We start from the raw sequence: 55,832 nt of genomic DNA, 5'->3' as shown, positions 1-55,832 counted from the left end.
CCATGCTCACCGCCGGCGCGGTCGCCGCCGCCCCCGCACAGGCGCTCACCGTGCCGACGGTGTACGCCAAGGGCGCCTACGTCAGCGACGGAAGCGGCAGAACGCTCTACACCAAGAGCGCGGACGTCAAGCGCTCCACCGGCTCCACCACCAAGATCATGACCGCGAAGGTCGTGCTCTCGCAGCCGAACCTCAACCTGGACGCCAAGGTCACGATCCAGAAGGCGTACAGCGACTACGTGGTGTCGCGCAACGCCTCGCAGGCGCACCTCATCGTCGGCGACAAGGTCACCGTCCGTCAGCTGCTCTACGGGCTGATGCTGCCCTCGGGCTGCGACGCCGCCTACGCGCTGGCCGACAAGTTCGGCACGGGCACCACGCGTGCCGCGCGCGTGAGCTCGTTCATCTCCAAGATGAACACCACGGCGAAGAACCTCGGCATGACGAACACGCACTTCGACTCGTTCGACGGCATCAGCAACGGCTCCAACTACTCGACGCCGCGCGACCTCACCAAGCTCGCCCGCAGCGCGATGGCGGGCTACACGTTCCGCTCGATCGTCAAGACCAAGTCGTACACGGCCAAGACGATCACCAGCACGGGCACCGTCCGCACGATGGCCCCCTGGACCAACACCAACCCGCTGCTCAGCTCCTACAGCGGCGCGACCGGCGTGAAGACCGGCTCCGGCCCCGAGGCCGGCTACTGCCTCGCCTTCTCCGCCACCCGCAACGGCAAGACCGTCTACGGCGTCGTCCTGGCCTCCACCAACGCCACGACCCGCCAGCAGGACGCGACGAAGCTGCTCAACTACGGCTTCGCGAAGCAGGCCTGACGCACATCGCAGTACCCCAGGCAGGGCCCGTCGTGTTCCCCACGGCGGGCCCTGCCCGTGCGAAATCCGTTTGTACGACCGGCAGTCGGCCCCTACGGTCGATCCCATCGACGTGTAGCTCAGCAGCAGAGCACCGGGCTTCCTACCCGGAGGGCGCGGGGGCAGCACCCGCCACGTCGGCTATGGACCACGACGCTGAGCAGCAGCACCCCGCCCAGGCGAATCCCGGCTACGCGGCAGGCCAGTTGGCCGCCGCGCTGCGGACTGCGGCCACCCACGAGGACCACGCCACCCGGCGCCGCGCCGAGGAACGCGGACTGAAGTGGCGTGCCGTGCTGACCGGGATGGCGAACGGCCTGCTGTCCGTCGGTTCGCGCACTCCGGTCGCCGGACTGCCCGCGTGGGTGACGCCCGAGGTCGTCCGGGGCGGCTTCGCCACCGGTGAGCCGAGCGCGGGAGGCCCGCTGCTCCCCCATGAGACCGCCGCCGCCCGGCGGGCCAAGGTGCCCGAGGACCGGCAGGCGCTGTTCGCGTACTTCCTCTCCGAGGACGGTCTCACCGAGCTGTACGGCCTGCTCGACAGCGGGCGCTACGAGATCGCCGTGCCCGAGGAGGCGGCCCTGCTGACCGTCGCGTGGCTGGTCCGCGCCGGACGGACGGACGCCGCGCTGGACCTCGTCCACGAGCTGGCGCCGTTCGCAGGGCGGCTGCGGTTCGCGCCCCGGCCGGCCGAGCGGCCCGCGCCCGGGGCCGACGCCGTCCACCGCTCCACCGTCGCCGAGGCCCGCGCGTCCCTGGCCCGGCGGCAGCCGAGCACGGCCGTGGAGACCCAGCGGGAGGCCCTCGCCGTCTGGCAGCCGTTCGGGGACGAGCTGCTCACGCACTGGCTGGAGGTGACCGGCGACGACGGCTGGATCCGCGTCCCGCCGGCCGGCCCCGGCAGCGCCTGGCACGCCCACTGCGCCGCACTCGTCGCCCGCTACCGCGACCTGGCCCGGGACCACACCCTGTGCACCAAGCACCGCAGCCCCAAGGAGAACCTCGGCATCCTGCGCGGCGCGCTGGAGGACGTCGTCGCCGGGCGGGAGCTCGACGCGCGGCGGCTCGGGCTGCTCAGGAGCGCGCTGACCTCGATGGTCCGGCGGCGCGGGCTCCCCGGCTCCGCGCGGCACTCCGCCCTGCGCCGGCAGCAGGCCGCCCAGGCGGCGCTGCCCTCGCACCACGCGCTGGCCCGGCTGGTGCACGACCGGCTGGCCGTGCTGCCCGCGCAGGGCGGCATCGCGGAGGTCGGGCCGTTCGTCGGGGAGGTGAGCGAGCCGGAGGCGGCCCGTAGCGGACTGCCCGCCGGCGCCGCGATCCCCGCTGCCCTGCGACGGCCCGTGGAGATCGCCCTGAGCGCGCCCCTCGGCACGCTGATCGAGCGCGGCATCGTGCCGTCGGCGGAGGTCCTCGCCACGTTCGTGCCGCAGCTCGTGGCCACGGCCACCGCGCAGGCCCACCCGGACCCGGCGCTGCGCACCCTGGCCGCCGCGCACTACCGGGCCTTCCGCAACCGGCGCTCGCTGCTGCTGCTCAACCTGGAGCGGCAGGTGCGGGCCGAGGAGCTGCCGTGGGTGCGGGCCGTCGCCGCGCACCGCGTCGACGGAGAGGCCGGTGACGTCGCCGCCGCCGCACTGCGGCAGCTGGGCGGCCTCGCCGTGCAGGCGTTCCCGGGCACGGTCCTGCCGAACCCGCTGGTGCGGGAGCTGTCCGTGCTCGCCCGGCAGGCGGACCTCGGCGCGCCCCTCGTCGAGGAGCTGGCCTCGGACATCTTCATGGGCACCTTCACGCCCAAGTTCCTCGCCTCGGCGCGCGTGGCCGCGGAGCTGCTGGGCGGCGGCTCCCTCTACGAGCGCTACTACGCCATCGACTACCGCTCCCTGCGCAACCTCGCGATCGTCGAGGCCGGTGAGGCGGCACGGCGGTCGTACGGGGCGCGTACGTCACCGGGGTTCGCCGAGCTGTGCAAGCGGCGGGCCGCGCAGTTCGAGCCCGGCTCGCGGAACGGCTCACGCAACGGCTCGGGCGGCGGCTCCTGGGTCGCCGCGAACGGCACGGTGATCGAGCAGGCGCAGATCCTCACGACCCACAACCTGGCCACCCTGGTCCACCGGGTGGGCATCGCCCCCGAGACGGGCTGGGACGAGCTGGCCCGGCGGTCGTTCGTGACGGTGTGCCGGCTGACCGCGCGCCTCCACCACAACCCGCGGCCCCTGGGCACGATCAAGGACGTCGCCTACGCCTGGCGGCAGATGCTGTTCCACCTGTCGCTGTGCACCCCGGGCGGGCGGGCCCGCACCCTGGCCTGGCTGGCCGGGGAGGCCGCCCGCCACCCGTGGCACGTCGCCGTCCGGCTCGCCCCGGCGCTCACCGGCCTCCGCCAGGTCTCGGAGGGCGGCTCGGCCCGGGAGGGCGAGGGACGGATGCTGCTGGGCTGGAGCACCGGCGGCCACTGGCTGCGGCCGGACCCGGTGCTTTCCTGACGTGCTGTACCGACTTCTCTCCTGACGTGCCTCGACCGGCGCGCCGTCCTGACGCGGCCGGTCAGGCCCAGGTGATCAGTCGCTTGGGCTGCTCCAGGATCGCGGCGATGTCCGCGAGCACCTTCGAGCCCAGCTCGCCGTCGACCAGGCGGTGGTCGAAGGACAGCGCCAGGGTGGTGACCTGACGCGGCTTGACCTTGCCCTTGTGGACCCACGGCTGGAGCTTGATCGCGCCGACCGCGAGGATCGCCGACTCGCCCGGGTTGAGGATCGGGGTGCCGGTGTCGACGCCGAACACGCCGACGTTGGTGATCGTCACCGTGCCGCCCTGCATCGCCGCGGGCGAGGTCTTGCCCTCGCGCGCGGTGGACACCAGCTCACCGAGCGCCTCCGCGAGCTGCGGGAGCGTCTTGGCGTGGGCGTCCTTGATGTTCGGGACGATCAGGCCGCGCGGGGTGGCCGCGGCGATGCCCAGGTTGACGTAGTGCTTGAGCACGATCTCCTGGTTCGCCTCGTCCCAGGACGCGTTGACGTCCGGGTTGCGCTTGATGGCGACCAGCAGGGCCTTGGCGATCAGCAGGAGCGGGTTGACCCGCAGGCCCTGCATGTCCTTGTCCTGCTTGAGCTCCTCGACGAGCTTCATCGTGCGCGTGACGTCGACCGTGACGAACTCGGTGACATGCGGCGCGGTGAACGCCGAGCCGACCATCGCCGCGGCCGTCGCCTTGCGGACGCCCTTGACCGGGATCCGGGTCTCGCGCGCGGTGTCGTACGCCGCCACCGGCGCGGGGGCGGCCTGCGCGGCGGCCGGGGCCGGGGCGGCCGTCGGCGCGGGAGCCTCCGCCGGGGCGGGTGCCGCCGCCGCGTGGACGTCCTCGCGGGTGATGATGCCGTCCGGGCCGGTCGGGGTGACCGTGGCCAGGTCGACGCCGAGGTCCTTGGCGAGCTTGCGCACCGGCGGCTTGGCGAGCGGGCGGTCCTTGCCCGCCTGGGCCGGGGCTGCGGCCGGGGCGGGTGCCGGTGCCGCGGGGGCGTGGCCGTTCAGCTCGGTCTGGATCGCCGCGGACGCCTGGGCCGACACCTCCGGACCCTTGCGCGGGCGGCGCTTGGTGGAGGAGGCGGCGACGCCGTAGCCGACGAGGACCGGCTGGCGGCCCTGCGGCTCGGGCTCCTCCGCGGCGGCCGGTGCCGGCTGTGCCGCCGGGGCGGCCTGCTCGACGGGGGCCTGCGCGGGCGCGGGCTCGGGCGCGGCTCCGCCCGAGACGTCCACCGCGATGATGGACGTGCCCACGTCGACCGTGGTGCCCTCCGGGAAGTGCAGGGCGCGCACCACACCGTCGTAGGGGATGGGCAGTTCGACGGCCGCCTTGGCGGTCTCGACCTCGCACACCACCTGGCCGTCGGTGACGGTGTCACCGGGCTGGACGTACCACTTGAGGATCTCGGCCTCGGTGAGGCCCTCGCCCACGTCCGGCATCTTGAACTCGCGTACGGACGCTTCAGTCATCGTCGTCACGACCCTCTCCTCAGTACGCCAGGGCACGGTCGACGGCGTCGAGCACCCGGTCCAGGCCCGGCAGGTACTCCTCCTCCAGGCGCGCCGGCGGGTACGGGGCGTGGTAGCCGCCGACCCGGAGCACCGGGGCCTCCAGGTGGTAGAAGCAGCGCTCGGTGATCCGGGCGGCGATCTCCGCGCCGGAGCCGAAGAACACCGGCGCCTCGTGGACCACGACCAGGCGGCGGGTCTTCTCGACCGAGGCCTGGATGGAGTCGAAGTCGAGCGGCGAGACCGAGCGCAGGTCCAGGACCTCCAGGTTCCGCCCCTCCTCGGCGGCCGCCGCGGCGACCTCCAGACAGGTCTTCACCATCGGGCCGTAGGCGGCGAGGGTCAGGTCGGTGCCCTCACGCACCACCTGCGCCTTGTGCAGCGGGCCGGGGATGGCCTCGGTGTTGACCTCGGCCTTGTCCCAGTAGCGCCGCTTGGGCTCGAAGAAGATCACCGGGTCGTCGCTCTGGATGGCCTGCTGCATCATCCAGTACGCGTCGGAGGCGTTCGACGGGGAGACGATCTTCAGGCCCGCGACGTGCGCGAACAGCGCCTCGGGGGACTCGGAGTGGTGCTCGACCGCGCCGATGCCGCCGCCGTAGGGGATGCGGACCACGACGGGCAGCTTGACCTTGCCGAGCGAGCGGGCGTGCATCTTCGCGAGCTGCGTGACGATCTGGTCGTACGCCGGGAAGACGAAGCCGTCGAACTGGATCTCCACCACCGGGCGGTAGCCGCGCAGGGCGAGGCCGATCGCGGTGCCGACGATGCCGGACTCCGCGAGGGGGGTGTCGATGACGCGGGACTCGCCGAAGTCCTTCTGCAGGCCGTCGGTCACCCGGAACACGCCGCCGAGCTTGCCGACGTCCTCGCCCATGACGAGGACCTTCGGGTCGGTCTCCAGTGCGCGGCGCAGCGATTCGTTGATCGCCTTGGCCAGAGCCATCTTCTCGGCCATCTCAGTGACCCCCCTCTACGTCCGCGAACGACGCCTGGTAGGCGGCGAACTGGGCGCGCTCCTCGTCGACGAGCGCGTGCCCGTCCGCGTACACGTTCTCGAAGATGGCGAAGTGGTCCGGGTCCGGCATGGCGCGGACCGCTTCACGCACTCGCCTGCCCAACGCCTCGGACTCGGCCTCCAGTTCCGCGAAGAATCCCTCGTCCGCGTGGTTTGCGGCCTCCAGATAGCGGCGAAGGCGCAGGATCGGGTCCTTGGCCTCCCAGGCCTGACGCTCCTCGTCGCCGCGGTAGCGGGTGGGGTCGTCGGAGGTGGTGTGGGCGCCCATGCGGTAGGTGAAGGCCTCGACCAGGGTCGGGCCCTCGCCGCTGCGGGCGCGCTCCAGCGCCTGCTTGGTGACCGCGAGGCAGGCGAGGACGTCGTTGCCGTCGACGCGGACGCCGGGGAAGCCGTAGCCCTGTGCGCGCTGGTAGAGCGGGACGCGGGTCTGCTTCTCGGTGGGCTCGGAGATCGCCCACTGGTTGTTCTGGCAGAAGAACACGACGGGCGCGTTGTAGACCGCGGCGAAGGTGAAGGACTCCGCGACGTCGCCCTGGCTGGAGGCGCCGTCGCCGAAGTAGGCGATGACCGCCGAGTCCGCGCCGTCCTTGGCGATGCCCATGGCGTAGCCGGTGGCGTGCAGCGTCTGCGAGCCGATGACGATCGTGTACAGGTGGAAGTTGTTGCCGTTGGGGTCCCAGCCGCCGTTGTTCACGCCGCGGAACATGCCCAGCAGGTTGGTCGGGTCGACCCCGCGGCACCAGGCCACACCGTGCTCGCGGTAGGTCGGGAAGACGTAGTCGTCCTCGCGCGTGGCACGGCCGGAGCCGATCTGGGCGGCCTCCTGGCCCAGCAGCGACGCCCACAGGCCCAGCTCGCCCTGGCGCTGCAGGGAGGTGGCCTCGGCGTCGAAGCGCCGGGTGAGCACCATGTCGCGGTACAGGCCGCGCAGCTCTTCGGGGGTGATGCCGTCGACGTACTGGTCGTACTCGGCGTTCTTGACTCGCTCGCCCTCGGGCGTCAGCAGCTGCACGAGCTCAGGGTCGGTGCCCTTCTTGGCGCTCGTGCGGGTGGTGCGCTTGGCGCCGGTGGTGCCGGCCTTGCTTCCGGCGCCGCCTCGCGGCTTGCGCGCGGCAGTGCTCTCCACGCTCACGTGTGCTCCTCCGTCGGTCCGGCTACCCGGGTTCGCCGGGTGCCAGTGCGGCTCGCCTGCTGGCCCAGGGGACGCACGGGGTGGGTGCGGCTCATGGGGACAGGCGTGACAGGTGCCCCGGCGAGCGCCCTGCAAAAAGCACGTTACCCAGTGCTCCACATTTCTGTGAAACCCCTCCTGACCTGCGTTTTTGCTTGGATTTCCAAGTAAATCGCGAATGGTCGGGAACAACTCCTGGTCACAGCCTTGCAGGGGGCCGGAACTACGGCACGTTATCCCGCTGAACCGGGCCACGGGAAGAGTCTTTCTTAGTCCAACCGGTCAGTAATACCGGCCAGTAATAAGCGGCCCGGGTGTTGTTGTGCCTTTTGCTTGGCTTTTGCCTTAACCGACGACGCCGCCGTCGTTGGCGCCGCCCGCGTCCGCGCCGCCGCCCTCGGTGGTGCCGCCCGTGTCGGTGCCGCCGTCGGTGGTGCCACCGGTGTCCGTGCCGCCGTCCGTGGTGCCGCCGTCGGTGGTGCCGCCGGTGTCCGTGCCGCCCGTCTCGGTCGGCTGGGTGTCCGTCGGCTCGGTGTCCGTCGGCTCACCGCTCGGCGTGCTCGACGGCGTGGAGGACGGCGTCCAGGACGGGGTCGGCGTCGGCGTCCACTCGCCCCAGCCGCCGCCCCCGCCGGTGCTGCCGTTGTCCGGCGTGTCCTGCGTCTGCTCCTGCGTCGGCTCGTCGCTCGGCTCCTCGGAGGCGGTCTCCTCCTGGCTGGACCGCGAGACGCTCGGCGTCGGCGTGGGAGTGGGCTTCTCGCCCTTGCCGTCCTTGTTGTTCAGCGCCAGGGCGACACCCGCCGCGATCGCGATCACCGCGAAGACGGCCAGGATCCACAGCTTGCCGCGGCCGCTGCCCTTGTTGCCGTGGCCCTCGAAGCCGCCGTCGTCGCCGTGGCCGTACTGCGGCAGGATCGGCTGCGGGATCTGCGCCGTGCCCGCGCCGCCGTCCGTCGAGTGCGACAGCAGCGCCGTACCGGCCATGCCCATCGCCGCGCCGTGGCCGCCGTCGTGCACGGTCACCGGGCCGGTGTTCCAGGTGCCGGTGTGGCCGCCCTGGTCGTACAGCATCTGCAGGGCGTACTGCACCAGACCGCGCATCTCCTCGGCGGTCTGGAAGCGGTCGTCGGGGTCCTTGGCGAGGGCGCGCATCGCCAGGCCGTCCAGCTCCGGCGGCGAGGCGTCGGAGACCTCCGACGGCGGCACCGGGATGTCCTGGACGTGCTGGTAGACCACCGACAGCGGGGTCTCGCCGACGAACGGCGGGCGCAGCGCGAGGAGTTCGTACAGCAGGCAGCCGGTCGCGTACAGGTCGGAGCGGTGGTCGACGGCCTTGCCGAGGGCCTGCTCCGGGGAGAGGTACTGCGGGGTGCCCATGACCATGCCGGTCTGCGTCATCGTCGTCGACGCGCCGTGCAGGGCGCGCGCGATGCCGAAGTCCATCACCTTCACGGCGCCGTTGTTGGTGATGATGACATTGGCGGGTTTGATGTCGCGGTGCACGATGCCGTGCTGGTGCGAGTAGGCCAGCGCCTCCAGCACACCCGAGACGATGATGAGGGCCTGCTCGGGCCCCGGCGCCTCGGCGTTGAGCAGCAGGTCGCGGATCGTGCGGCCCTCGACCAGCTCCATCACGATGTACGGCACCGACTGGCCGCCCATGCGGTCCTCGCCGGAGTCGTACACGGCGACGATGGCATGGTGGTTGAGCCCGGCGACCGACTGGGCCTCGCGCGTGAAGCGCGCCTTGGAGACCGGGTCCTCGGCGAGGTCGGGACGCAGCAGCTTGACGGCGACGGTGCGGCCGAGGCGCACGTCCTCGGCGGCGAACACCTCCGCCATGCCGCCCCGGCCGAGCCGACGGGTCAGCCGGTACCGGCCGTCCCCGACAAGCCCTCCGTTGCCCCAGGACTCCGGCGCGTCCGACATGCCGCCGCCAGTCGCCTCGGGTTCGGACGGACCCTGAGCGCGCTGCTGCTGTGCCATCAGTCCTCGCCGTCGTTTCTGCCCGCGGTGCGCGCGGTGTTGTTACGGTCTCCGTCGGCCACGCTACAGCCTCCGCGCGATCCGCCGGTCCGAGATGGCGCCGCCACGGCCAGGAGCCGGACCGGTCATCAAACCGTGGTTTCCAGCCGTGGCGCAAATTCTGTGTACCGCCCGTACGCCCGCTGTAACGCTTCCGCGACGCTTCTTTCGCGTACGGTCACGGAACGGGCACCGAGCTTGACGTGTCAGTGCCCTGGGGCAGACTTGGCCGGGAATAACTCATTTCGATCACGCGGGAGCACAGCAGCCGCTGTCGCCGGCGCCTACGGGGGACCCAAGACGATGAGCCAGGACGGCGCACAGGACCGCTACACGGCGCGCGCTCTCGCCGGCGGCCGCTACCAACTGCGTGACCTGCTCGGCCAGGGCGGCATGGCCGCCGTGCACCTCGCGTACGACAGTGTCCTGGACCGCCAGGTCGCGATCAAGACGCTGCACACCGAACTGGGCCGCGAGCCCGCCTTCCGCGAGCGGTTCCGCCGCGAGGCGCAGGCCGTGGCCAAGCTCACCCACACCAACATCGTCTCCGTCTTCGACACCGGCGAGGACGACGTCGACGGCATGACGACGCCGTACATCGTCATGGAGTACATCGAGGGCCGCCCGCTCGGCTCGGTGCTCGACGAGGACGTACGGCAGTACGGCGCGATGCCCGCCGACAAGGCGCTGAAGATCACCGCCGATGTGCTCGCGGCCCTGGAGATCAGTCACGAAATGGGGCTGGTGCACCGCGACATCAAGCCCGGCAACGTGATGATGACCAAGCGCGGCGTCGTCAAGGTGATGGACTTCGGCATCGCCCGTGCCATGCAGTCGGGCGTCACCTCGATGACCCAGACCGGCATGGTCGTCGGCACCCCGCAGTACCTCTCGCCGGAACAGGCCCTGGGCCGTGGCGTGGACGCCCGCTCCGACCTGTACTCGGTCGGCATCATGCTGTTCCAACTGGTCACCGGGCGGCTGCCGTTCGACGCGGACTCGCCGCTGGCCATCGCGTACGCGCACGTCCAGGAGGAGCCGGTCGCCGCCTCCTCCATCAACCGCTCGCTGCCGCCGGCCGTGGACGCGCTGATCGCCCGCGCGCTGCGGAAGAACCCGAACGAGCGCTTCCCGACCGCCGTCGCCATGCGCGACGAGTGCCTGCGGGTCGCCGCCTCCTTCCATCCGGCCGCGCCGAACATCGTGGCCGGCGCGCCGACCGGCAGCGGCGCGGGCGTGGGATCCGCGGTGTTCCCGCCGGTCGACCAGGCCACTTCGGCCCCCACCGGCCCGGTACAGACGCCCTACCAGCCGACGCCGCCGCCGAACCCGTACAGCACCCCCGCGCCCACGCCCTCGCCCGCCCCCGCGTACGGCTACCCGCACCAGGGCGGCTACCAGCAGCCGCACGCGGCCTCCGGGTACGCGCCGCAGCCGGGCACCGCGACGCCGCCGCCGTACAACATCACCCCGCAGCAGGCGCCCGCGCCGGGCGGCGGCCGCAAGAGCAACCGGTCGGTGGTCATCGGCTCGATCGTGGTCGCGGTCGTCGCCGTCGGCGGGCTGATCGCCGCCCTGACGCTGAGCGGCGGGGACAAGGGCGACGAGGGCAAGGACGGCGACCCGAGCACCTCCGCGTCCTCGTCGCAGAAGCCGGGCTACCGGCCGCCGGACCACACGCGCACGATCGAGACGACCGCCTGCACCGAGCCCACCGAGTCCTACAACGACCCGGACAAGGTCAAGCTCCCCGACTTCCGGTTCAAGGACCTCGACTCGGTCCGGCAGTGCCTCGCGGCGGCGAACTGGAACATGTCGAAGAAGGACGTCGACAACAACACCTGGGGCGACGGCACGGTCCTGCAGCAGTTCCCGGCACCGGGCACGGACGTCGACCCGAAGGACCCGGGCGAGATCCAGCTGAACGTCTCGACGGGCAACCCGATCGAGTGACATCCGCGAAATCCATGACGTAGAAGGGTTCGGCAGCACTCGGCTGCCGAACCCTTCGCGTATCCGGGGTCGGCTGAGCAGGCATGACGAAGGGCCCGGCAGCACAGGCTGCCGGGCCCTTGCCCGATCATGGGCCAGTGGTCACAGGTAGGGCCCGCCCGAGCGGGCGCCCGGGTGCTGCTCGCCGTCCTCGTGACCGCCGGCGCCCGGCGGGAGTGCGCGGCGCATCTGCTCCAACTGGGCCCTGGCCGCCATCTGCTGGGCGAACAGCGTGGTCTGGATGCCGTGGAAGAGACCCTCCAGCCAGCCGACCAACTGCGCTTGGGCGATCCGCAGTTCGGCGTCGCTAGGGGTGGTCTCGTCGGCGAAGGGCAGGGACAGCCGCTCCAACTCCTCGACCAGCTCCGGCGCGAGGCCGTCCTCGAGCTCCTTGACCGAACTGGCGTGGATCTCCTTGAGCCGGGCCCGGCTGGCCTCGTCCAGAGGCGCCACACGCACCTCTTCGAGCAGCTGCTTGATCATGCTGCCGATCCGCATGACCTTCGCGGGCTGCTCCACCTGCTCCGTCACCGGGACCTCGCGGGAGTCCTCGTCTCCATTGCCACCGCTGAGCGCCATCCCGTCCTGGCCCACGACCAGGATCTGAGGGTTCTCCGGCGACCTCTCGTTCCTCGGCATCTCCATGCCGCCATTCTCTCGCACCCGTACAGCTCACCATCGTGGTGCCCCCGGGGAAGGGTGATCCACCTTTTCCGGGGCGGGGTTTCCGGCCGAAGCACGTTCGACAGAGTGGCGGAGTCCGGAATGCCGGGAATGCGGGGTGGTGTGAGGGTGGGGGTGTGAGTCGTTGGATGTGGGTGACGCGGGGGTGGGTCGCCGCGCCCTTGGTCCTGTCGGCGGGGCTGGCAGTGCCGGCCGCCGTGGCGGCCTCGGGTGTGGCTGTGGCTGTGGGTTCCGCGGCTGTGGGTTCCGCGGCTGTGCGATCAGCGGCCATGGGTTCTGCGGCTGTGGGTTCCGCGGCTGTGCGATCAGCGGCCATGGGTTCTGCGGCTGTGGGTTCCGCGGCTGCGGGTACCGCGGCTGTGCGATCAGCGGCCATGGGTTCCGCGGCTGTTGCGGCTGTGGGTGCCTCGGCCGGTCCGGGTTCCTCCGGTGCTTTCGGTTCATCGGCCGTAGTGGGCTCCCCCGTCGCCCCAGGGCCCGGGGCGCCTTCCTCCCATGGGCCGGCCCGGAGGTCCGCCCCGCCCTCCGCCGGGGGCTGGGGCACCGCTCATGGGCCCGGCACCCCGCGCTCGGCCTCCCCGTCGGAGTCCGAGAAGCCCTCCGCCGAGCCGTCCCGTGCCGGGAGCCGTGCCGGGGAGGGCCGGGAGCGGCCGGGGCGGCGGCCGGAGATGCCCGCACGCGGGGAGGACCGCGAGGACGACCCGGGCCGGCCCTCCACGAAGCCGCGCGTCCCGGCCGACGAGGACGAGGACCGTCCGCCCACCGGGGGCACGGAGAGCCGCGGGACCTCCGAGGAGGGCGAGGGCGACCCGAACGACGGGAGCGGGCAGGCCTCCGGGAACAGCGAAGGCTCCGGCGAGGACCCCGGCAGCGGCAAGGACCCCGGCAGCGGCGAGGACCCCGGCGGCGGGCGCCTGGACAGCGCCCCCGCCGCCGACCCCGCCGCGACCGGCACCGCCTCGCCGCGCCCCCTCGCCCCGCAGGCCGGCGCCCCCGCCGAACCGATGCTGCACGTCCTGCCCCTCGGCAGCGGGCTGATGCTCATCGGCCTCGGTCTGGCCCTCGCCTTCGTCGGCCTGCGACTGAGGCGGGGATAGCCGAGCAGCGGGCCCGGCGGGCGACCAGCAGCGCCTCGCCGCGCCCCTTCGCCCCGCAGGCCGGCGCCCGGCAGCGGACCTACTCGGCGACCAGCAGCACCTTGCCCACGTGGCCGCTCTCCTCGACCCGGCGATGGCCCGCGGCCGCGTCGCTCAGCGGGACCTCGCTGTCGACGACCGGCCGGATGTGCCCGGCCTCCAGCAGCGGCCAGACGTGCTCGCGTACGGCGGCGACGACGGCCGCCTTCTCCTCCAGCGGCCGGGCGCGCAGCGAGGTCGCGGTGACGGCGGCGCGCTTCTTCATCAGCGCGCCGATGTTCAGCTCGCCCTTCACCCCTCCCTGCATGCCGATGATCGCCAGACGGCCGCTGACCGCGAGGGCCCGGATGTTGCGGTCCAGGTACTTGGCGCCCATGTTGTCGAGGATGACGTCCGCCCCGGCCCCGTCGGTGGCCTTGTCGAGCTCGGCGACGAAGTCCTGCTCGCGGTAGTTGATCAGGATGTCCGCGCCCAGGTCCGCGCAGCGCTCCAGCTTCTCCGCGCTGCCCGCCGTGACGGCGACCCTGGCGCCGACGGCCTTGGCGAGCTGGACGGCCATGGTGCCGATGCCGCTGGAGCCGCCGTGCACCAGCAGGGTCTCGCCGGGCCGCAGGTGGGCGATCATGAAGACGTTCGACCAGACCGTGCAGACCACCTCGGGCAGCGCGGCGGCCTGGGTGAGGGTGACACCCTTCGGCACCGGCAGCAGCTGGCCCGCGGGGACGGCGAGCTTCTGGGCGTAGCCGCCGCCCGCGAGCAGCGCGCACACCTCGTCGCCGACGGACCAGCCGTTCACCCCGGACCCGAGCGCGGTGATCCGCCCGGAGCACTCCAGGCCGGGGTACGCGGACATGCCGGGCGGCGGGTCGTAGAAACCCTGCCGCTGCAGGATGTCGGCCCGGTTGACGGCGCTCGCCGCCACCTCGACCAGGACCTCGCCCGGGCCGGGTACCGGGTCGGGGACCTCGTCCCAGACCAGCGCCTCGGGCCCACCAGGTTCGGGAATCGTGATCGCATACATGAAACGGACGCTACCCCGCCCCGGCCCGGCCGCTCCGAAATCCCCGTGCGGGACCGATGAATTTGCGCGACCGTGAAGGTCTCCCCTGCGTACCCCCTTACGCGGAAGGACCTCCCATGAGCCGGCATACCTCCGGCCTGGCCATCGAGACCGCGGGCCTGGTGAAGACGTTCGGTGAGACCAGAGCGGTCGACGGAGTCGACCTCGCGGTGCCCACGGGCACGGTCTACGGCGTCCTCGGCCCGAACGGCGCAGGCAAGACGACCACGGTGAAGATGCTCGCCACCCTGCTCAGGCCCGACGGCGGCCAGGCCCATGTGTTCGGCCACGACGTGGTGCGCGAGGCCGACGAGGTGCGCGGCCGGGTGAGCCTGACCGGGCAGTACGCCTCGGTGGACGAGGACCTGACCGGCACCGAGAACCTGGTGCTGCTGGGCCGGCTCCTCGGCCACGGCAAGAAGGCCGCGCGCGAGCGCGCCGCGCAGCTGCTGGCGGCCTTCGGGCTGTCCGAGGCCGCCGGAAAGCAGGTCAAGCACTACTCGGGCGGCATGCGGCGCCGGATCGACATCGCCGCGTCCATCCTCAACACCCCCGACCTGCTCTTCCTCGACGAGCCCACGACGGGTCTCGACCCGCGCAGCCGCAACCAGGTGTGGGACATCGTGCGCGCGGTCGTCGCGCAGGGCACCACCGTGCTGCTGACCACGCAGTACCTCGACGAGGCCGACCAGCTCGCGGCCCGGATCGCGGTCATCGACAACGGCAGGGTCATCGCGGAGGGCACCAAGGGCGAGCTGAAGGCGTCCGTCGGCGCCGGCTCGGTCCATCTGCGGCTGCGCGATCCGGCCCAGCGGCCGGAGGCCGAACGGGTGCTGCGGCTGACCCTGGACGCGGACGTGCAGCTGGAGCCCGACCCGGTGGCGCTGACCGCCCGGGTCGGCGCGGGTGCGGCGAACGGGCGGGGCGCGGCCGAGCAGGCGGCCCGCGCGCTCGCGGAGCTGGCCCGCCGCGGCGTCACCGTCGACAACTTCTCACTGGGCCAGCCCAGCCTGGACGAGGTGTTCCTCGCCCTGACCGGACACGACACCCGGCGCAAGCAGACCGAAGGGGAGGCGGCGGCATGAGCACCGCGACCGACACCAAGGACCTCGCTCCCGTCAGCGCCGAGTCGCTCGCCGCCCTGCTGGTCGCCGGGGAGCGGCCCCCGCGGCCCAGCGCCTGGTCGACGTCGCTGACCTTCGGCTGGCGCGCGGTGCTGAAGATCAAGCACGTACCGGAGCAGCTCTTCGACGTCACCGCGTTCCCGATCATGATGGTGCTGATGTACACGTACCTCTTCGGCGGGGCGCTGGCCGGGTCGCCGAAGGAGTACATCCAGTTCCTGCTGCCGGGCATCCTCGTGATGTCGGTCGTGATGATCACGATGTACACCGGCGTCTCGGTGAACACCGACATCGAGAAGGGCGTCTTCGACCGCTTCCGGTCCCTGCCGATCTGGCGGCCGTCGACGATGGTCGGCTATCTGCTGGGCGACGCGCTGCGCTACACGATCGCGTCCGTCGTGATGCTCACGGTCGGGCTGATCCTCGGTTACCGGCCGGACGGCGGGGTCGCCGGTGTGATCGCCGGGATCGCGCTGCTGATCGTCTTCTCGTTCGCGTTCTCGTGGATCTGGACGATGTTCGGGCTGATGCTGCGCTCGGAGAAGTCGGTGATGGGCGTCAGCATGATGGTGATCTTCCCGCTGACCTTCCTGTCCAATGTCTTCGTCGACCCGCACACCATGCCCGGCTGGCTCCAGGCGTTCGTGAACAACAGCCCGATCACCCATCTCGCCTCGGCCGTACGCGGCCTGATGGCCGGTGACCGGCCGGCCGCCCAGATCGCCTGGACCCTGGGCTGGGCCGTCCTGTTCGTGCTGGTCTTCGGCCCCGTCACGATGCGGCTGTACAACCGCAAGTAGCCCTCATCGCGCCGGCGCGTCCTGCTGCCTGCGCACGATCGTCACGATCCGGTCCGTCGGTTCCAGCACACCGATGGCCGGATCGTCGTACGCCAGCACCCGGTGCCCGCGTACGACGGTGACGACCAGGTCGGCCAGGTCGCGCGGGCGGCGGCCGGTCTCCGCCTTGGTGACAGGGCGCTCCACCATGTCCAGGCCGCTGCCCTGCCGCATCAGGCTCTCCATCACCTGCCCGGCCGCCGGGGTGAGGACGGACAGCCCCAGCAGACGCCCGGCCGCGCTCGCGCCGGTGACGACCTCGTCCGCGCCGGACTGCTTCAGCAGCGGGGCGTTCTCCTCCTCCCGGACCGCCGCCACGATCGTGGCGGTCGGGTTGAGCTGGCGGGCCGTCAGCACGACCAGCACGGCCGTGTCGTCGCGCTGGGTCGCGACGATGATCTGCCCCGCCCGCTGGACCTCGGCCTGCCGCAGCACATCGCTGCGCGTGGCGTCCCCGGCGACCGTCTCGAAGCCCTCCGCGGCCGCCGCGGCCATCGCCTTGGCGCTGGGGTCGATCACCACGACCCGCTCCTGCTTCAGCCCCGCGGCGCAGACGGTACGAAGGGCCGCCCGGCCCTTCGTACCGAATCCGATGACGACGGTGTGGTCACGCACGGGGCCTCCAGCACTACAGGCGGTTCCGGGGTGGGGCGGATGTACGCAACCATGGTGCGCGATCTCCCGCCGACCAGGATGCGTGATCTGCCGACGGCCCCGGTGCATGATCCCCGACGGTCGCGCTGCCGACGTTCTACGATCGCGACGTGGGACAGCCGATGAGACAGGACCAGTCATCCGCGGCCAGGGCGGCGAGGACCTCCCCGCTGCGGTACCTGAGGTACCGCTCGCACCGTGAGGCACGCGACGACGCCGAGGCGGGCCGGTCCATCACGATGCCCACCGGCACCGTCCTGCACCCGCTCCAGCAGGTGATGCGGCGCCTGACCATGGCCCTCGGGGTGCTGGTCCTCACCACGCTGATCGTCTACGCCGACCACTCCGGCTACCACGACAACTCCGACGGCTCCGTCGATCTGCTCGATGCCGCCTACTACGCCACCGTCACGCTCTCCACCACCGGCTACGGCGACATCACCCCGGCCAGCGACGCCGCCCGGGTGGTGAACATCCTCCTCATCACGCCGCTGCGGGTGATCTTCCTGATCATCCTGGTCGGCACGACCCTGGAGGCCCTCACCGAACGCACCCGGCAGCAGGTCCGTGTGCACCGCTGGCGCAGCCGCACCCGCGACCACATCGTCGTCGTGGGCTACGGCACCAAGGGCTACCACGCCGTACGGACCCTGATCGGACAGGGCGTGGGCAAGGAGCGGATCGTGGTGGTGGACGCCCAGCGCAAGGCGGCGACCGCGGCCGGCGACGACGGCCTGGTGGCGATCATCGGGGACGCCACCCGTTCCGAGACCCTGCTGAAGGCGGAGGTGGCCACCGCCTCGCGGGTGATCGTCGCCCCGCAGCGCGACGACACCGCCGCTCTGGTCACCCTCACCGTCCGGCAGCTGAACCGGCACGCCACCATCGTCGTGGCCGCCCGGGAGGACGAGAACGTGCCCCTGCTGCGGCAGAGCGGCGCGGACACCGTCGTCACCAGCTCCAGCTCCGCCGGACGCCTGCTCGGTGTCTCCATGGTCAGCCCGGTCGTCGCCCGGACCCTGGAGGACATCATGACCCTCGGCGCCGGGCTCGACCTGGTGGAACGCCCGGTGACGCAGGCCGAGGCGGGGAAGGACCCCCGCAAGTGCACCGACCTGGTCATGGCCGTCGTACGCGACCGGAAGGTCCTGGACTACGCGGACGAGCGGATCGGGACGCTGCGGGTGGGCGACCGGGTCGTCACGGTGCAGCGGGCGGTCGAGGAGCCGGAGGAGTAGGCGCCACCGGCCGCCGTGCGGTGATGTTTCACGTGAAACCCACCCTGTTGGCGGCGTTTCACGTGAAACACGCTCGCTGGGCCATGTTTCACGTGAAACAGGCGTCGATCCCGGCCGTCGCCCACGGCAGTTCGAGCAGTTCCGTCTCCTGCCCTCGCTGCGCACCACCGGGAGGTACGACGGCCAGGGCGTCGGCCGCGGCGATACCGCGGAGCATGGCCGGGCCGTTGTAGTGCAGCGGCACGGCATGGTCGGCGCGCAGGACGACCGGGACGAGGCGGGTGTCATGGGGATGGCCGTGCACGGCGTCCCGCAGCGGCAGCGCGTACGGCTCCGGGGCCGGGCGCGCGGCGAGGGCCCGCAGCAGCGGCTCGGCGAGGGTGAGCAGCCCGGAGACGGCCGCGAGAGGGTTGCCGGGCAGGCCGACGAGGTGCTGGCCGTCCTTGGTGCGGGCCAGCAGCATGGGGTGGCCGGGGCGCACCTGTACGCCGTTCACCAGCAGCTCGGCGCCGATGCGGCGCAGGGTGGGGTGAACATGGTCGACGGGGCCGGCCGCGGTTCCGCCGGTGGTGACGACGAGGTCGGCGTCGCTCTCGGCGATGGCCTTGTACAGGGCCTCGGCGTCGTCCCCGAGCCGGCGCACGGCGATGACCTCGGCCCCCAGGGCCCGCAGCCAGGGCGGCAGCATCGGGCCGAGCGCGTCGCGGATCAGGCCGTCGTGCGGGAGCCCTTCGGTGAGCAGCTCGTCGCCGAGGACCAGGACTTCGGCGCGGGGGCGGGGGACGGCGCGGAGCGTGTCGTATCCGGCGGCCGCGGCCAGGCCGAGCACGGCCGGGGTCACCAGGGTTCCCCCGGGGAGGAGTCGGTCGCCGCTGCGGCACTCCTGGGCACGCGGGCGGATGTCCTGGCCGTGGGCGACCTCGCGGGTGGGATGCAGCCGCCCCTTGTCGTCGGTGCGGCCGTGTTCGCTGCGCAGTACGGCGGTGGTGTCCGGGGGGATTCGGGCGCCGGTGGCGATCCGGACGGCCTCGCCGTCGTCGAGGCGGACGGGCTCGGCGTGTCCGGCCAGCACGCCCTCGTCCCGCACGCTCCAGGGTCCGGGCCCGGCGACCGCCCAGCCGTCCATGGCGGAGGTGTCGAAGGAGGGCAGGTCGGTGAGCGCGGTGAGCGGCTCGGCCAGGACCAGGCCCAGCGCGGCGTCCAGGGACACGGGCTCGGGCGTGCGGCGCGCGATCCTGCGGGCGGCGCGGGCCGCGAGCACGCGGGCCTCGGGCCAGGGCGTGCCCCGGTGACGGGTGCCCCCCTGCGGGCCGCCCGCGGCGGACGGCTGCGGTACGACGGCGTCCGTGCCGGGTGTGTTCACCAGGGCCAGGGCCTCCTCGACGTCGAGGTCGTCGGCGTCCTGGCCGAGGCCGTGGGCGGTCATCCCGCGTCCGGGCGGGTGTCGGGCGTGGCGTCGGGCGCCACATCGGGCTTGGCGTCGGCTGCGGCGCCGGGCAGGGTGTCGGCTGCCGTGCCGGGCCGGGTGTCGGGCCTGGTGTCCGCCGCGTCCTCCCGTGCCCAGAGCTGGGCCAGGGCGGCGGCCTTGCGCGCGGCTTCGGCCACCGCCTCGGGGCCGCCTCCGGCGTGGGCGGCGGCGTAGCCGACGAGGAAGGTGGTCAGGGGCGCGGCCGGCCGGGCGACTCCGTGGGCGGCGTCACGGGCCAGGTCGAGCAGGGTGCCGGTGTCGACGTCCAGGTCGATGCCCAGCTCGTCCTTGACTGCGGAGATCCATTCGTCCAACACGTGCTCATGCTCCCTGATGCGGGCTCTGGCGGTGGCGATGTCGTCCCAGGTGTCGCAGTCGAAGGCCGCGACCGGGTCGGTGAGGTGGGTCAGACCGAGTCCGGCGGTCAGCCGCCGCAGCGGCAGGCCGGTCAGCGCGCCGTGCTCGGCGGTGAGCCGGGCCAGGCCGTGCCGCAGGGCGTCGGTCCGGTAGGCCGCCACGAGCGGCTGGTCCCGTCCGTCGGCGTCGGCGAGCAGCACGCCGTCGCTCTCGCCCGCCCGCAGGGCCGTCAGCAGCCGGTGGACGGTGTCCCCGGCCAGGAACGGCAGGTCGGCGGAGAGGACGACGACGCTCGGTGCCTGGGTGTGGCGCAGTCCGGCGTCGAGCGCGGCGAGCGGACCGCCGCCGGCCGGCTCCTCGCGGGCCCAGCGCACAGGCCGGGCGGTGGGCCGCGGATCGGCGACGACCACGGTGGTCCGGGCTCCGGCGCAGGCGCCCAGCACCCGGTCGAGCAGGGCCCTCGCGCCCACCCGCACACCGGGCTTGTCGGCCCCGCCGAGCCGCCGCGCACCACCGCCGGCGAGCACGACGGCGTCGTACCCGGTGTCGCCGGCCTCGGTGGACTCGGCGGAGTCGGAGAGGGCGTTCTCGGTCACCCCCCGAGTATGCGGGCCCACCGGGGCCTGCGGAAACGGCGACCGACCCGCGATACGGCCGAGCGCGCCGGACGCAAACCGCCCGGCGCGCACGAGCCTCTCCTCTGAGAGACGCCAAGCGACTCAGAGGGTGCGCAGCAGCACCGCCGGCTGTTCGACGCAGTCCGCCACATAGCGCAGGAAGCCGCCGGCCGTGCCGCCGTCGCACACACGGTGGTCGAAGGTGAGCGAGAGCTGCACGACCTGGCGCACCGCCAGCTCACCCTCGTGCACCCATGGCTTGGGCACGATGCGGCCGACACCGAGCATGGCGGCCTCGGGGTGGTTGATGATCGGCGTGGAGCCGTCGACGCCGAACACGCCGTAGTTGTTCAGCGTGAAGGTGCCGCCGGTCAGGTCCGTGGGCGTGAGCGTCCCGGCGCGCGCGGCCTCGGTGAGCCGGGCGAACTCCGCGGACAGCCCCTCGGCGTCCCGCGCGTGCGCGTCGCGGACGACCGGGACGACCAGCCCCCGCTCGGTCTGCGCGGCGAAGCCGAGATGGACGTGCTCCAGCCGGACGATCTCCCGGGCCTCCAGGTCGACCGTGGAGTTGAGCTCGGGGAAGCGGGCGAGGGCGGCCGTGCAGATCCGCGCCAGCAGGGCGAGCAGGGAGATCTTCGGACCACCGGCCGCGTTCATCGCGGCGCGTGCCCGCATCAGCTCCGTCGCGTCGGCGTCCACCCAGCAGGTCGCGTCCGGTATCTCGCGCCGGCTGCGCGACAGCTTGTCGGCGACGGCACCGCGCACGCCCTTGAGGGGCACACGGACCTCGCCCTGCGCGGTGGCGGAGGAGCGGATCGGGGCCTCGGGGGCGGGGGCGGCGCCGGGTGTCGCGACCACACGCGTGTGCGGCTCGGCCGTCGACCGGGTCGTACGGCCCTGCGCGGCGGCCGCCCGCAGCGCGTACTCCACGTCCGCGCGCAGGATCAGGCCCTCGGGGCCGGAGCCGTGCAGCTCCCGCAGATCCAGGCCGTTCTCCCGGGCCAGTCGGCGGACGAGGGGCGAGATCACCGGGACGGGCCCCTCGGGGGTCTTCCCGGCGGCGGTCGCGGGCGCCACATGCGCACGAGCCTCACCCGCGACGGGCTCGGCCGTCCGGCGTCCGGCGTCCAGGCCGTTGGCGGAAGCCCGCGCCGCGGGGGCCGACGCCACGGGGGCCGGCCGGACCGCGCGGGCCCTGCGGCGGGCGGGACCCTCGGAGGTGCCGTAGCCCACGAGGACGTTGCCCGAGCCCTCGCCCGAGCCGCGGCCCGCGCCCGGCGCGGCCCCGCCGCCGGGACCGGAGCCGGCCCCCGGGGCCGCGCCGCCGTCCTGGCCGGCGCCACCGGGGGCACCCGCCCCGCCGGGCCGGCCGGGCACGCCCGCGTCCAGTCCCCCGGGCACAGCGCCTGAGGCGTCCGCGCCGACGGCGACCGTCAGCAGGGGTGCGCCGACGGGCAGTTCGGTGCCCTCCTCGCCGAAGCGGGCCGTGACCACGCCGCCGTAGGGGCACGGCACCTCGACCATCGCCTTGGCCGTCTCGACCTCGACGACCGGCTGGTCGATGGCGACGACGTCGCCGACCTGCACCAGCCAGCGCACGATCTCCGCCTCGGTGAGCCCCTCCCCGAGGTCGGGGAGCTTGAACTCCAGCACCTGTGCCATCAGCTCTCGGCCTCCCATTGCAGACGCGCCACGGCGTCCAGGATCCGGTCGACGCCGGGCAGGTGGTGCTTCTCCAGCATCGGCGGCGGATAGGGGATGTCGAACCCGGCCACGCGCAGCACCGGCGCCTCCAGGTGGTGGAAGCAGCGCTCCGTGACCCGGGCCGCGATCTCCCCGCCCGGTCCGCCGAACCCGCCCGACTCGTGCACGACGACCGCCCGTCCGGTCCGCCGCACCGAGGCGCAGACCGTCTCGTCGTCGAACGGCACCAGGGAGCGCAGGTCGACGACTTCGAGGTCCCACCCCTCGGCCCGCGCGGCCTCGGCGGCTTCGAGGCAGACGGGCAGGGACGGACCGTACGTGATGAGTGTGGCGCTCCGGCCCGGGCGCCGCACCACCGCGCGGCCTATCGGCTCAACGCTCTGCGGCTCCTCGGGGTTCCAGGAGTCCTTCGACCAGTACAGCCGCTTGGGCTCCAGGAAGACGACCGGGTCGTCGGAGGCGATGGCGGCGCGCAGCAGGCCGTAGGCGTCGGCGACCGTGGCGGGCGTGACGACATGGAGCCCCGGAGTCGCCATGTAGTACGCCTCGGAGGCGTCGCTGTGGTGCTCGACGCCGCCGATGCCGCCGCCGTAGGGGACGCGGATCGTGATGGGCAGGGGCATCTTGCCGCGGGTGCGGTTGCGCATCTTCGCGACGTGCGAGAGCAGTTGCTCGAACGCCGGGTAGGCGAAGGCGTCGAACTGCATCTCCACGACCGGGCGCAGGCCGTACATGGCCATGCCGACGGCTGTGCCGAGGATGCCGGCCTCGGCGAGCGGCGTGTCGGTACAGCGGTCCTCGCCGAACTCCTTGGCGAGGCCGTCGGTGACGCGGAAGACGCCGCCGAGGGTGCCGACGTCCTCGCCCATGACATGCACGGTGGGGTCCGCGGCCATGGCGTCGCGCATCGCGCGCGTGAGGGCCTGCGCCATGGTGGCGGGCTTCACGGCGACGGTGGTCATGACTGCGCACCTTCCCGGGCCTCGGCCTCGAACTCGGCCAGCAACTGTGCCTGCTGCTCCCGCAGTTGCGGGGTGGGCTCGGCGTAGACGTGGGCGAACAGGTCCATCGGGCCGAGGACCGGGTCCTGGTTCATGCGCTCGCGCAGGGCGGCGGCCATGGTCTCGGCGTCCTGGCGGGCGGCGTCGATACCGTCCTGGTCGAGCAGGCCGCGCTCGGTGAGCTCGCGCTCCAGCAGCAGGATCGGGTCGTGGTCGCGCCACGCCTCGACCTCGGAGTCGCCCCGGTAGCGGGTCGCGTCGTCGGCGTTGGTGTGGGCGTCGATGCGGTACGTGACCGCCTCGATCAGCGTCGGACCGCCGCCCGCGCGGGCGTGGCGGACGGCGTCGGTGAGGACCTCGTGCACCGCGGCGGCGTCGTTGCCGTCGACCAGCCGGCCCGGCATGCCGTACCCGACGGCCTTGTGGGCCAGGGAGGGGGCGGCGGTCTGCTTGGCGAGCGGGACGGAGATGGCGAAGCCGTTGTTCTGCACGAGGAAGACGACGGGGGCCTGCCATACGGCGGCGAAGTTCAGCGCCTCGTGGAAGTCGCCCTCGCTGGTGCCGCCGTCGCCGACCAGGGCGAGCGCGACGACGTCGTCGCCCTTGAGGCGGGCGGCGTGCGCGAGGCCCACGGCGTGCGGCAGCTGGGTGGCCAGCGGGGTGCACAGGGGGGCCACGCGGTGCTCGTGCGGGTCGTAGCCGGTGTGCCAGTCGCCGCGCAGCAGGGTGAGCGCCTCGACCGGGTCGACTCCGCGCGCGACGGCCGCGAGCGTGTCGCGGTAGCTGGGGAAGAGCCAGTCGCGCTCCTCCAGGGCGAGCGCGGCGGCGACCTCGCATGCCTCCTGGCCGGTGCTGGAGGGGTAGACGGCGAGGCGGCCCTGCTTGGTGAGGGCGGTGGCCTGCGCGTTGTACCGGCGGCCGCGGACCAGCTCGGCGTACAGCCGGCGCAGCAGCCCGGGGTCGGCCTTGGCGGCCGCGTCCGTGCCGAGGACGCGGTAGGGCTCCGGGTCGGGCAGCAGCGGCGCGGGGTCGGTACGGGGCTGCCAGGCGGGCGGCGGCGATGGCCGATACGCACCACGCTGCTCCATGACCGTCATGACGGCACCTCCTCGTGGGAGCGACTTCCGGCGCAGCGTCTGTGATGCGCCTCACCTACCGATTGTTCGGTCGCCGGCACATTTTGGCTACAGGCGGCCTCAGGCTGTGGACAAACGGTTCTCCACAGCCTCTGATGGACGCAGTACGTCCATGGTAGGGAGGCGGGGGGACATGGCACCTGAACAAATGGCCGAAGGACCGGCCGAGCGACCGATGGACAGACCGACGGACAGACCGGCCGACAGACCGGCCGACAGACCGGACACCGGACCGGACGCCGGGGCCGCTCCGCCGCAGCCCCGTCCGCTGGACGCCATCGATCAGGACATCCTGCGCATGCTCCAGGCCGACGGGCGCGCCTCCATACGGTCGGTGGCCGAGCGGGTGCACGTCTCGCGGGCCAACGCCTACGCCCGCATCAACCGTCTCGTCGAGGACGGGGTCATCCGCGGCTTCGGCGCCCGCGTCAACCACGAACGCGCGGGCCAGGGCACCTCCGCGTACATCACTCTGAAGATCGTCCAGAACTCCTGGCGCACGGTGCGCGAGCAACTGCGCCGGCTGCCCGGCGCCGCCCATATCGCGTTGGTCGGAGGGGACTTCGACGTCCTGCTGCTGGTGCACGTCTCCGACAACCGCGCGCTGCGCGAGCTGGTGCTGACCCGGCTGCAGGCCATCCCGGAGGTGCTCAGCAGCCGCACGCTGCTGGTGTTCGAGGAGGAGGACCTCGAACCGCAGAACTGACGGCCGGCAGGCGCGTCAGCTCGCGGCGAAGGCCACGCCGAGCGCCAGCGCGAACAGCACCGGGAGCATCGCGCACCCGGCCCCGGCACCGGCGGCGATCATCCGCGGTGCCCGCAGGGACCGGCGGTGCGGCAGCAGCCAGGCCAGCACGAGCAGGGCGGACGCCCAGTAGAGGATGCCGCCGAAGGCCCCGACGCCGTCCTGGGACCGGAACCAGAAGTACTCCAGCATTAGGCACGGCACGCCGAACGCGGAGGCCACGAGCGGTGCCCTCCACCAGGTGGGGTGGGCCGTGGCGGGTCGCGGGGTGCTGGGAGGCAGGTCGTCGTGCTCCATGCCACCCAGCCCATCACCACCGTCCGCGCGGGGCATCGGGTGCCGTACTCAGGTGTCCACGCGCGCGTACTCAGTCCGCCTGGCGCAGTCCTCCGAAGACCAGCCGGGCGACGGCGTCGGCCACTTCGCGCTCGCTCATGCCGCGGCCGTCGGGGCGGTACCACTCGACGATCGAGTTGATCATCCCGAAGACCAGCCGGGTGGCGAGCCGCACCTCCACGTCGGCGCGTACGTCGCCGTCCGCGGCGGCCGCCTTCAGCAGCTCGGCGACCCGGTGGTCGAACTCGCGGCGCCGGTCCAGCGCCCAGCGCTCGGTGGCGGTGTTGCCGCGCACCCGCAGCAGCAGCGTCACATAGGGCAGTTCGGCCGTCAGCACCTCGACCATGCGCCGTACGACGTACTCCAGGCGGTCGGCGGCGCGCCCCACGCGCGCGTGCTCCTCGTCGAGGATGCCGAAGAGCCCGTCGAGGGCACGGCTCACGGCGCGGCGCAGCAGCTCCTCCTTGCCGGCGACATGGTGGTAGATCGACGACTTGGAGATGCCGGCCGCCTTGGACAGGTGCTCCATGGAGGTGCCGTCGTAGCCGCGCTCGTTGAAGACCTGGACGGCGACGGAGAGCAGCGTCTCGGGGGTGTACGTGTCGCGCTTGACGGTGGTCATGAGGTGCTCCCCTCCCGCTTGTCGGAGGCGTACGCGTGGCGGTACAGCGCGAGGGAGGGCGCGTAGCGGCCGGAGGGGTCGCGCAGGTGCAGGTCGTCCAGCAGGGCGTACGCCCAGTTGCGGCCGAGCCTGCGGCTCCACTCGAAGGGCCCGAGCGGGTAGTTGACGCCGAGGCGCATCGCGGTGTCGACGTCCTCCTCGGTGGCCACGCCCTTGGCGACGGCGTCGTGCGCGAGGTCGACGATCCGGGCGACCGTACGGGCGACGATCATGCCGGGGACGTCCCCGATGACGCTGACCTTCTTGCCGAGCGCCTGGAACAGTCCGATGGCCTCGGAGAGGGTCTGCGAGGAGGTGTCCTGGGAGGCGGACAGCGCGATCCGGGTCGCCCTGCGGTAGTCCAGGGCGAGGTCGAAGTAGACGACGTCGCGGAACTCCACCGAGGTCTGGCCGTCGGCGAGGGCCAGCTGACCGCCGCCGGGCAGCACCAGGCGACTGCCGTGGTCCTCCTCCTCCTCGCGGACCTGGATGCCCGCCTCGCGGATCATCGCGAGCAGTTCCGAGGCGGGGCCCAGATCGCCCTCGGCGACCACGTAGGCGGGCGGCCGGGCCGGCTCGGCGGTGTGCGGTTCGGGCCGCTCGGCGCCGTCGGCGTAGTCGTACCAGCCGTGGCCGCTCTTGCGGCCGAGACGCCCCGACTCCACCAGGCGTTGCTGGGCGAGCGAGGGCGTGAAGCGCACGTCCTGGAAGAAGGACCGCCACACGGAGTGGGTGACCGCCTCGTTGACGTCCTGCCCGATCAGGTCGGTCAGTTCGAAGGCGCCCATCTTGAAGCCGCCCGACTCGCGCAGGACGGCGTCGATGGTGGCCGGGTCGGCGCCCTGGGCCTCGTAGACGGCGAAGGCCTCGGCGTAGAAGGGCCGGGCGATGCGGTTGACGATGAAGCCGGGGGTGTCGGCGCAGGCGACCGGGGTCTTGCCCCAGGCGCGGGCGGTCTCGTACGCGCGCGTGGCCGAGGTGACGTCGGTGGCGAACCCGGAGACGACCTCGACCAGCGGCAGCAGCGGGGCCGGGTTGAAGAAGTGCAGGCCGACGAAGCGGCCCGGGTTGCGCAGGGCGCCGCCGATGGCGGTGACGGACAGGGACGAGGTGTTCGTCGCGAGCAGGCAGTCGTCGCCGACCACGTCCTCCAGCGCGCGGAACAGCTCCTGCTTGACGTCGAGCCGCTCCAGGATCGCCTCGACGACCAGCGAGCAGCCGGCGAGGCCGGCGATGTCCTCGGCCGGTTCCAGGCGGGCTCGGGCGGCGTCCCGGCCGGCGGCGGTGAGCCGGTCCTTCTCGACGAGCCGGTCGAGGCGGGCGCCGATCGCGTCGGCCGCCTCGCGGGCACGGCCGGGCGCGGCGTCGTACAGGCGCACGGGGTGGCCCGCGAGGAGCGCGACCTGGGCGATGCCCTGGCCCATGGTGCCGGTGCCGACGACTGCCACGGGGCTGCTGAGGTCGAGTGCTGTCATGTGCGCGATCCTCCCGCACGGGGTTTTCCACAGATGCGGCGGACCCCCTTGAACCGACCGATCGTTCGGTTACTCTAACTCTGACTGGCTGCAACCGCCCCCGTTTCTCCCGAGGTCAACGAGTTCAAGGAAGAACTCAGAAACTAGGAGTTGGTCCCGTATGGCCGCCGAACTCACCGCGCACGAGCTGATCGCCCGGCACCGGCCCACCCTCGACCAGGCGCTGGAAGCGATCCGCACCCGCGCGTACTGGTCCCCGCACCCCGAGCACCCCAAGGCCTACGGCGAGAACGGCAGCCTGGACGCGGCCGCGGGCAAGGCCGCCTTCGACGCCCTGCTCGGCACGCGCCTCGACCTCGGCCAGCCCGGCACCGACGACTGGGTGGGCGGCGAGGTCTCGCCGTACGGCATCGAGCTGGGCGTGGAGTACCCGCACGCCGACCTCGACGTCCTGCTGCCCGCCATGAAGGCCGGCCAGCGCGCCTGGCGCGACGCTGGCGCGGAGCTGCGCGCCGCGGTGTCCGTCGAGATCCTCAAGCGGATCAGCGACCGGACGCACGAGTTCGCGCACGCGGTCATGCACACGTCCGGCCAGGCCTTCATGATGGCTTTCCAGGCCGGTGGCCCGCACGCCCAGGACCGCGGCCTGGAGGCGGTGGCGTACGCCTACGTCGAGCAGGTGCGCACCCCCGACACCGCCGAGTGGAGCAAGCCGCAGGGCAAGCGCGACCCGCTCGCGCTCACCAAGCAGTTCACGCCCGTCCCGCGCGGCATCGGCCTGGTCATCGGCTGCAACACCTTCCCGACGTGGAACGGCTACCCGGGCCTGTTCGCCTCCCTGGCCACCGGCAACGCCGTCCTGGTCAAGCCCCACCCGCGCGCGGTGCTCCCGCTCGCGCTGACCGTGCAGGTCGCCCGCCAGGTGCTCGCCGAGGCCGGCTTCGACCCGAACCTGGTCGCGCTGGCCGCCGAGCGCCCCGGCGAGGGCATCGCCAAGACGCTCGCCACCCGCCCCGAGATCCGGATCATCGACTACACCGGCTCCACCACCTTCGGCGACTGGCTGGAGGCCAACGCCCGCCAGGCGCAGGTCTACACCGAGAAGGCCGGCGTCAACACGGTGCTCGTCGACTCCACCGACAACTACAAGGGCATGCTGTCCAACCTGGCCTTCTCGCTGTCGCTGTACAGCGGCCAGATGTGCACCACCCCGCAGAACCTGCTGATCCCGCGCGACGGCATCCGCACCGACGAGGGCCCCAAGACCTTCGACGAGGTCACCGCCGACCTCGCCCGCGCCGTCGACGGCCTGCTCGGCGACGACGCCCGGGCGAACGCGCTGCTCGGCGCCATCGTCAACCCGGACGTCAAGGCCCGCCTGGAGGCCGCCGCCGGGCTCGGCGAGGTCGCCCTCGCCTCCCGCGAGATCGCCAACCCGGAGTTCCCCGACGCGGTCGTCCGCACGCCGGTGATGGTCAAGCTGGACGGCGCCAAGCCGGACGACGAGGCCGTCTACATGAGCGAGTGCTTCGGGCCGGTCTCCTTCGCCGTCGCCGTCGACTCCGCCGCTGACGCGCTGGAGCTGCTGCGGCGCAGCGTGCGCGAGAAGGGCGCCATGACCGTCGGGGCGTACACCACCGACCCCGAGGTCGAGCAGGCCGTGAAGGAGGTGTGCCTGGAGGAGGCGGCGCAGCTGTCGCTGAACCTCACGGGCGGGGTGTACGTCAACCAGACGGCGGCCTTCTCCGACTTCCACGGCTCGGGCGGCAACCCGGCGGCGAACGCGGCGCTGTGCGACGGCGCCTTCGTCGCCAACCGCTTCCGGGTGGTCGAGGTCCGCCGGGAGGCGTAGGCGGAAACCTCACACCTTGGCGAGGCTCCAGTGGTACAGGGCCATCGCCACGCTGGTGGCGAGGTTGTAGCTGGAGACCTGCGGGCGCATCGGCAGGGCCACCAGGTGGTCGGCACGCGCGCGCAGCTCGGCCGACAGGCCGCTGCGCTCTGAGCCGAAGGCGAGGACGGCGTCGTCCGGGAGCTTCACGCCCCGGATGTCGTCGCCCTCCGGGTCCAGCGCGAAGACGGGCCCGAAGGGCAGGTCGGCCACCTCAAGGCGCTCCACGGCGGTCGCGAAGTGCAGTCCCGCGCCGCCACGCACCACCGTGGGGTGCCAGGGGTCCAGGGTGCCGGTGGTGACGACGCCGGTCGCGCCGAAGCCGGCGGCCAGACGGATCACCGCGCCCGCGTTGCCGAGGTTGCGCGGGTTGTCGAGGACCACGACCGGCGCACTGCGCGGGGAGTGCGCGAGCCGCGCGAGGTTGGCCGCCCGGGAGGGCCGTACGGCCAGCGCGGCCACCGCCGTGGGGTGCGGGCGCGGCACCAGCGAGGTGTACGCCGGGTGCGTCACCTCGGTGAGCAGCGCCTCCAGCGCGGGGCGCACGTCGGCGGCCAGCTCGTCGGCCAGGGCGAGGGCCGCGGTCCGGTCGGCGGTCACCGCGACGGGCACCTCGGCACCGAAGCGCAGGGCGTGCTTGAGGGCGTGGAAGCCGTCGAGCAGGACGGTGCCCTCCCCGGCCAGGCGGTGCCATGCGCTCACCGGGTCGTTCGCGGCGGGCGCGGCGTCGTCGGCGGCGCCCACCGGGCCGCTCGGGTCGCTCAGCGGGTCGTTGGCGGCGTCCACCGGGTCGTTCATGCCGAGCAGCCTACGTGCGGGTGACGCCCGCGGGGGCCGGGTGCTCGGGCAGCGGCTCGCCGGCGGGCCGGTCGGGCGGCCCTGAGCGCCCTGTACGCCGGAGCAGCCGGCCACGCGCGCGTGCCGCGAGGGCGCCGAGGCGGCGCAGGAAGGTCGTGGGCAGGAAGACCGCGTCCGCCGCGATCATGGCCAGCGAGAAGAACGGCAGTCCGAGCACCACGGCGATCACCGCGTGCTCGGTGATCATGACGGCGAGCAGGACGTTCTTGAGCCGCCGGTTGAGCAGGGTGAACGGGAAGACGACCTGGACCAGCACGGTCCCGTAGGTCACCAGCATCACCAGGGTGCCGTTCGCCGACAGCAGGTCGCCCAGCGCGGGCCAGGGCGAGAAGTAGTCGAGGTGCAGCGGGTAGTAGGCGGCCGTGCCGTCCTGCCAGCGCGAGCCCTGGATCTTGTACCAGCCGGCGGTGGCGTAGATCAGACACGCCTCGGCCATGATCACCAGCAGGGCGGCGTTGTGCAGGATGTTCGCCACCACGTCGAGCATGATGCGCGGCTGCGCGCTGCCGGCCCGGTGGGCGACCAGCCACCACAGTCCCTGCGCGGCCCAGGCCGACCAGAGCAGCGCGGGCACCATCCCGGGGCCGTTGACCGCCGACACCAGGAAGGTCCACACCTGCTCGGGAGCGCTCGCGCCGCCGGACTCGGTCACCTTCAGCATCCAGTCCTCGCCGAGCTTCCCGGCGAGGGTCGAGGCGACGAGCACCAGCCCGGACAGCCCCCACAGCACCGGCCCGGCCCGGTCCGCCACCCGCTCGCCACGCGCGTGTGCCGCGGCGGTGCGGCGCGCCCTGCGCGCGTCCAGCGACCACACCTGACCGCAGCGCGTGAACACCAGGTAGACGCTCATCAGGTGCAGGACGTTGTCGCCGCCGTCGCCCATGAGGACACTGCGGTTCTGCAGGGACAGCACCCCCACCAGGAACAGCACGGACATGGCGCGGGTGCGCCAGCCCAGCATCAGCAGGGCGGCAAAGAGGGCGGCGAGCAGATAGACGGCCTCGAACCAGAGGCCGCCGTCCGACCACATCAGCACGGTGAAGGCGTGGTTGAGGTCGATCAGCCGGCGCCCGAGGTCCCAGCTCCACGGGCCGTCGGGGCCGTACAGCTCATGGCGGTGGGGGAACTCGCGCAGCAGGAACAGCAGCCAGGTCGCGGCGAAGCCGATGCGGATGACGGCCGTCTGGTACGGGCCGAGGGCGGCCTCCGTGACCCGGGCGATCGCGCCGGAGACCGCGAGGGAGAACCGGTTCATCCCGTGACCCCCTCGGCCTCGTCCGCCGACACCGTCCACCAGGCGAGCACCCGGTGCATCGGCTTCAGTGACACCTTCTCCTCGCTCCAGTCCGGCGGCGGCACGTTGGTCGTACGGGAGCGCAGCTGGACCATCTCCACCGTGCCGCCCGGGCCGACCGCGCCGGCCCGGTCCAGGCGCAGCACCGCGATCCGGCGCAGATACGACTCGGCGAGCAGGCCGCGCTCGCCCGTGGCGCGGTTGTCGGCGTCATGCGTGGCGAGGAAGAAGTCCCAGGCCCGGCGCAGTTCGTTCTGCTGTGTGTGGCTCGGCAGCGGATTCCCCTCCAGCGCGCGACCGTCCTGCGCCGACAGGTCCTGCCAGCCGGTGGTCCGACGCTCGCCGTCCGCCGTCCGGACCTGGGCCCTGACCTGTACGGCGATGTTCTGCTGCAGCGGGTTGGGCGCGAACAGCTTCCAGTTCTGCTCGAACTCCGGGTACACCCATTCGTCGATCACCTTGGCATGCTTCTTCGACACCGTGTTCGACGGCGCGACATGCAGGAACACCATCCCCAGGTGGACGCACACGGCCACAGCCACCACAGCGAGCGCGAGCGCGACCCCCACCTGATACCTCGGAGCCAACGCGGCGACCCCTGTACGCCGCCCGTCCCCGACACCGGGCAGGGCAGGGGACGGATCGGGCGCGAAGAGCGGCCCGGCGACGAGCCGGGTCGCTGGTTCCGTCGAGGGGCGGGCCGGGGGAAGCGGCGGCGGCACGAGGTCCACGGGCCCGGTGGGGAACGTGCCGGCGACGGCGGGCTCGCTCCCGGCGCCGCGTCCGAGGGGCTCGGCATCCTCCGGGGCGGCCCTCCCCGCAGCCTCCGCAGCCGGCCCGGCAGGCTCGCTCCCAGCGCCGCGTCCTACGGGCTCGGCATCCTCCGGGGCGGCCCTCCCCGCAGCCCTCGCAGCCGGCCCGGCAGGCTCGCTCCCAGCGCCGCGTCCGACGGGCTCGGCGGGGCCGGACTCGGCGGGCCGCGCGTCCATGGGGTCGGTCGGGGCGGGGCGGACACCGGTGTCCGCGGTGCCCCCGGTGTCCGCGTCCTTCGACCCGTGCGCGTCCATAACGACCTGAATCCCCGATGCCTAGTGCCCTGCCTGCGGTCCGGCCGGTCCAGCCGGCTCAGCCGGTCCTACGGACCCAGCCGCTCCAGCCGGCTCAGCCTTCCTGTCGACCCAGCCGGTCCAGCCGGCCGATCGGCCCAGCGTGTGCTGCCGGTCCGGCGGGACACGCTACTCAGGACCACCCGCCGGGCACACCCCGCAGCGGACCCGCGGCCGGCCGGTTATCCACAACGGTTGACACCTTACGGCGCCCGTCCCACCATGGAATCGCACGGACCGAACGATCGGTCGGGAGAAGCTCAGCGCAGAACCCATGGTCGAGGGGGACCTCATGGCGACAGCAGCCGCGCACCAGACGGCCCGCACACCGGCGCACGACGCCCCGGACGGCACCGACGCCGCCACCGAGGCGTTCCAGCGCGTCTTCGACGCCGCCGTCGCCGACGACGAGCGCATCGAGCCGCGCGACTGGATGCCGGACGCCTACCGCGCGACGCTGGTGCGCCAGATAGCGCAACACGCCCACTCCGAGATCATCGGCATGCAGCCGGAGGCCAACTGGATCACCCGTGCGCCCTCGCTGCGCCGCAAGGCGATCCTCATGGCGAAGGTCCAGGACGAGGCGGGCCACGGGCTGTACCTGTACAGCGCGGCGGAGACGCTCGGCGCCAGCCGCGACGATCTGCTCGACAAGCTCCACAGCGGCCGCCAGAAGTACTCCTCGATCTTCAACTACCCCACCCTGACCTGGGCGGACGTCGGCGCGATCGGCTGGCTGGTGGACGGCGCCGCGATCACCAACCAGGTGCCGCTGTGCCGCTGCTCCTACGGCCCGTACGCCCGCGCGATGGTCCGTGTCTGCAAGGAGGAGTCCTTCCACCAGCGCCAGGGCTACGAGCTGCTGCTGGCCCTCAGCATCGGCACGCCCGAGCAGCACGAGATGGCCCAGGACGCGGTGGACCGCTGGTGGTGGCCGTCGCTGATGATGTTCGGCCCGCCCGACGACGAGTCGCAGCACTCGGCCCAGTCGATGGCCTGGAAGATCAAGCGCCACTCCAACGACGAGCTGCGCCAGCGCTTCGTCGACATCTGCGTCCCGCAGGCGGAGTCGCTCGGCCTGACCCTGCCCGACCCGGACCTGAAGTGGAACGAGGAGCGGGGGCACTACGACTTCGGCGAGATCGACTGGACGGAGTTCTGGGAGGTCCTCAAGGGCAACGGCCCGTGCAACGAACAGCGGATCGACCAGCGCAGGCGGGCCCACGAGGAGGGTGCGTGGGTGCGCGAGGCGGCCGCGGCCTACGCGGACAAGCACGCCGGCGGAAACGGAGAGGCGCGAGCATGACCACCAACGACTGGCCCCTGTGGGAGGTCTTCGTCCGCTCCCGGCGCGGACTCTCCCACACCCACGCCGGCAGCCTGCACGCGCCGGACGCGGAGTTCGCCCTGCGCAACGCCCGCGACCTGTACACCCGGCGCGGTGAGGGCGTCTCCATCTGGGTCGTGCCGTCCTCCGCGATCACCGCGTCCTCGCCGGACGAGAAGGACCCGTTCTTCGAGCCGGCCGCCGACAAGCCGTACCGGCATCCGACGTTCTACGAGATCCCGGACGGGGTGAAGCACCTGTGAGCGAAGCGCCTGTGACCGCCACGATCCCCACGACGGCCGCGCTCGCCCTCGGCGACGACGCGCTGGTGCTCTCCCACCGCCTCGGCGAAGGCATCGGCCACGCCCCCGTCCTGGAGGAGGAGGTCGCCCTCGCCAACATCGCGCTCGACCTGCTCGGCCAGGCCCGGGTGCTGCTGTCGATGGCCGGTGACGAGGACGAACTGGCCTACCTCCGCGAGGAGCGCGCCTTCACCAACCTCCAGCTGGTGGAGCAGCCCAACGGCGACTTCGCCCACACGATCGCCCGCCAGCTGTACTTCTCCGTCCACCAGCACCTGCTGTACGCCGAACTGGCCGCGGGCGACGGCCCGTTCGCGCCGCTCGCCGCGAAGGCCGTCAAGGAGGTCGCCTACCACCGCGACCACGCCGAGCAGTGGACGCTGCGCCTGGGCGACGGCACCGAGGTCAGCCATGAGCGCATGCAGCGGGCCTGCGACGCGCTGTGGCGGTTCACCGGCGAGATGTTCCGGCCGGTGGACGGCCTGGAGGTGGACGGCGAGGCCCTGGAGACCGCCTGGCTGGCCGCCGTCGAGGACGTGCTGACGCGGGCGACCCTGACCGTCCCCGAGGGCCCACGCACCGGCGCCTGGGCGGCCGGAGCCGGCCGGGAGGGCCTGCACACCGAGTCCTTCGGGCGGATGCTCGCCGAGATGCAGCATCTGCACCGCAGCCACCCGGGGGCGTCATGGTGACCCTCACCCCGCTGGAGGCCGAACTCCTCGCCGTCGCCGGGTCGGTGCCCGACCCCGAGCTGCCGGTGCTCACCCTGGAGGAGCTGGGCGTGCTCCGCGCGGTGCACGTAAGGGGCACGGACGCGGTCGAGGTCGAGCTGACCCCGACCTACACCGGCTGCCCGGCCCTGGAGACGATGTCGGCGGACATCGAACGGGCGCTGCACGAGCACGGGGTGCGCGAGGTCACCGTCCGCACCGTCCTGTCGCCCGCCTGGTCCACCGACGACATATCGCCCGAAGGACGCCGCAAGCTGCGGGAGTTCGGCATCGCGCCCCCGCGCGTACGCCAGGACGCCGGACCGGTGGCGGTGGCGCTCGGCCCCACCCGCACGGCCGAGCCGGACCTCGCGTCGGACCCCGTCCGCTGCCCGCACTGCGGCTCCGCCGACACCGAGCTGCTCACCCGCTTCTCCTCCACGGCGTGCAAGGCCCTGCGCCGCTGCCTGTCCTGCCGTGAACCCTTCGACCACTTCAAGGAGTTGTGATGGCGCGCTTCCACACGCTCCGGGTGGCCGCGGTCGACCGGCTCACCGACGACTCCGTCGCCCTCACCTTCGCCGTGCCCCCGGAGCTGCGCGAGGCCTACCGGTACACGCCCGGCCAGCATCTGGCGCTGCGGCGGCTGGTCGACGGGGTCGAGGTCCGGCGGACGTACTCGATCTGCGCCCCCGCCCCCGTGCCCGGCGACGACGGCCCCCGCACGCTGCGGGTCGGGGTGCGCCTGGTGGACGGCGGCGCCTTCTCGACGTACGCGCTGAAAGAGGTGAACCTCGGCGACGAGCTGGAGGTGATGACTCCGGCGGGCCGCTTCACGCTCGACCCGGCGCCCGGACTGTACGCGGCGGTCGTCGGCGGCAGCGGGATCACCCCGGTGCTGTCGATCGTCTCGACGCTGCTGGCGCGCGAGCCCGAGGCCCGGTTCTGCCTGATACGCAGCGACCGCACGGCCGCCTCGACGATGTTCCTGGAAGAGGTCGCCGACCTGAAGGACCGCTACCCGGAGCGGCTCCAGCTGGTCACGGTCCTCTCCCGGGAGGAGCAGCAGGCCGGCCTGCCCTCGGGCCGACTGGACGAGGAGCGGCTGACCGGACTGCTGCCGGCGCTGCTGAAGGTGGACGAGGTGGCGGGCTGGTTCCTGTGCGGGCCCTACGGGCTGGTGCAGGGGGCCGAGCGGGCGCTGCGCGGCCTCGGGGTGCCGCGCACCCGGATCCACGAGGAGATCTTCCATGTGGACTCCGAAGGCGCGCCCCGACCGCAGGGCAGCACCCCCGCGCACAGTACGGTCACCGCGCGGCTCGACGGCCGCGGCGGCACCTGGCCGGTGCAGGACGGCGAGTCACTGCTCGACACGGTGCTGCGCAACCGCCCCGACGCGCCCTACGCCTGCAAGGGCGGCGTGTGCGGGACCTGCCGGGCCTTCCTCGTCTCCGGCGAGGTCCGCATGGACCGCAACTTCGCGCTGGAGCCGGAGGAGACGGAGGCCGGGTATGTGCTGGCCTGTCAGTCGCATCCCGCGACGGAGAAGGTGGAGCTGGACTTCGACCGCTGACCGGAGGCCGGCCCGCCCCCGGCCGGCCCTCCCTGCCCAGCCCTCCCGGTCAGGTCCTCCCTGCCCGGTCCTCCCTGCCCGGTCCTCCCGGTCAGGTCCTCCCGGTCAGGTCCTCCCTGGCCGGCTCTCGCTTCCGGCACTCCTGATCAGAGGACGAACCCGGGCCGGCCCTCGTCCGTGACGACGGGGCGGCCCGTGGCCTCCCAGACCTGCATGCCACCGTCGACGTTCACCGCGTCGACGCCCTGCTGCACCAGGTACATGGTGACCTGCGCCGAGCGCCCGCCGGAGCGGCAGATCACATGGACCCGGCCGTCCTGCGGCGCGGCCTCGGTCAGCTCGCCGTACCGCGCGACGAACTCGCTGATCGGGATGTGCAGCGCGCCCTCGGCGTGACCGGCCCGCCACTCGTCGTCCTCGCGGACGTCCAGCAGGAAGTCGTCGTCCTTGAGGTCCGAGACCTCGACCGTGGGCACTCCAGCTCCGAAACTCATGCCTCCGACGCTACCCGACCTCGGGCTGGCCTAGGCGCTCAGCTCGGCGAGCTCCGCCTCCCGCTTGGCGACCTCCGCCAGCAGTTGCTCGGCGATCTCCTCCAGGAGTCGGTCGGGGTCGTCCGGGGCCAGCCGGAGCATCGCGCCGATCGCGCCCTCCTCCAGCTCCCGCGCCACCACGGCGAGCATCTCCTTGCGCCGGGCCAGCCAGTCGAGGCGGGCGTACAGCTCCTCGGCCCGGCTCGGGCCGCGCTCGGCGGGAGCGGGACCCTGCGCCCACTCCGCGGCCAGCTCCCGCAGCTGGGCCTCGTCTCCGCGGGCATAGGCGACGTTGACACGGCTGAGGAACTCCTCGCGCCGCTTGCGCTCACCGTCCTCCTGCGCCAGGTCCGGGTGGGCCTTGCGGGCCAGCTCGCGGTAGAGCTTGCGGGCCTCCTCGCTGGGGCGCACCCGCGGCGGGGGCTGCACCGGCCGGCCGGTGAGCATGGCCGCGGCCTCCGGGAACAGGCCGTCGCCGTCCATCCAGCCGTGGAACAGCTCCTCGACGCTGGGCATCGGCAGCACCCGGGCGCGCAGCTCCTGCGCCCTGCGCACGTCCTCGGGGTCGCCGGTGCGGGCCGCGCGGGCCTCGGCTATCAGCGCGTCCAGCTCCTCCAGCCGGGCGTAGACGGGGCCGAGCCGCTGGTGATGGAGCCGCGAGAAGTTGTCGACCTCGATACGGAAGGTCTCCACCGCGATCTCGAACTCGATCAGCGCCTGCTCGGCCGCCCGCACGGCCCGTTCCAGCCGCTCCTCGGGCGTCTCCGAGGACGCGACGCCATCAGGCGCCGCACCGGTCCCACCGGCCACGCCACCACCCTGCTCAGCTTCCGGGCTCGTCACCCGACCAGCGTAGGCCACGCCTCCACGACCTCCGGAATCCCACGATCCGCCCCGAGCACCACAAGCCCTGACACAGCTGCCGGGCCCCTGGCCCGCCTGTGTCCACCCGTCACCCGCCTGTGTCCACCCGTCACCCGCCTGTCGCCCCCGTCATCCGCCTGTACCGCCCGTCATCCGTCCGTCTCCGCCGCTCACCCGCCTGTCTCCGGGCCTCACACGCCCGTCTCCGCCGCGATGCGCCCCGCCCGCACCCCGGCGACCAGCTCCGAGTGATCGGCCTCGGTGCGGTCGGCGTAGAGGACGGCGAACGCGGCGATCGCCTCGTCCAGCTCCTCGTTCTTGCCGCAGTACCCGGCGATCAGCCGCGGGTCGGCGCTGTGGGAGTGGGCGCGGGCCAGGAGCGCGCCGGTCATCCGGGCGTAGTCGTCGATCTGGTCGGCGGCGAGCGCGGCCGGGTCGACGCTGCCCTTGCGGTTGCGGAACTGCCGCACCTGGAAGTCCCGCCCGGCGACGCTGGTCCAGCCCAGCAGGAAGTCGCTGACGACCTGCATCCGCTTCTGCCCCAGCACCACCCTGCGGCCCTCGTGCGCGACGTCCGGCACCTCCAGACCGGCCGTGGCCAGATGCGGCAGCAGCGCGGACGGGCGGGCCTCCTTCACCTGCAGGACCAGGGACTCCCCGCGGTGGTCGAGCAGCAGCACGACGTAGGAGCGGGTGCCCACGCTGCCGGTGCCGACTATGCGGAACGCCACGTCCTGCACCGTGTACCGGGCGAGCAACGGCAGGCGGTCCTCGGAGAGCGTGTCGAGGTACGCCTCGAGGGACGCGGCGACCGCCGCGGCCTCCTCGTCCTCGACCCGGCGCAGCACGGGCGGGGCGTCCTGGAAGCGGCGCCCGCCGTCCGGCGCCGGCTCGGTGGACCTCGCCGCGAACCGCCCGCTGGTGTTGGCCCGCGCCTTCTCCATGACCCGCTCCAGCGTCCCGAGCAGGTCGTGGGCGTCGGTGTGGGAGACCAGCTCTTCGTCCGCGATGGCGTTCCACGCGTCCAGCACCGGCAGCTTGGCGAGCAGCCGCATCGTACGGCGGTAGGCGCCGGCCGCGTCCCGGGCCGCCGCGCGGCAGGTGTCCTCGTCGGCGCCGGCCTCCCGGCCCGCGAGCACGAGCGAGGCGGCGAGCCGCTTGAGGTCCCACTCCCAGGGTCCGACGACCGTCTCGTCGAAGTCGTTCAGGTCGATGACCAGGCCCCCGCGGGCATCGCCGTACAGCCCGAAGTTCGCGGCGTGGGCGTCACCGCAGATCTGGGCGCGGATGCCGGTGATCGGCGTACGCGCCAGATCGTGGCCCATCAGCCCCGCCGAGCCGCGCAGGAAGGCGAACGGTGTGGCCGCCATCCTGCCGACCCTGATCGGCGTCAGCTCAGGGATACGGCCGCGGCTGGACTCCTCCACCGCGCTCACCGCGTCGGGCCGGGAGGCGTCCAGGTCGAGAGAGGCATGCGCGGCACGCGGCACGCTGCCCCGCAGCGCCTTGCCCTCCTCCTTGGGCGACCCGGCGTCGGCCCACTCGGCGAACCCCCGCACCCGCGGCAGCCGCCGCCCCGCACCGGCCTCGGTCACTGCGACCGCCTCCCCCGTGCTCACACACCCGACACGAACATCAACACGAACATCAATGCGTGCCGACCGTACAGCCGGTGGCCGAAACTCGTCAGGCCCCTGTGGACAAGTCCCTCACTGTGGACAACACCCGACCCGGCAGCCCGCCTACTCCGCCTACCCCGCCGGCCCCCACTACCGCGGCATCACCGCGACAACCGTCGCCACATGCCCCCGCCCCGCCCCCTGATCCGCGCCCCGGACCCCCCACCGCCCGCTGAACCGCTCGATCCGCGCCCCCTCCACGACCGGTCCGGGCACGAGCAGCGTCCCGGTGAGGGTCCCCCGGTCCGCGTCGAAGTCGATGACGCACTCACTGAAGTCCAGCCAGCGGCCGGTCAGCGGGAACCACGCCTTGTAGACGCTCTCCTTGGCGCTGAACATCAGCCGGTCCCAGGAGATGTCCGGTCGCCGGGCCGCGAGCCTGGCCAGGGTGGCCCGCTCCTCGGGCAGCATCACCGACTCCTCGACGCCCTCCGGGAGCGGGCCGTGCGGCTCCGCGTCCACACCGATCGAGACGACCGCCGAGCTGCGGGCGACCACCGCACCGCGATACCCGTCGCAGTGGGTCATGCTCCCGACGATCCCGTCCGGCCAGCCCGGCGCCCCGCGCTCCCCGGGCAGGATCGGCGCGGGCGCGACTCCCAGCCGGGCCAGGGCCGTACGCGCGCACAGCCGCACCGCGGCGAACTCGCGCCGGCGCTTGTCCACCGCGCCCGCCACCAGTTCGGCCTCCTCCGGGAACAGGGTGGAGGTGATGTCGTCGGGGTCGGCGAACAGCTCGCAGACCTCCGTCCCGGAGGGCAGCAACCCCTCCAGCAGCCCCGCCACGCCACCACCCACCGCGGCAGCCACCCCAGTCACCCCGGCCACGCCAGCCACGCCAGCCACCCCAGTGGACGAACCCGCCCCAGCCGACGCACCCACCCCCGCGGCACCGTTCACACCGATCCCCGTCATCCCCGAAGTCCCCCCGTCAATGGGCCCGTTGAGGGCCCGCCGAAAAGCCGGCGTCTGTCGAAGCCGGTACCCATTGAAGCGCGGCCGACGGCGTGCGGGGACGGCGGAGTGGCTCAATCCCGGCCGTGCCCCGCCCGGAGGAGGTCACCGCCACGGGGACCACCCGCTCGTCCCCGGACGCACCCTCGGTCTGCGCGGCCCGCACCTGGCCACCGCGTGCCCGCCCGGCCATCAGCGCCAGCACCACCACCGCCAGCCCCGCGGCAAGCGCCGTACCGGCCATGAGCATCCGGTCGAGCCGTCCCCGCCCGACGGCGAGAACGGCCAGGCCCGGCAGGACATCGGCGAGGGCGCCTTTCGCGCTGCTGTGCGACGCGGTGTCCGCGGCGGTGGGCGAGGCCGACGGGGAGCGCGTCGCCGTCCACCTGTGGACCGCCCTGCACGGCGCGGTCACCGTGCACGGTCTGACGTACTTCCCCTGGCCCCCCGTCGAGGAGCACGTCGACAGTCTGGTCGCCCTGCTGCTCGGACCCTGAGACCTTCCTCACAGAGACGGTGAGGGTGCGGCGGGACCGCGCCCTCACCGTCGTACGGGACCCGGGAGAGCACGGAAGCACGGGAGAGCACAGAGACGTGGAAGAGCACAGAGACGCGGGACAGCGCAGACGTGGAAGAGCGAAGAGAGCAGACGTGGAAGAGCAAAGAGACGCGGGAGAGGGCAGAGATGTGAGAGGGCAGAACGCAGAAGGACCGGCATCGTTTTCACGATGCCGGTCCTTCCGACTGGTGCGCGAGGGGGGAGTTGAACCCCCACGCCCTTGCGGGCACTGGAACCTGAATCCAGCGCGTCTGCCTATTCCGCCACCCGCGCATTGGGTGTGCCCTCCGGCTCCGTTCCTTTCGGCCCGGCGCCTTCCGACACGCAGAACATTAGCACGCTGGACGGGGTGGATTCACATCCGTTCCCGCCGGGGCCCCGGGGTGCCACCACGGGGCCGCGCCTCCCGGTGGCACGTATCAACCCTGTACCGGTCCTCCCCGTCCTCCCAGGATCCCGGACCGCGCGCACAGCCGGGTGCGGGACACTGGTCCGGGGCCGCCTCTACGATCCATGGCAGCAGGCGGCCCGGGCGGAGTTCGAAGGAGGCCCGCGGGGGGAACTGTCGCAGGCGTCGGCAACCAGTCGGCAGCCGCGCGGCGACCTGGAGGCAGCCGTCGGCACCCGTCGACACCGATCAGCCGGTTCACCAGGGGGAACCAGCCGATCCAGCGGTGCGTGGATACGATCAGTAAGCAGTACCAAGTACGAAGCAGCCGGGTAAGAAGCAGTACGCAGGACGACAGCGACGGAGGAGGTGCCCCATGGGAGTCCTGAAGAAGTTCGAGCAACGTCTCGAAGGTCTGGTCAACGGCACCTTCGCCAAGGTCTTCAAGTCCGAGGTCCAGCCTGTGGAGATCGCCGGCGCGCTCCAGCGCGAGTGCGACAACAACGCGACCATCTGGAACCGCGACCGGACCGTCGTACCCAATGACTTCATCGTGGAGCTGAGCACACCCGACTACGAGCGGCTCAGCCCCTACTCCGGGCAGCTCGGCGACGAACTCGCCGGCATGGTGCGCGACTACGCCAAGCAGCAGCGGTACACCTTCATGGGCCCCATCAAGGTCCATCTGGAGAAGGCCGACGACCTCGACACCGGCCTCTACCGCGTGCGCAGCCGCACCCTCGCCTCCTCCACCAGCCAGGCCCAGGCTCCCGGCCCCGCGGCCGGCCCGCAGCCCGGCGGCTACGGCTACCCGCAGCCCGGCGCCGCACCGGGCGCACCGCCCGCCGGTGCCCCGCCCATGCCGTCGGCGCCGCCGCCCGGCGGGCGGCCCGGTGGCTACGGCTACCCGCAGCCCCCGGCCGGCGCGCAGCCCGGCGCTTACGGCTACCCGCAGCCCGCGGCCGGCCCGCGGCCCGGTGCCGCTCCCGGCGGACCCGCGGCCGGCGGCCGCACCCGCTACTGGATCGAGATCAACGGCACCCGCCATCAGATCTCCCGCGCCACGCTCGTGCTGGGTCGCAGCACCGAAGCCGACGTGCGGATCGACGACCCCGGCGTGAGCCGACGGCACTGCGAGATCCGGACCGGAACGCCCTCGACGATCCAGGATCTCGGCTCCACCAACGGCATCGTGGTGGACGGGCAGCACACCACCCGCGCTACGCTCCGCGACGGCTCGCGGATCGTCGTGGGCAGCACCACCGTTATCTATAGGCAAGCCGAAGGGTGATCCGGGGGCAATGTCAGAGCTGACCCTCACGGTCATGCGGCTGGGTTTCCTGGCCGTACTGTGGCTGTTCGTGATCGTGGCCGTGCAGGTCATCCGCAGCGATCTGTTCGGCACGCGCGTCACACAGCGCGGGTCGCGACGGGACGCCGCCCGGCCGCAAGCGGCCGCACGCCAGGCGCCGCCCCAGCAGCGCCAGCAGCCCGCGCCCGCCGGCCGCGGGCGCCGTAACGCCCCCACCAAGCTGGTGGTGACCGAAGGCACACTCACCGGCACCACCGTCGCGCTGCAGGGGCAGACCATCACCCTGGGCCGCGCGCACGACAGCACGATCGTGCTGGACGACGACTACGCCTCCAGCCGTCATGCCAGGATCTACCCGGACCGCGACGGCCAGTGGATCGTCGAGGACCTGGGCTCCACGAACGGCACCTACCTCGACCGCGCCCGGCTGACGACCCCCACACCGATTCCGCTGGGTGCGCCGATCCGCATCGGCAAGACCGTCATCGAGCTGCGGAAGTAGTGCTACATCATGAATGAGCGCGAGCGGAGCGAGCACGCAGCGGCGGCCGGCACCCCGGGCCCCGGCGCGCTCCCGACCGGAGGGTGGGCAGTGTGGCTCGACACGACCGGCTGCATGCGGAGCCGACGGGCGAGGTGGGCATGAGTCTGTCACTGCGCTTCGCCGCCGGATCGCACAAGGGCATGATCCGGGAGGGCAACGAGGACTCCGGTTACGCCGGTCCGCGCCTGCTCGCCATCGCCGACGGCATGGGCGGCGCCGCCGCCGGCGAGGTCGCCTCCTCCGAGGCCATCTCCACCATCGTCGCCCTCGACGACGACATCCCCGGCTCCGACGTCCTCACCTCCCTCGGCGCCGCCGTACAGCGTGCCAACGACCAGCTGCGCTCGATGGTCGAGGACGACCCCCAGCTGGAGGGCATGGGCACCACGCTCACCGCCCTGCTGTGGACCGGCCAGCGGCTGGGCCTGGTGCACGTCGGCGACTCGCGCGCCTACCTGCTGCGCGACGGCGTCCTCACCCAGATCACCCAGGACCACACCTGGGTGCAGCGCCTGGTCGACGAGGGCCGGATCACCGAGGAAGAGGCCACCACCCACCCGCAGCGCTCGCTGCTGATGCGCGCCCTCGGCAGCGGCGACCACGTCGAGCCCGACCTGTCGATCCGTGAGGTCCGGGCCGGCGACCGCTACCTCATCTGCTCCGACGGCCTGTCCGGCGTGGTGTCCCACCAGACCCTGGAGGACACCCTCGCCAGCTACCAGGGCCCGCAGGAGACCGTGCACGAGCTGATCCAGCTCGCGCTGCGCGGCGGCGGCCCCGACAACATCACCGTCATCGTCGCCGACGTCCTCGACCTGGACACCGGCGACACCCTCGCCGGGCAGCTGTCGGACGCGCCCGTCGTGGTGGGAGCGGTCGCAGAGAACCAGAACCAGCTCAGCGACAACGGCATCATGCAGACCCCGGCCGGACGCGCCTCCGGCCTCGGCCGCAGACCGCAGGGGCACGGCGGCGGCGGTGAGTTCGGCCCGCCCGGCTCCGGTGACGTCACCGGGTTCATCCCCACCGACGGCTTCGGCGGCTACAGCGACGAGGACTTCGTCAAGGAGCGCTCGGGCCGCAAGTGGCTGAAGCGTTCGCTGTACGGCGGGCTCGCGCTGGCCGTCGTCGGCGCCGGGCTCTACGGCGGCTACCGCTGGACGCAGACCCAGTACTACGTCGGCACCAACGACGAGCACGTCGCCCTCTACCGCGGCATCAGCCAGGACCTGGCCTGGGTGTCGCTGTCGAAGGTCGAGAAGGACCACCCCGAGATCGAACTCAAGTACCTGCCGCCGTACCAGCAGAAGGCGGTCAAGGCGACGATCGCCGAGGGCGGGCTGAAGAACGCCCAGGCGAAGATCGACGAACTGGCCGTGCAGGCCTCCGCATGCCGCAAGCAGGCCGAGCGGCGCGCCGCCGAGAGCGAGCGGAACGCGAACACGGGCGAGGGCGAGGCCGGCGGCACCACGGGAACCACCCGTACCTCGCTGACGTCCAAGGCATCGCCGACACCCACCCCGTCGGCCCCGACATCCCCGAACGCGTCCAAGACCCCGACCCCGACCGCCACTCCCAGCCCCGGCCCGAGCCTGTCGGAGGAAGAGCAGAAGGTCGTCTCGCTGTGCGGTAAGCAGTAGGCGAGCCGTGAGAGGCCCCGTCACACGATGAGCAGTACAACCAACACGTCGACGCACCACACGTCCACGATCGGCGCCATCGGCGCGCCCAGCAGGCGCAACACCGAGCTGGCGCTGCTCGTCTTCGCCGTCGTCATCCCGGTCTTCGCCTACGCCAACGTGGGCCTCGCCATCAACGACGAGGTGCCGTCCGGCCTGCTGGCCTACGGTCTCGGCCTCGGCCTGCTGGCCGGCGTCGGCCATCTCGTCGTACGGAAGTTCGCGCCGTACGCGGACCCCCTGCTGCTGCCGCTGGCCACGCTGCTCAACGGACTGGGCCTGGTGGCGATCTGGCGCCTTGACCAGTCGAAGCTGCTGCAGTCCATCGGCCAGGCCGGCACCGCGGCGCCGCGCCAGCTGATGTACACAGCGATGGGCATCGCGCTGTTCATCGTGGTGCTGATCTTCCTCAAGGACCACCGCGTCCTGCAGCGCTACACCTACATCTCCATGGTCGGCGCGCTGTTCCTGCTGCTGCTGCCGCTGGTGCCGGGCCTCGGCCAGAACATCTACGGCGCCAAGATCTGGATCTCCGTCGCCGGGTTCTCCATCCAGCCCGGTGAGTTCGCGAAGATCGTCCTCGCCGTGTTCTTCGCCGGCTACCTGATGGTCAAGCGGGACGCGCTCGCGCTCGCCAGCCGCCGCTTCATGGGCCTGTACCTGCCGCGCGGCCGCGACCTCGGTCCGATCCTGGTCGTGTGGGGGATCTCGATCCTCATCCTGGTCTTCGAGACCGACCTCGGCACGTCGCTGCTGTTCTTCGGAATGTTCGTCATCATGCTGTACGTCGCCACCGAGCGGACCAGCTGGATCGTCTTCGGTCTGCTGATGTCCGCGGTCGGCGCGGTCGGCGTGGCGAGCTTCGAGCCGCACATCCAGCAGCGTGTGGACGCCTGGCTCGACCCGATGCGCGAGTACACGCTGTCCCGCCAGGGCGTCGGCGGTCACTCCGAGCAGGCCATGCAGGCGCTGTGGGCGTTCGGCTCGGGCGGCACGCTGGGCACCGGCTGGGGCCAGGGCCACTCCGAGCTGATCCGCTTCGCCGCCAACTCCGACTTCATCCTCGCCACCTTCGGCGAGGAGCTGGGCCTGGCCGGGCTGATGGCGATCCTGCTGGTCTACGCGCTCATCGCCGAGCGCGGCGTGCGCACCGCCCTCGCCGCCCGCGACCCCTTCGGCAAGCTGCTCGCCATCGGCCTGTCCGGCGCCTTCGCCCTCCAGGTGTTCGTCGTCGCCGGCGGCGTCATGGGCCTGATCCCGCTGACCGGTATGACGATGCCCTTCCTGGCGTACGGCGGTTCCTCCGTCATCGCCAACTGGGCGCTGATCGGCATCCTGCTCAGGATCAGCGACACCGCGCGCCGCCCGGCGCCGTCCCCCGCCCCCAACCCCGACGCCGAGATGACCCAGGTGGTCCGACCGTGAACAAGCCCCTGCGACGCATCGCGATCTTCTGCGGGCTGCTCATCCTGACCCTGCTGATCCGCGACAACTGGCTCCAGTACGTCAAGGCGGACGAACTGGCCACCGACGACGACAACCGCCGCGTCAACATCGCGCGCTACGCGACCCCGCGCGGCAACATCATCGTCGACGGCAAGCCCATCACCGGCTCGGTGGAGAACAAGTCCGGCGACTTCAAGTACAAGCGGACCTGGGTGAACGGCCCCATGTGGGCGCCGGTCACCGGCTACTCCTCCCAGGCGTTCGGCGCGAACCAGCTGGAGAAGCTCCAGGACGGCATCCTCACCGGCACCGACGACCGGCTCTTCTTCCGTGCCACCCTCGACATGCTCACGGGCAAGGAGAAGGAGGGCGGCAGCGTCGTCACCACCCTCAACGCGGCCGCGCAGAAGGCGGCCTTCGAGGGGCTCGGCGACAAGAAGGGCGCCGTCGCCGCGATCGAGCCGTCCACGGGCAAGATCCTCGCGCTGGTCTCCACGCCGTCGTACGACCCGTCGAAGTTCGCCGGCACCTCCGCCGACGACGAGAAGGCGTGGAAGGCCGTCCAGAAGGAGAACAACCCCGACGACCCAATGCTGAACCGGGCGTTGCGCGAGACCTACCCGCCCGGCTCCACCTTCAAGGTGGTCACCGCGGCCGCGGCCCTGGAGCACAAGGTCGTCTCCGGCATCGACGAGAAGACCAGGACGCCCGACCCGTACCAGCTGCCGCAGACCACGACCGATCTGACCAACCAGCACGGCGAGTGCAAGAACGCCAGCCTGAAGTACGCGCTCATGGTGTCCTGCAACACCGTCTTCGCGAAGCTGGCCGACACCGTCGGCAACGAGGGCATGATCGAGCAGGCGGAGAAGTTCGGCTACAACAACAAGGAGCTGGACACTCCCGTCCGCGCCTCGGAGAGCGTCTACCCCGAGGACAACGCGCCGCAGAACGCCATGGACGGCATCGGCCAGGCCTCCAACCGGGCCACCCCGCTGCAGATGGCCATGGTCACCGCCGCGATCGCCAACGACGGCAAGCTGATGAAGCCGTACATGGTCGACCAGCTCAAGGCCGCCAACCTCGACACGATCGAGACGACCGAGCCCGAGGAGCTGTCGCAGGCGGTCTCCGGCGAAACCGCGCAGAAGCTCCAGGAGATGATGGAGGCGGTCGTCAACGACCCGCAGGGCACCGGTGGCAAGGCGAAGATCGGCGGCGTCACCGTCGGCGGCAAGACCGGTACCGCCCAGCACGGTCTGAACAACAGCGAGAAGCCGTACGCCTGGTTCATCTCCTACGCCAAGCTCGACGACGGCAGCTCGCCGGTCGCCGTGGCCGTGGTGGTCGAGGACGGCGCGGCCAACCGTGACGACATCAGCGGTGGCGGTCTGGCCGGCCCGATCGCACGGGATGTGATGAAGGCCGTCATCGACAGCAAGAAGTGACCCCGATCACGTCCCCTTCACATCGGCGCACGTTGCGATACCGGTCCTGTATCGGGTGACGGGCTTGGCCAGGTCGCACAAGGAGAGCCGGGTACGGTAGGGCCCGGACGGCAGCCTCCACCCGCACGGATGTGCGGGTCGGGACCGACGGAGAGGGCTGGTAGGTAGCTATGGAAGAGCCGCGTCGCCTCGGCGGCCGGTACGAGCTGGGCCAGGTGCTCGGCCGTGGTGGCATGGCCGAGGTCTACCTCGCGCATGACACCCGCCTGGGCCGCACCGTGGCGGTGAAGACGCTGCGCGCGGACCTCGCGCGCGACCCGTCCTTCCAGGCCCGGTTCCGCCGGGAGGCCCAGTCGGCCGCCTCGCTCAACCATCCCGCGATCGTGGCGGTCTACGACACGGGCGAGGACTACATCGACGGGGTCTCGATCCCGTACATCGTCATGGAGTACGTCGACGGCTCGACGCTGCGTGAGCTGCTGCACAGCGGCCGCAAGCTCCTGCCGGAGCGCTCGCTGGAGATGACCATCGGCATCCTCCAGGCCCTGGAGTACTCCCACCGCAGCGGCATCGTCCACCGGGACATCAAGCCGGCCAACGTCATGCTGACGCGCACCGGCCAGGTCAAGGTGATGGACTTCGGCATCGCCCGCGCCATGGGCGACTCCGGCATGACGATGACCCAGACCTCCGCCGTCATCGGCACCGCCCAGTACCTCTCCCCGGAGCAGGCCAAGGGCGAGCAGGTCGACGCCCGCTCGGACCTGTACTCGACGGGCTGCCTGCTCTACGAGCTGCTGACGGTCCGTCCGCCCTTCGTGGGCGACTCCCCGGTCGCGGTGGCCTACCAGCACGTCCGCGAGGAGGCCCAGCCGCCGTCGGTCTTCGACCCCGAGATCACGCCCGAGATGGACGCGATCGTGCTGAAGGCCCTGGTCAAGGACCCGAACTACCGCTACCAGTCGGCCGACGAGATGCGCGCCGACATCGAGGCCTGCCTCGACGGCCAGCCCGTCGCCGCGACGGCCGCGATGGGTTCGGTCGGCTACGGCGGCTACCCCGACGAGCAGCCGACCACGGCCATGCGCTCCGCGGACGCCGGCGCCACGTCGATGCTGCCGCCCATGAACCCGGACGACGGCGGCTTCGGCTACGACGACCGCCCCGACCGCCGCCGCCAGAAGAAGTCCAACACCTCCACGATCCTCCTCGTCCTCGCCGCCGTACTGGTCCTGGTGGGCGCGATCCTGATCGGGAAGTGGATCTTCAGCGGCGACGGGGTGGGCAACAGCACCGCCAAGGTGCCCAACTTCGTCGGGCTCACCCGGGACCAGGCCGAGCAGCAAGCCGGCAACGTCGGCCTCAAGGTCGCCTTCGACCCCAAGCCCTGCGAGGAGATGGCCAAGGGCAAGGTCTGCGACCAGGACCTGGACGCGAACGCCACGGTGGACAAGGAGTCGACCGTCAACCTCGTCCTGTCGACGGGCGCGCCCAAGGTGGCGGTCCCCAGCGTGATCGGCGACAGCCTCGACGAGGCGAAGGCCGAGCTGGAGGGCGACGAGTACAACTTCACCGTCAAGGTGACGTACAAGGAGTCCTCGGAGGACAAGGACACGGTCCTGGAGCAGGAGCCCGGTCTCGGCGAGGAAGTGGAGAAGGGCTCCACCATCAGCCTCACCGTGGCCAAGGAAGAGGCCAAGGAGACGGTCCCCGACCTCACCGGCCAGGACTGCAACGCGGCCATCGCCCAGCTCCAGGCCAACAACCTCACGGGCACCTGCACCAACGTCCCGACCGAGGACGACAGCCAGAACGGCAAGGTCATCAACACCTCGCCGGAGCGGGGCACGGAGGTCGACCCGGGCTCCAGCGTGACGATCAACATCGGTGAGAAGAAGAAGACCGAGGTTCAGGTCCCGGAGGTCCGCAACCGGACGCTGGGCGAGGCCAAGCAGATCCTGAACGCCGCCGGCTTCACCAACGTCGTGATCAACGGCGACGGCAACGACAACGCCTTCGTCGTGGACCAGGACCCGAAGCCCGACAAGAAGACCGACGACCCGGCGGGGACGCAGATCACCCTGACCACCGTCAGCTTCGGCCAGAACCAGAACGGCGGAGGCAACGGCAACGGGGGAGACGGCGGGACCGTCATCTTCGGCGGCACGATGGGCTAGCGCCCCGCCGCACCGCACATGACGGAGCCCCGGCCCCCTGTCCCAGGGTGCCGGGGCTCCGTGCTGTCAGCCGCGCAGTTCCTTCGGCGGGGTCCGCTCGTCGTCCACCTTCTGCACGCGGACCAGTTCTCCCCACACCACGTACCGGTAGCGGGAGGTGTAGACGGGGGTGCAGGTGGTGAGGGTGATGTACTTGCCGGCTTTCTTCCTGCCGGACTCCCTGGGGACGGCGGCGAGGACGTCGACGTTGTACTTCGAGGTCTCGGGGAGGGTCGCGAAGACCTTGTAGACGTACCAGGCGGTCTTCGTCTCGAAGACGATCGGGTCGCCCTCGTCGAGCTTGTCGATGTCGTGGAACTTGGCGCCGTGGCCGTCGCGGTGGGCGGCGAGGGTGAAGTTGCCGTTGCGGCCGGACATGGGGAGGGTCGCCTTGACGGGGTCGGTGTAGTAGCCGGCGACGCCGTCGTTGAGGAGCTCGGTGGTGGTGCCCTTCTTGACGAGGATGTCGCCCTCGCCCATGGCGGGGACGTGGAGGAAGCCGATGCCGTCCCTGGTGTCCAGCGTGCGCGGGCCGGTGTCGCGGGACTCGGCCCAGTGGTCGCGGACCTTGTCGCTCTCCTTGTCCGCCTTGCGGTCGGCGAGGACGTTGGTCCACCACAGCGAGTAGACGACGAACAGGCCGAGCACCAGGCCCGCTGTGATCAGCAGCTCGCCGAAGACGCTGACCGCGGTGGCGATCCGGCCGGGGCGGCGGCGCGGTGCGGCAGCCTGGTCCGGGAGGTCCGCGCCCGTGTGCTCTTCGGTGTCGTCGGTGGTCGCTGCCACTGTTCTTCCGCCCTTAACTGACTAGCGCATCGGGCTTGCCCTTGCTGCGCGGCCGTTCCTCGACCATCTTGCCCCAGACGATCATCCGGTACTTGCTCGTGAACTCCGGCGTACACGTCGTGAGGGTGATGTAACGCCCCGGAGCCGTGAAACCGGAGCCCTTCGGGACCGGGTCGAGCACGCTGACGTTGCTCGGCGAGGTCACCGGCAGGATCGAGGCCATCTTGTAGACGTAGTACGTGTCCTGGGTCTCGACGACGATCGGATCGCCGGGCTTGAGCCGGTTGATGTACCGGAACGGCTCACCGTGCGTGTTGCGGTGCCCGGCGAGCCCGAAGTTGCCGGTCTTCGCGTCCGGCATCGCCGTCTTCAGCGCGCCCTCGCCGTAGTGCCCGACCATGCCCTTGTCGAGCACCTTCTTGTTGCTGACGCCCTCCGCTATCGGCACCACCACGTCCAGCTCGGGGATGCGCAGGATCGCGAAGCCCTCGCCGGGCTCGAAGACGTCCGGCTTGCCCTCGCCGCTGGCCCAGTCGTCCTGGAGGTCCCTGGCCTCGGCGCCGGCCTGCGCGTGCGCGCGGACGTTCGTCCACCACAGCTGGTAGGTGACGAACAGCAGCATCAGCACGCCGGTGGTGATGAACAGCTCGCCGATCACCCGGCTCGCCACTACGGCCGGACCGGGCTTGCGTGCCCGCGCGAGCCGGCGCGCCTCGACCCGCGAGAGCGGTCGCTCGGGCTCCGGGGCCGTACCGGCGGGCGCCGCTCCGCCACCATGACGCCCGTGGCGGCGCTTGGCGGCCTTTCTGCGGGCCGCACGCCCCCCGCCGGGGTGTCCGACTGCCGCGGAGGTCTCGGAGGCGCTCAGCGGGCCGGATATGGACTCGTCCGCGACGGCCGGCACCCGCAGGGCCACCGTCTCGTCGTCCCGCGGGGGTTCGTAGGGGACCTCGTACGGCTCTCCTTGGTACGAATCGCCCTGGTACGAGTCGCCCTGGAGCGACTTCGCCTGGTACGACTCCCGCTGGTACGGCTCCTCCGACGGGTACGGCGCATACGGCTCCCGCGCCGGCACGTACCCCTCCGAGCCGTACCAGTCCGAGGTCACGCCGTGGCCCTGCCCACCACCGGGGCGAGCCCCGCGGACCGCCCCACCGCGCCCTGGTCGCCGCACTCCGCCAGCCAGTTGGCCAGCATCCGGTGGCCGTGCTCGGTCAGCACCGACTCGGGATGGAACTGCACGCCCTCCACCGGGAGTTCCCGGTGCCGGAGCCCCATGATGATCCCGTCGTGCGTCCGCGCGGTGACCTCCAGCTCGGCCGGGACCGTGGCGGGCTCGGCGGCCAGGGAGTGGTAGCGGGTCGCCGTGAAGGGGGAGGGCAGCCCGGCGAAGACGCCCCGGCCCTCGTGCTCCACGAGCGAGGTCTTGCCGTGCAGCAGCTCGGGCGCCCGGTCCACGACACCGCCGTACGCCACCTGCATCGACTGCATCCCCAGGCACACGCCGAAGACGGGGACACCGGTGTCCGCGCAGTGACGGACCATGTCGACGCAGACGCCGGCCTGCTCGGGGGCGCCGGGGCCGGGCGAGAGCAGGACCCCGTCGAAGCCGTCCTGGGCGTGCGCGGTCGACACCTCGTCGTTGCGCAGCACCTCGCACTCGGCGCCCAGCTGGTACAGGTACTGGACCAGGTTGAAGACGAAGCTGTCGTAGTTGTCGACGACGAGAATGCGCGCGCTCACTGGTTGTCCACCGTCACATCGTTGAAGGGAAGCAGCGGTTCCGCCCACGGGAAGACGTACTGGAACAGCACGTAGACCACGGCCAGCGCCAGCACGAGCGAGATCAGCGCCTTCACCCACACGTTGCCCGGCAGATGCCGCCAGATCCAGCCGTACATGCCGTCCCTTCCGTCCGTGCTGCGGCATCTTTCCTCACGCCGCCCGAACCAGATTAACGGCGCAGGGCCTCCCGTTGGCCTTCGTCCACAGGCTGGGTCTCGTCCAGGTCCGCCCGGACGATCAGCCGGTGGTCGTGGCCCCGGGGGCGCGGAGGACGGGGTCGACGACGGCCGTGTACGGCCGGGGCGGCCGAGGGTGCTGACGGCGACGCGCGCCGACGCTCCGGAGGGGAGTCACTCCACGGGCTCGGCGTAGTGCAGATCCACTGTGCCCGAGTAGCCCGGCAGCGTCACCGTCCCGTTCTCCTCCACTTTCCAGCCGAGGCCGTAGACATTGACGTACACCATGTAGTTCTGGATCGCGGGGCTCGCGCCGAGCGCCTTCTGCAGCTTCTCGGGGTCACCCACAGCCGTGATCTTGTACGGCGGTGAGTAGACGCGGCCCTGGAGGATCAGGGTGTTGCCGACGCAGCGCACGGCGCTGGTGGAGATCAGCCGCTGGTCCATGACCTTGATGCCCTCGGCGCCGCCCTGCCAGAGCGCGTTGACCACGGCCTGGAGGTCCTGCTGGTGGATGACCAGGTAGTCGGGCTGCGGCTCGGGATAGCCGGGCAGTTTGGCGGTGGCGTCCGGCGGGGCGTCGTTCAGGGTGACCGTGATGGCCTCGCCGGTGAGCTTCTGGGTGCCGGCGTTCTCCTCGAGGGCGGCGAGCTTGGCGTCCTCGGCGGCGGTGGAGCCGTCGTCGCCCTCGGCGAGGGACTCGACCCGCTCGCGCAGGGCGGCGTTCGACTCGTCCAGTTCGCCGTTCTTGCGGCTGCGTTCCTGGATCAGGTCGGAAAGCTTCAGCAAGGACGTGTCCGTGCGGATATTGGTGCCCTTGGCCGTATTGAAACTGGTGATGAAAAGGAGGCCGGCGAGGGCGAAGACGGCGACCGTGAGCACCCGCACGGGACGGAAACGTCCACGGCGGCCGCCACCGGATCCGCTGTCGGCTCCCGTAGTGGGCCCCGTACCGGATCCGGTGGTGGATCCGGTGGTGGATCCGGATCCGGTACTGGATCCCGGCTGGGGAGAGTCGGCAGAATTGCTCAACGTACCCTTATCTCCTTCGGCGCCACGGAAGCACTACGCTAACGGACGCCCGGGGGAGCAATCGGATTCGTCCCGGCGGACCCTTGTACGCTGCCCCGAGCCCGACCCAGACCCTGCGCGGCCACGCAGCGCATCGACAGGAGAGACCCTCGTGCCGAAGTCACGTATCCGCAAGAAGGCCGACTACACGCCGCCGCCCGTCAAGCAGGCGCAGGCCATCAAGCTCACCAACCGCGCCTGGGTCGCGCCGGTCATGCTGGCCATGTTCCTCATCGGCCTCGCCTGGATCGTCGTCTTCTATGTGACCGACGGATCGCTGCCGATCGACAGTCTCGACAACTGGAACATCGTCGTCGGCTTCGGGTTCATCGCGGCCGGATTCGGCGTCTCGACGCAGTGGAAGTAACGGCCTCCGGGCGCTGAACACACCTCTGCCCAGGGGTATCCACTGAGTTATCCACAGCCACTTTCCACATGCTGGGGAAAAGAAAGACGATCTGTGGATAACCTCTTGGAGGTTGACGCCGGTGTGACGGAACGACCGGCCCGAAGCCTCGCTCGAAATCTTGTTCGCCCCCTGCCTGACCTGCGGAAACTCGGGTCAGGCTCAGGGGGCACAGCTGTTCGCGCACACTGTGCACAGCTTTGGCGACAGGCTGTGGACAACAGCCCGCTCAGGTGAGCTGGGCCGTCCTCAACAGGGTGGCTACGACGATCACGGCCCCCACCAGCGCACAGGCCCCGTACTGCACCAGCGCCCGCCGCTCACGCGGGGCGTGGACCATGGCGTAGGCCAGCGCCGTACCGGCGACGAGACCGCCGATGTGGGCCTGCCAGGAGATGCTGGTTCCCGGACTGAACGTGAAGACCAGGTTGATCGCCAGCAGCACCAGCACGGGACGCATGTCGTAGTTCTGCCGGCGCAGCAGCACGGCGAGGGCACCGAACAGGCCGAAGATCGCGCCGGACGCCCCGAGCGTGGCCGTCGCCGGATCCGTCAGCAGATAGGCGAGGGTGCTGCCGGCCAGGCCGGAGAGCAGATAGAGCGCGAGATAGCGGACCCGGCCGAGCGCGGCCTCCACCTGGCTGCCGATGATCCACAGGCTGAACAGGTTGAAGCCGATGTGCCAGTACTCCGCGTGGGTGAACGCCGAGGTCAGCAGCCGGTACCACTCGCCCGCCGCGACGCCTTCCGTCGCGGTGAAGGGCGCGGGCGGCCAGGCACCGATCAGCGCCAGGTCGAGCCCCACCGAACGGCGCGCCCGCACGGCGACGAACACCGCGAGGTTGAGCACGATCAGGATCTTGGTGATCAGCCGGGTGTCACCGACGACGGTGGCTCCGGCGATGGTGCGGGGCGCGGTGGCACGGGCCACGGGCCCGCTGCCGTCGGTGGTGCCCCGGACGCACTCGGGGCACTGGAAGCCCACCGAGGCGCTGATCATGCACTCGGGGCAGATGGGGCGCTCGCAGCGGGTGCAGCGCACGCCCGTCTCGCGGTCCGGGTGGCGGTAGCACACGGGGATCCGCTGCGCGTCCGGCACCTGCTGCATGGGCGTCCCCTCGGTCGTCGGGCAGAACGAAAGGGCGGAAGGACGATCGCCCCGCTCATCCCTACGGACGAGCGGGGCGATTGGTTCCCGTCGGGAGAAGACGGGCCAAGCCGCTCAGCGCTTCGACGTCAGCGCTTCGACCGTCAGCGCTTCGACGTCAGCGCTTCGACCGTCAGCGGTTCGACCGTCAGCGCTTCTCGACGACGACCGACTCGATGACGACGTCCTTCAGCGGGCGGTCGGTGCGCGGGTTGGTCTGGGTGGACGCGATGGTGTCCACGACCTTCTGGCTGGCCGCGCCGGTGACCTCGCCGAAGATGGTGTGCTTGCGGTTCAGCCACGCCGTCGGGGAGACCGTGATGAAGAACTGCGAGCCGTTGGTGCCCGGGCCGGCGTTGGCCATGGCCAGCAGGTACGGCTTGTCGAAGCGCAGGTCGGGGTGGAACTCGTCCTTGAACTGGTAGCCCGGGCC

At 72.0% G+C, this 55,832-nt stretch carries 50 protein-coding genes, 2 tRNA genes and 1 pseudogene (2 of these 53 only partly in view); 23 read left to right on the top strand and 30 right to left on the bottom strand.

Going from position 1 to position 55,832, the window contains the following annotated elements:
* The 3 genes from ACIGXJ_RS11100 to ACIGXJ_RS11090 form a co-directional block, all read left to right on the top strand.
* Positions 1–836 carry the 3' portion of a D-alanyl-D-alanine carboxypeptidase family protein gene (locus ACIGXJ_RS11100; protein ID WP_399643106.1) on the top strand. Its footprint begins 61 nt before the window's first position, so 836 of the gene's 897 nt are visible here — the last part of the coding sequence; its start codon lies off the left edge, out of view; the stop codon is at positions 834–836.
* A gap of 108 nt (positions 837–944) precedes the next feature.
* Positions 945–1,016 (top strand) — tRNA-Gly (locus tag ACIGXJ_RS11095).
* A gap of 2 nt (positions 1,017–1,018) precedes the next feature.
* Positions 1,019–3,358 carry a hypothetical protein gene (locus ACIGXJ_RS11090; RefSeq protein ID WP_399643104.1) on the top strand — a complete coding sequence of 780 codons (2,340 nt, stop codon included), beginning with the start codon at positions 1,019–1,021 and terminating at the stop codon, positions 3,356–3,358.
* Between the two features lie 61 nt (positions 3,359–3,419).
* On the opposite strand, the gene ACIGXJ_RS11085 is transcribed toward ACIGXJ_RS11090, so the two are convergent.
* From ACIGXJ_RS11085 to ACIGXJ_RS11070, 4 genes are all read right to left on the bottom strand, one after another.
* Complete coding sequence (locus tag ACIGXJ_RS11085) at positions 3,420–4,874, bottom strand: dihydrolipoamide acetyltransferase family protein (protein WP_399643102.1); 1,455 nt, start codon at positions 4,872–4,874, stop codon at positions 3,420–3,422.
* A 10-nt stretch (positions 4,875–4,884) separates the two neighbouring features.
* Positions 4,885–5,862 carry an alpha-ketoacid dehydrogenase subunit beta gene (locus ACIGXJ_RS11080; protein ID WP_399643100.1) on the bottom strand — a complete coding sequence of 326 codons (978 nt, stop codon included), beginning with the start codon at positions 5,860–5,862 and terminating at the stop codon, positions 4,885–4,887.
* Position 5,863: 1 nt separating this feature from the next.
* Positions 5,864–7,054 carry a pyruvate dehydrogenase (acetyl-transferring) E1 component subunit alpha gene (gene pdhA / locus ACIGXJ_RS11075; RefSeq protein WP_399643098.1) on the bottom strand — a complete coding sequence of 397 codons (1,191 nt, stop codon included), beginning with the start codon at positions 7,052–7,054 and terminating at the stop codon, positions 5,864–5,866.
* 384 nt (positions 7,055–7,438) lie between these two features.
* On the bottom strand, positions 7,439–9,079 hold the full coding sequence (locus tag ACIGXJ_RS11070) for a protein kinase (RefSeq protein WP_399643097.1): 1,641 nt from the start codon (positions 9,077–9,079) through the stop codon (positions 7,439–7,441).
* Between the two features lie 342 nt (positions 9,080–9,421).
* Between ACIGXJ_RS11070 and ACIGXJ_RS11065 the strand changes: the two genes are divergently transcribed.
* Positions 9,422–11,071, top strand: coding sequence for a protein kinase (locus tag ACIGXJ_RS11065; protein ID WP_399643095.1), 1,650 nt, complete (start codon positions 9,422–9,424; stop codon positions 11,069–11,071).
* Between the two features lie 141 nt (positions 11,072–11,212).
* On the opposite strand, the gene ACIGXJ_RS11060 is transcribed toward ACIGXJ_RS11065, so the two are convergent.
* Positions 11,213–11,755: a bacterial proteasome activator family protein gene (locus tag ACIGXJ_RS11060; RefSeq protein ID WP_399643092.1), complete on the bottom strand. Its 543-nt coding sequence runs from the start codon at positions 11,753–11,755 to the stop codon at positions 11,213–11,215.
* 707 nt (positions 11,756–12,462) lie between these two features.
* Between ACIGXJ_RS11060 and ACIGXJ_RS11055 the strand changes: the two genes are divergently transcribed.
* Positions 12,463–12,891 carry a hypothetical protein gene (locus ACIGXJ_RS11055; RefSeq protein ID WP_399643090.1) on the top strand — a complete coding sequence of 143 codons (429 nt, stop codon included), beginning with the start codon at positions 12,463–12,465 and terminating at the stop codon, positions 12,889–12,891.
* A 79-nt stretch (positions 12,892–12,970) separates the two neighbouring features.
* Here ACIGXJ_RS11055 and ACIGXJ_RS11050 read toward each other — a convergent pair whose 3' ends face one another.
* Positions 12,971–13,951, bottom strand: a complete 981-nt coding sequence (locus ACIGXJ_RS11050; protein ID WP_399643088.1) for an NAD(P)H-quinone oxidoreductase — start codon at positions 13,949–13,951, stop codon at positions 12,971–12,973.
* Between the two features lie 116 nt (positions 13,952–14,067).
* Here ACIGXJ_RS11050 and ACIGXJ_RS11045 point away from each other — a divergent pair, with 116 nt between their 5' ends.
* Positions 14,068–15,075, top strand: a complete 1,008-nt coding sequence (locus tag ACIGXJ_RS11045; protein WP_399643086.1) for an ATP-binding cassette domain-containing protein — start codon at positions 14,068–14,070, stop codon at positions 15,073–15,075.
* Positions 15,072–15,914: an ABC transporter permease gene (locus ACIGXJ_RS11040; RefSeq protein WP_399643084.1), complete on the top strand. Its 843-nt coding sequence runs from the start codon at positions 15,072–15,074 to the stop codon at positions 15,912–15,914. The genes ACIGXJ_RS11045 and ACIGXJ_RS11040 overlap by 4 nt, the downstream gene beginning before the upstream one ends.
* A gap of 3 nt (positions 15,915–15,917) precedes the next feature.
* Here the strand turns inward: ACIGXJ_RS11040 and ACIGXJ_RS11035 are convergent.
* Positions 15,918–16,568 (bottom strand): annotated as a pseudogene (locus ACIGXJ_RS11035) (potassium channel family protein); the annotation flags it as partial.
* 278 nt (positions 16,569–16,846) lie between these two features.
* On the opposite strand from ACIGXJ_RS11035, the gene ACIGXJ_RS11030 reads away from it, so the two are divergent.
* Complete coding sequence (locus ACIGXJ_RS11030) at positions 16,847–17,845, top strand: potassium channel family protein (protein WP_399643691.1); 999 nt, start codon at positions 16,847–16,849, stop codon at positions 17,843–17,845.
* Between the two features lie 88 nt (positions 17,846–17,933).
* Here ACIGXJ_RS11030 and ACIGXJ_RS11025 read toward each other — a convergent pair whose 3' ends face one another.
* The 5 genes from ACIGXJ_RS11025 to pdhA (ACIGXJ_RS11005) all read right to left on the bottom strand — a co-directional run bounded on the left by ACIGXJ_RS11025 (position 17,934) and on the right by pdhA (ACIGXJ_RS11005) (position 24,089).
* Positions 17,934–19,271 carry a molybdopterin molybdotransferase MoeA gene (locus ACIGXJ_RS11025; protein WP_399643082.1) on the bottom strand — a complete coding sequence of 446 codons (1,338 nt, stop codon included), beginning with the start codon at positions 19,269–19,271 and terminating at the stop codon, positions 17,934–17,936.
* Positions 19,268–20,197 (bottom strand): DUF6457 domain-containing protein, encoded by a 930-nt coding sequence (locus ACIGXJ_RS11020; RefSeq protein ID WP_399643689.1) that lies wholly within the window; start codon positions 20,195–20,197, stop codon positions 19,268–19,270. The genes ACIGXJ_RS11025 and ACIGXJ_RS11020 overlap by 4 nt, the downstream gene beginning before the upstream one ends.
* A 192-nt stretch (positions 20,198–20,389) precedes the next feature.
* Complete coding sequence (locus ACIGXJ_RS11015) at positions 20,390–21,949, bottom strand: dihydrolipoamide acetyltransferase family protein (RefSeq protein ID WP_399643080.1); 1,560 nt, start codon at positions 21,947–21,949, stop codon at positions 20,390–20,392.
* Positions 21,949–22,953, bottom strand: coding sequence for an alpha-ketoacid dehydrogenase subunit beta (locus ACIGXJ_RS11010; protein ID WP_399643078.1), 1,005 nt, complete (start codon positions 22,951–22,953; stop codon positions 21,949–21,951). Before ACIGXJ_RS11010 ends, ACIGXJ_RS11015 begins: the two co-directional genes overlap by 1 nt.
* Positions 22,950–24,089, bottom strand: a complete 1,140-nt coding sequence (gene pdhA / locus ACIGXJ_RS11005) for a pyruvate dehydrogenase (acetyl-transferring) E1 component subunit alpha (RefSeq protein ID WP_399643076.1) — start codon at positions 24,087–24,089, stop codon at positions 22,950–22,952. Before pdhA (ACIGXJ_RS11005) ends, ACIGXJ_RS11010 begins: the two co-directional genes overlap by 4 nt.
* A gap of 214 nt (positions 24,090–24,303) precedes the next feature.
* Between pdhA (ACIGXJ_RS11005) and ACIGXJ_RS11000 the strand changes: the two genes are divergently transcribed.
* Positions 24,304–24,834 carry an Lrp/AsnC family transcriptional regulator gene (locus tag ACIGXJ_RS11000; RefSeq protein ID WP_399643074.1) on the top strand — a complete coding sequence of 177 codons (531 nt, stop codon included), beginning with the start codon at positions 24,304–24,306 and terminating at the stop codon, positions 24,832–24,834.
* Between the two features lie 15 nt (positions 24,835–24,849).
* Here ACIGXJ_RS11000 and ACIGXJ_RS10995 read toward each other — a convergent pair whose 3' ends face one another.
* The 3 genes from ACIGXJ_RS10995 to ACIGXJ_RS10985 form a co-directional block, all read right to left on the bottom strand.
* A complete protein-coding gene (locus ACIGXJ_RS10995; protein ID WP_399643072.1) occupies positions 24,850–25,170 on the bottom strand; it encodes a hypothetical protein in 321 nt (106 codons plus the stop codon).
* Between the two features lie 70 nt (positions 25,171–25,240).
* Positions 25,241–25,831: a TetR/AcrR family transcriptional regulator gene (locus ACIGXJ_RS10990; protein WP_399643070.1), complete on the bottom strand. Its 591-nt coding sequence runs from the start codon at positions 25,829–25,831 to the stop codon at positions 25,241–25,243.
* A complete protein-coding gene (locus tag ACIGXJ_RS10985) occupies positions 25,828–27,345 on the bottom strand; it encodes a 3-hydroxyacyl-CoA dehydrogenase (protein WP_399643068.1) in 1,518 nt (505 codons plus the stop codon). Before ACIGXJ_RS10985 ends, ACIGXJ_RS10990 begins: the two co-directional genes overlap by 4 nt.
* 160 nt (positions 27,346–27,505) lie before the next feature.
* Here ACIGXJ_RS10985 and paaN point away from each other — a divergent pair, with 160 nt between their 5' ends.
* The gene (gene paaN / locus ACIGXJ_RS10980; protein ID WP_399643066.1) at positions 27,506–29,197 is read left to right on the top strand and encodes a phenylacetic acid degradation protein PaaN; all 1,692 of its coding nucleotides are present in this window, start codon (positions 27,506–27,508) and stop codon (positions 29,195–29,197) included.
* Positions 29,198–29,206: 9 nt separating this feature from the next.
* Here paaN and ACIGXJ_RS10975 read toward each other — a convergent pair whose 3' ends face one another.
* From ACIGXJ_RS10975 to ACIGXJ_RS10965, 3 genes are read right to left on the bottom strand one after another with little or no spacing between them, the layout of a single operon-like run.
* Positions 29,207–30,034, bottom strand: a complete 828-nt coding sequence (locus ACIGXJ_RS10975) for a TrmH family RNA methyltransferase (RefSeq protein ID WP_399643064.1) — start codon at positions 30,032–30,034, stop codon at positions 29,207–29,209.
* A 10-nt stretch (positions 30,035–30,044) separates the two neighbouring features.
* Positions 30,045–31,349 carry an HTTM domain-containing protein gene (locus tag ACIGXJ_RS10970; protein WP_399643062.1) on the bottom strand — a complete coding sequence of 435 codons (1,305 nt, stop codon included), beginning with the start codon at positions 31,347–31,349 and terminating at the stop codon, positions 30,045–30,047.
* Positions 31,346–32,377, bottom strand: a complete 1,032-nt coding sequence (locus ACIGXJ_RS10965; RefSeq protein WP_399643687.1) for a DUF5819 family protein — start codon at positions 32,375–32,377, stop codon at positions 31,346–31,348. Before ACIGXJ_RS10965 ends, ACIGXJ_RS10970 begins: the two co-directional genes overlap by 4 nt.
* A gap of 409 nt (positions 32,378–32,786) precedes the next feature.
* Here ACIGXJ_RS10965 and paaA point away from each other — a divergent pair, with 409 nt between their 5' ends.
* From paaA to paaE, 5 genes are read left to right on the top strand one after another with little or no spacing between them, the layout of a single operon-like run.
* A complete protein-coding gene (gene paaA / locus ACIGXJ_RS10960) occupies positions 32,787–33,800 on the top strand; it encodes a 1,2-phenylacetyl-CoA epoxidase subunit PaaA (RefSeq protein WP_399643060.1) in 1,014 nt (337 codons plus the stop codon).
* Positions 33,797–34,084, top strand: a complete 288-nt coding sequence (paaB, locus tag ACIGXJ_RS10955) for a 1,2-phenylacetyl-CoA epoxidase subunit PaaB (protein ID WP_399643058.1) — start codon at positions 33,797–33,799, stop codon at positions 34,082–34,084. Before paaA ends, paaB begins: the two co-directional genes overlap by 4 nt.
* 11 nt (positions 34,085–34,095) lie before the next feature.
* Positions 34,096–34,815, top strand: a complete 720-nt coding sequence (paaC, locus tag ACIGXJ_RS10950; RefSeq protein ID WP_399643685.1) for a 1,2-phenylacetyl-CoA epoxidase subunit PaaC — start codon at positions 34,096–34,098, stop codon at positions 34,813–34,815.
* Positions 34,809–35,342, top strand: coding sequence for a 1,2-phenylacetyl-CoA epoxidase subunit PaaD (gene paaD / locus ACIGXJ_RS10945; RefSeq protein ID WP_399643056.1), 534 nt, complete (start codon positions 34,809–34,811; stop codon positions 35,340–35,342). The genes paaC and paaD overlap by 7 nt, the downstream gene beginning before the upstream one ends.
* The gene (paaE, locus tag ACIGXJ_RS10940; protein WP_399643054.1) at positions 35,342–36,406 is read left to right on the top strand and encodes a 1,2-phenylacetyl-CoA epoxidase subunit PaaE; all 1,065 of its coding nucleotides are present in this window, start codon (positions 35,342–35,344) and stop codon (positions 36,404–36,406) included. Before paaD ends, paaE begins: the two co-directional genes overlap by 1 nt.
* A 146-nt stretch (positions 36,407–36,552) precedes the next feature.
* Here paaE and ACIGXJ_RS10935 read toward each other — a convergent pair whose 3' ends face one another.
* From ACIGXJ_RS10935 to ACIGXJ_RS10920, 4 genes are all read right to left on the bottom strand, one after another.
* On the bottom strand, positions 36,553–36,882 hold the full coding sequence (locus tag ACIGXJ_RS10935; RefSeq protein ID WP_399643681.1) for a rhodanese-like domain-containing protein: 330 nt from the start codon (positions 36,880–36,882) through the stop codon (positions 36,553–36,555).
* 48 nt (positions 36,883–36,930) lie between these two features.
* Positions 36,931–37,782 (bottom strand): hypothetical protein, encoded by an 852-nt coding sequence (locus ACIGXJ_RS10930; RefSeq protein WP_399643052.1) that lies wholly within the window; start codon positions 37,780–37,782, stop codon positions 36,931–36,933.
* Positions 37,783–37,994: 212 nt separating this feature from the next.
* Positions 37,995–39,398, bottom strand: coding sequence for a DUF2252 domain-containing protein (locus tag ACIGXJ_RS10925; protein ID WP_399643051.1), 1,404 nt, complete (start codon positions 39,396–39,398; stop codon positions 37,995–37,997).
* Positions 39,399–39,572: 174 nt separating this feature from the next.
* Entirely contained in the window at positions 39,573–40,292 is a 720-nt protein-coding gene (locus tag ACIGXJ_RS10920) for a 4'-phosphopantetheinyl transferase (protein ID WP_399643049.1), read from the bottom strand.
* A gap of 230 nt (positions 40,293–40,522) precedes the next feature.
* Here ACIGXJ_RS10920 and ACIGXJ_RS10915 point away from each other — a divergent pair, with 230 nt between their 5' ends.
* Complete coding sequence (locus ACIGXJ_RS10915) at positions 40,523–40,933, top strand: TetR-like C-terminal domain-containing protein (RefSeq protein ID WP_399643047.1); 411 nt, start codon at positions 40,523–40,525, stop codon at positions 40,931–40,933.
* Between the two features lie 248 nt (positions 40,934–41,181).
* On the opposite strand, the gene ACIGXJ_RS10910 is transcribed toward ACIGXJ_RS10915, so the two are convergent.
* Positions 41,182–41,268, bottom strand: a tRNA-Leu gene (locus tag ACIGXJ_RS10910).
* A gap of 491 nt (positions 41,269–41,759) precedes the next feature.
* Here ACIGXJ_RS10910 and ACIGXJ_RS10905 point away from each other — a divergent pair.
* The 6 genes from ACIGXJ_RS10905 to pknB all read left to right on the top strand — a co-directional run bounded on the left by ACIGXJ_RS10905 (position 41,760) and on the right by pknB (position 49,989).
* Positions 41,760–42,674: an FhaA domain-containing protein gene (locus tag ACIGXJ_RS10905; protein WP_399643044.1), complete on the top strand. Its 915-nt coding sequence runs from the start codon at positions 41,760–41,762 to the stop codon at positions 42,672–42,674.
* 10 nt (positions 42,675–42,684) lie between these two features.
* Positions 42,685–43,197: an FHA domain-containing protein gene (locus ACIGXJ_RS10900; RefSeq protein ID WP_399643042.1), complete on the top strand. Its 513-nt coding sequence runs from the start codon at positions 42,685–42,687 to the stop codon at positions 43,195–43,197.
* Between the two features lie 140 nt (positions 43,198–43,337).
* A complete protein-coding gene (locus tag ACIGXJ_RS10895; protein ID WP_399643040.1) occupies positions 43,338–44,879 on the top strand; it encodes a Stp1/IreP family PP2C-type Ser/Thr phosphatase in 1,542 nt (513 codons plus the stop codon).
* A gap of 27 nt (positions 44,880–44,906) precedes the next feature.
* Positions 44,907–46,343, top strand: coding sequence for an FtsW/RodA/SpoVE family cell cycle protein (locus tag ACIGXJ_RS10890; RefSeq protein ID WP_399643038.1), 1,437 nt, complete (start codon positions 44,907–44,909; stop codon positions 46,341–46,343).
* The gene (locus ACIGXJ_RS10885) at positions 46,340–47,812 is read left to right on the top strand and encodes a penicillin-binding transpeptidase domain-containing protein (protein WP_399643036.1); all 1,473 of its coding nucleotides are present in this window, start codon (positions 46,340–46,342) and stop codon (positions 47,810–47,812) included. The genes ACIGXJ_RS10890 and ACIGXJ_RS10885 overlap by 4 nt, the downstream gene beginning before the upstream one ends.
* Positions 47,813–47,982: 170 nt before the next feature.
* Positions 47,983–49,989 (top strand): Stk1 family PASTA domain-containing Ser/Thr kinase, encoded by a 2,007-nt coding sequence (gene pknB, locus ACIGXJ_RS10880; RefSeq protein ID WP_399643034.1) that lies wholly within the window; start codon positions 47,983–47,985, stop codon positions 49,987–49,989.
* 66 nt (positions 49,990–50,055) lie between these two features.
* Here the strand turns inward: pknB and ACIGXJ_RS10875 are convergent, their stop codons facing one another.
* The 5 genes from ACIGXJ_RS10875 to ACIGXJ_RS10855 form a co-directional block, all read right to left on the bottom strand.
* On the bottom strand, positions 50,056–50,814 hold the full coding sequence (locus tag ACIGXJ_RS10875) for a class E sortase (protein ID WP_399643031.1): 759 nt from the start codon (positions 50,812–50,814) through the stop codon (positions 50,056–50,058).
* A gap of 13 nt (positions 50,815–50,827) precedes the next feature.
* Positions 50,828–51,922 carry a class E sortase gene (locus tag ACIGXJ_RS10870; protein WP_399643029.1) on the bottom strand — a complete coding sequence of 365 codons (1,095 nt, stop codon included), beginning with the start codon at positions 51,920–51,922 and terminating at the stop codon, positions 50,828–50,830.
* Positions 51,919–52,557 carry an aminodeoxychorismate/anthranilate synthase component II gene (locus ACIGXJ_RS10865; RefSeq protein WP_399643027.1) on the bottom strand — a complete coding sequence of 213 codons (639 nt, stop codon included), beginning with the start codon at positions 52,555–52,557 and terminating at the stop codon, positions 51,919–51,921. The genes ACIGXJ_RS10870 and ACIGXJ_RS10865 overlap by 4 nt, the downstream gene beginning before the upstream one ends.
* A complete protein-coding gene (locus tag ACIGXJ_RS10860; protein WP_399643025.1) occupies positions 52,554–52,715 on the bottom strand; it encodes a hypothetical protein in 162 nt (53 codons plus the stop codon). The genes ACIGXJ_RS10865 and ACIGXJ_RS10860 overlap by 4 nt, the downstream gene beginning before the upstream one ends.
* 234 nt (positions 52,716–52,949) lie before the next feature.
* Positions 52,950–53,807: a DUF881 domain-containing protein gene (locus tag ACIGXJ_RS10855; protein WP_399643023.1), complete on the bottom strand. Its 858-nt coding sequence runs from the start codon at positions 53,805–53,807 to the stop codon at positions 52,950–52,952.
* A gap of 151 nt (positions 53,808–53,958) precedes the next feature.
* On the opposite strand from ACIGXJ_RS10855, the gene crgA reads away from it, so the two are divergent.
* Positions 53,959–54,213 carry a cell division protein CrgA gene (crgA, locus tag ACIGXJ_RS10850; protein WP_399643022.1) on the top strand — a complete coding sequence of 85 codons (255 nt, stop codon included), beginning with the start codon at positions 53,959–53,961 and terminating at the stop codon, positions 54,211–54,213.
* Positions 54,214–54,481: 268 nt separating this feature from the next.
* Here crgA and ACIGXJ_RS10845 read toward each other — a convergent pair whose 3' ends face one another.
* Positions 54,482–55,360 (bottom strand): rhomboid family intramembrane serine protease, encoded by an 879-nt coding sequence (locus tag ACIGXJ_RS10845; RefSeq protein WP_399643020.1) that lies wholly within the window; start codon positions 55,358–55,360, stop codon positions 54,482–54,484.
* 187 nt (positions 55,361–55,547) lie between these two features.
* On the bottom strand, positions 55,548–55,832 hold the 3' portion of the coding sequence (locus ACIGXJ_RS10840; RefSeq protein ID WP_399643018.1) for a peptidylprolyl isomerase. It continues 243 nt past the right edge of the window; 285 of the gene's 528 nt are visible here — the last part of the coding sequence; its start codon lies off the right edge, out of view; its stop codon occupies positions 55,548–55,550.

The sequence above is a fragment of the Streptomyces sp. NPDC053367 genome (genome assembly GCF_044545925.1).
GTDB lineage: Bacteria > Actinomycetota > Actinomycetes > Streptomycetales > Streptomycetaceae > Streptomyces.
The sequence above is the reverse complement of the archived record's forward strand: the minus strand, read 5'-3'. Positions and strand labels throughout refer to the sequence as shown.

Coding starts and splice junctions, on each gene's coding strand:
- paaB (WP_399643058.1), top strand. CDS start 33,797: ATGACCACCAACGACTGGCCCCTGTGGGAGGTCTTCGTCCGCTCCCGG.
- ACIGXJ_RS10965 (WP_399643687.1), bottom strand. CDS start 32,377: ATGGACGCGCGGCCCGCCGAGTCCGGCCCCGCCGAGCCCGTCGGACGC.
- ACIGXJ_RS10995 (WP_399643072.1), bottom strand. CDS start 25,170: ATGGAGCACGACGACCTGCCTCCCAGCACCCCGCGACCCGCCACGGCC.
- ACIGXJ_RS10905 (WP_399643044.1), top strand. CDS start 41,760: ATGGGAGTCCTGAAGAAGTTCGAGCAACGTCTCGAAGGTCTGGTCAAC.
- ACIGXJ_RS10900 (WP_399643042.1), top strand. CDS start 42,685: ATGTCAGAGCTGACCCTCACGGTCATGCGGCTGGGTTTCCTGGCCGTA.
- pknB (WP_399643034.1), top strand. CDS start 47,983: ATGGAAGAGCCGCGTCGCCTCGGCGGCCGGTACGAGCTGGGCCAGGTG.
- ACIGXJ_RS11010 (WP_399643078.1), bottom strand. CDS start 22,953: ATGACCACCGTCGCCGTGAAGCCCGCCACCATGGCGCAGGCCCTCACG.
- ACIGXJ_RS11000 (WP_399643074.1), top strand. CDS start 24,304: ATGGACAGACCGACGGACAGACCGGCCGACAGACCGGCCGACAGACCG.
- ACIGXJ_RS11080 (WP_399643100.1), bottom strand. CDS start 5,862: ATGGCCGAGAAGATGGCTCTGGCCAAGGCGATCAACGAATCGCTGCGC.
- pdhA (WP_399643076.1), bottom strand. CDS start 24,089: ATGACGGTCATGGAGCAGCGTGGTGCGTATCGGCCATCGCCGCCGCCC.
- ACIGXJ_RS11040 (WP_399643084.1), top strand. CDS start 15,072: ATGAGCACCGCGACCGACACCAAGGACCTCGCTCCCGTCAGCGCCGAG.
- ACIGXJ_RS10975 (WP_399643064.1), bottom strand. CDS start 30,034: ATGAACGACCCGGTGGACGCCGCCAACGACCCGCTGAGCGACCCGAGC.
- ACIGXJ_RS11070 (WP_399643097.1), bottom strand. CDS start 9,079: ATGGCACAGCAGCAGCGCGCTCAGGGTCCGTCCGAACCCGAGGCGACT.
- ACIGXJ_RS11015 (WP_399643080.1), bottom strand. CDS start 21,949: ATGGCACAGGTGCTGGAGTTCAAGCTCCCCGACCTCGGGGAGGGGCTC.
- paaD (WP_399643056.1), top strand. CDS start 34,809: ATGGTGACCCTCACCCCGCTGGAGGCCGAACTCCTCGCCGTCGCCGGG.
- ACIGXJ_RS10890 (WP_399643038.1), top strand. CDS start 44,907: ATGAGCAGTACAACCAACACGTCGACGCACCACACGTCCACGATCGGC.
- ACIGXJ_RS10895 (WP_399643040.1), top strand. CDS start 43,338: ATGAGTCTGTCACTGCGCTTCGCCGCCGGATCGCACAAGGGCATGATC.
- ACIGXJ_RS10990 (WP_399643070.1), bottom strand. CDS start 25,831: ATGACCACCGTCAAGCGCGACACGTACACCCCCGAGACGCTGCTCTCC.
- ACIGXJ_RS10985 (WP_399643068.1), bottom strand. CDS start 27,345: ATGACAGCACTCGACCTCAGCAGCCCCGTGGCAGTCGTCGGCACCGGC.
- ACIGXJ_RS10970 (WP_399643062.1), bottom strand. CDS start 31,349: ATGAACCGGTTCTCCCTCGCGGTCTCCGGCGCGATCGCCCGGGTCACG.
- ACIGXJ_RS11025 (WP_399643082.1), bottom strand. CDS start 19,271: ATGACCGCCCACGGCCTCGGCCAGGACGCCGACGACCTCGACGTCGAG.
- ACIGXJ_RS11060 (WP_399643092.1), bottom strand. CDS start 11,755: ATGGAGATGCCGAGGAACGAGAGGTCGCCGGAGAACCCTCAGATCCTG.
- ACIGXJ_RS11065 (WP_399643095.1), top strand. CDS start 9,422: ATGAGCCAGGACGGCGCACAGGACCGCTACACGGCGCGCGCTCTCGCC.
- ACIGXJ_RS11030 (WP_399643691.1), top strand. CDS start 16,847: ATGCCCACCGGCACCGTCCTGCACCCGCTCCAGCAGGTGATGCGGCGC.
- paaA (WP_399643060.1), top strand. CDS start 32,787: ATGGCGACAGCAGCCGCGCACCAGACGGCCCGCACACCGGCGCACGAC.
- ACIGXJ_RS10860 (WP_399643025.1), bottom strand. CDS start 52,715: ATGTACGGCTGGATCTGGCGGCATCTGCCGGGCAACGTGTGGGTGAAG.
- paaN (WP_399643066.1), top strand. CDS start 27,506: ATGGCCGCCGAACTCACCGCGCACGAGCTGATCGCCCGGCACCGGCCC.
- ACIGXJ_RS11090 (WP_399643104.1), top strand. CDS start 1,019: ATGGACCACGACGCTGAGCAGCAGCACCCCGCCCAGGCGAATCCCGGC.
- ACIGXJ_RS11055 (WP_399643090.1), top strand. CDS start 12,463: ATGCCCGCACGCGGGGAGGACCGCGAGGACGACCCGGGCCGGCCCTCC.
- paaE (WP_399643054.1), top strand. CDS start 35,342: ATGGCGCGCTTCCACACGCTCCGGGTGGCCGCGGTCGACCGGCTCACC.
- ACIGXJ_RS11045 (WP_399643086.1), top strand. CDS start 14,068: ATGAGCCGGCATACCTCCGGCCTGGCCATCGAGACCGCGGGCCTGGTG.
- ACIGXJ_RS10845 (WP_399643020.1), bottom strand. CDS start 55,360: ATGCAGCAGGTGCCGGACGCGCAGCGGATCCCCGTGTGCTACCGCCAC.
- ACIGXJ_RS11050 (WP_399643088.1), bottom strand. CDS start 13,951: ATGTATGCGATCACGATTCCCGAACCTGGTGGGCCCGAGGCGCTGGTC.